This is a genomic window from Psychromonas sp. SA13A (genome assembly GCF_011378715.1).
Classification (GTDB): Bacteria; Pseudomonadota; Gammaproteobacteria; order Enterobacterales; family Psychromonadaceae; genus Psychromonas.
Map to the genome: position 1 here is coordinate 576,715 of NZ_WTKU01000001.1, position 57,671 is coordinate 634,385.

49 protein-coding genes (2 of these 49 only partly in view) are annotated in these 57,671 nt (G+C 37.7%); 19 read left to right on the forward strand and 30 right to left on the reverse strand.

Annotation, left to right across the window (positions count from 1 at the left end):
* The 4 genes in view from GQR44_RS02480 to pilM are tightly spaced (each overlapping or abutting the next) and all read right to left on the reverse strand, a layout consistent with a single transcriptional unit that may run on beyond the window.
* On the reverse strand, window positions 1–135 hold the beginning of the coding sequence (locus GQR44_RS02480; protein WP_166368870.1) for a pilus assembly protein PilP. Its footprint begins 384 nt before the window's first position; 135 of the gene's 519 nt are visible here — the first part of the coding sequence; its start codon is at window positions 133–135; its stop codon lies beyond the left edge, outside the window.
* Entirely contained in the window at window positions 135–707 is a 573-nt protein-coding gene (locus tag GQR44_RS02485) for a type 4a pilus biogenesis protein PilO (RefSeq protein WP_240923531.1), read from the reverse strand. Before GQR44_RS02485 ends, GQR44_RS02480 begins: the two co-directional genes overlap by 1 nt.
* On the reverse strand, window positions 704–1,258 hold the full coding sequence (locus GQR44_RS02490; RefSeq protein ID WP_166368872.1) for a PilN domain-containing protein: 555 nt from the start codon (window positions 1,256–1,258) through the stop codon (window positions 704–706). Before GQR44_RS02490 ends, GQR44_RS02485 begins: the two co-directional genes overlap by 4 nt.
* Window positions 1,258–2,316, reverse strand: coding sequence for a type IV pilus assembly protein PilM (gene pilM, locus GQR44_RS02495; RefSeq protein ID WP_166368874.1), 1,059 nt, complete (start codon window positions 2,314–2,316; stop codon window positions 1,258–1,260). The genes GQR44_RS02490 and pilM overlap by 1 nt, the downstream gene beginning before the upstream one ends.
* A gap of 203 nt (window positions 2,317–2,519) precedes the next feature.
* Here pilM and GQR44_RS02500 point away from each other — a divergent pair, with 203 nt between their 5' ends.
* The gene (locus GQR44_RS02500; RefSeq protein ID WP_205962936.1) at window positions 2,520–5,099 is read left to right on the forward strand and encodes a PBP1A family penicillin-binding protein; all 2,580 of its coding nucleotides are present in this window, start codon (window positions 2,520–2,522) and stop codon (window positions 5,097–5,099) included.
* On the opposite strand, the gene yrfG is transcribed toward GQR44_RS02500, so the two are convergent.
* Window positions 5,091–5,762, reverse strand: a complete 672-nt coding sequence (yrfG, locus tag GQR44_RS02505) for a GMP/IMP nucleotidase (protein ID WP_166368876.1) — start codon at window positions 5,760–5,762, stop codon at window positions 5,091–5,093. The genes GQR44_RS02500 and yrfG overlap by 9 nt on opposite strands.
* Window positions 5,763–5,878: 116 nt before the next feature.
* Here yrfG and nudE point away from each other — a divergent pair, with 116 nt between their 5' ends.
* Window positions 5,879–6,430: an ADP compounds hydrolase NudE gene (nudE, locus tag GQR44_RS02510; RefSeq protein ID WP_166368878.1), complete on the forward strand. Its 552-nt coding sequence runs from the start codon at window positions 5,879–5,881 to the stop codon at window positions 6,428–6,430.
* Between the two features lie 79 nt (window positions 6,431–6,509).
* On the opposite strand, the gene sthA is transcribed toward nudE, so the two are convergent.
* Entirely contained in the window at window positions 6,510–7,940 is a 1,431-nt protein-coding gene (sthA, locus tag GQR44_RS02515) for a Si-specific NAD(P)(+) transhydrogenase (RefSeq protein WP_166368880.1), read from the reverse strand.
* Between the two features lie 217 nt (window positions 7,941–8,157).
* Here sthA and GQR44_RS02520 point away from each other — a divergent pair, with 217 nt between their 5' ends.
* The 3 genes from GQR44_RS02520 (at window position 8,158) to GQR44_RS02530 (ending at window position 10,258) form a co-directional block, all read left to right on the forward strand.
* Window positions 8,158–8,517, forward strand: coding sequence for a DUF1422 family protein (locus GQR44_RS02520; protein WP_166368882.1), 360 nt, complete (start codon window positions 8,158–8,160; stop codon window positions 8,515–8,517).
* 166 nt (window positions 8,518–8,683) lie between these two features.
* Window positions 8,684–9,142 carry a methylglyoxal synthase gene (locus tag GQR44_RS02525; RefSeq protein ID WP_166368884.1) on the forward strand — a complete coding sequence of 153 codons (459 nt, stop codon included), beginning with the start codon at window positions 8,684–8,686 and terminating at the stop codon, window positions 9,140–9,142.
* A 15-nt stretch (window positions 9,143–9,157) separates the two neighbouring features.
* On the forward strand, window positions 9,158–10,258 hold the full coding sequence (locus GQR44_RS02530; RefSeq protein ID WP_166368886.1) for an MOSC N-terminal beta barrel domain-containing protein: 1,101 nt from the start codon (window positions 9,158–9,160) through the stop codon (window positions 10,256–10,258).
* Between the two features lie 90 nt (window positions 10,259–10,348).
* On the opposite strand, the gene miaE is transcribed toward GQR44_RS02530, so the two are convergent.
* On the reverse strand, window positions 10,349–11,119 hold the full coding sequence (gene miaE / locus GQR44_RS02535; RefSeq protein ID WP_166368888.1) for a tRNA isopentenyl-2-thiomethyl-A-37 hydroxylase MiaE: 771 nt from the start codon (window positions 11,117–11,119) through the stop codon (window positions 10,349–10,351).
* Window positions 11,120–14,362: a DEAD/DEAH box helicase gene (locus tag GQR44_RS02540; RefSeq protein WP_166368890.1), complete on the reverse strand. Its 3,243-nt coding sequence runs from the start codon at window positions 14,360–14,362 to the stop codon at window positions 11,120–11,122.
* A 210-nt stretch (window positions 14,363–14,572) separates the two neighbouring features.
* Between GQR44_RS02540 and GQR44_RS02545 the strand changes: the two genes are divergently transcribed.
* Window positions 14,573–15,466, forward strand: coding sequence for a GGDEF domain-containing protein (locus tag GQR44_RS02545; RefSeq protein ID WP_166368892.1), 894 nt, complete (start codon window positions 14,573–14,575; stop codon window positions 15,464–15,466).
* Window positions 15,467–15,616: 150 nt separating this feature from the next.
* On the opposite strand, the gene galE is transcribed toward GQR44_RS02545, so the two are convergent.
* Window positions 15,617–16,633, reverse strand: coding sequence for a UDP-glucose 4-epimerase GalE (gene galE, locus GQR44_RS02550; protein WP_166368894.1), 1,017 nt, complete (start codon window positions 16,631–16,633; stop codon window positions 15,617–15,619).
* A gap of 189 nt (window positions 16,634–16,822) precedes the next feature.
* Window positions 16,823–17,221, reverse strand: a complete 399-nt coding sequence (locus GQR44_RS19950; RefSeq protein ID WP_166368896.1) for a helix-hairpin-helix domain-containing protein — start codon at window positions 17,219–17,221, stop codon at window positions 16,823–16,825.
* A gap of 163 nt (window positions 17,222–17,384) precedes the next feature.
* On the opposite strand from GQR44_RS19950, the gene glpG reads away from it, so the two are divergent.
* Entirely contained in the window at window positions 17,385–18,221 is an 837-nt protein-coding gene (gene glpG / locus GQR44_RS02560) for a rhomboid family intramembrane serine protease GlpG (protein ID WP_166368898.1), read from the forward strand.
* Window positions 18,222–18,259: 38 nt separating this feature from the next.
* Here the strand turns inward: glpG and GQR44_RS02565 are convergent, their stop codons facing one another.
* Window positions 18,260–18,676 carry a flagellar basal body-associated FliL family protein gene (locus GQR44_RS02565; protein ID WP_166368900.1) on the reverse strand — a complete coding sequence of 139 codons (417 nt, stop codon included), beginning with the start codon at window positions 18,674–18,676 and terminating at the stop codon, window positions 18,260–18,262.
* Between the two features lie 116 nt (window positions 18,677–18,792).
* Between GQR44_RS02565 and GQR44_RS02570 the strand changes: the two genes are divergently transcribed.
* A complete protein-coding gene (locus GQR44_RS02570) occupies window positions 18,793–19,350 on the forward strand; it encodes a chorismate lyase (protein ID WP_166368901.1) in 558 nt (185 codons plus the stop codon).
* Window positions 19,347–20,219: a 4-hydroxybenzoate octaprenyltransferase gene (gene ubiA, locus GQR44_RS02575; RefSeq protein WP_166368903.1), complete on the forward strand. Its 873-nt coding sequence runs from the start codon at window positions 19,347–19,349 to the stop codon at window positions 20,217–20,219. The genes GQR44_RS02570 and ubiA overlap by 4 nt, the downstream gene beginning before the upstream one ends.
* A gap of 110 nt (window positions 20,220–20,329) precedes the next feature.
* On the opposite strand, the gene GQR44_RS02580 is transcribed toward ubiA, so the two are convergent.
* From GQR44_RS02580 to rep, 3 genes are all read right to left on the reverse strand, one after another.
* Window positions 20,330–21,781, reverse strand: coding sequence for a dihydrolipoyl dehydrogenase (locus tag GQR44_RS02580; RefSeq protein WP_166368905.1), 1,452 nt, complete (start codon window positions 21,779–21,781; stop codon window positions 20,330–20,332).
* Between the two features lie 109 nt (window positions 21,782–21,890).
* Complete coding sequence (locus GQR44_RS02585; protein WP_166368907.1) at window positions 21,891–22,622, reverse strand: glutathione peroxidase; 732 nt, start codon at window positions 22,620–22,622, stop codon at window positions 21,891–21,893.
* A 187-nt stretch (window positions 22,623–22,809) separates the two neighbouring features.
* Entirely contained in the window at window positions 22,810–24,819 is a 2,010-nt protein-coding gene (rep, locus tag GQR44_RS02590) for a DNA helicase Rep (RefSeq protein WP_166368909.1), read from the reverse strand.
* A 299-nt stretch (window positions 24,820–25,118) separates the two neighbouring features.
* Here rep and GQR44_RS02595 point away from each other — a divergent pair, with 299 nt between their 5' ends.
* The 4 genes from GQR44_RS02595 (at window position 25,119) to GQR44_RS02610 (ending at window position 32,298) form a co-directional block, all read left to right on the forward strand.
* Complete coding sequence (locus GQR44_RS02595) at window positions 25,119–25,700, forward strand: TetR/AcrR family transcriptional regulator (RefSeq protein ID WP_166368911.1); 582 nt, start codon at window positions 25,119–25,121, stop codon at window positions 25,698–25,700.
* 4 nt (window positions 25,701–25,704) lie between these two features.
* Entirely contained in the window at window positions 25,705–26,826 is a 1,122-nt protein-coding gene (locus GQR44_RS02600) for an efflux RND transporter periplasmic adaptor subunit (protein WP_166368913.1), read from the forward strand.
* Between the two features lie 8 nt (window positions 26,827–26,834).
* Window positions 26,835–29,921, forward strand: a complete 3,087-nt coding sequence (locus GQR44_RS02605; RefSeq protein ID WP_166368915.1) for a multidrug efflux RND transporter permease subunit — start codon at window positions 26,835–26,837, stop codon at window positions 29,919–29,921.
* Between the two features lie 388 nt (window positions 29,922–30,309).
* Window positions 30,310–32,298 (forward strand): methyl-accepting chemotaxis protein, encoded by a 1,989-nt coding sequence (locus tag GQR44_RS02610; RefSeq protein ID WP_166368917.1) that lies wholly within the window; start codon window positions 30,310–30,312, stop codon window positions 32,296–32,298.
* Window positions 32,299–32,441: 143 nt separating this feature from the next.
* Here the strand turns inward: GQR44_RS02610 and pyrE are convergent, their stop codons facing one another.
* The 7 genes from pyrE to typA form a co-directional block, all read right to left on the reverse strand.
* Entirely contained in the window at window positions 32,442–33,083 is a 642-nt protein-coding gene (gene pyrE, locus GQR44_RS02615) for an orotate phosphoribosyltransferase (protein ID WP_166368919.1), read from the reverse strand.
* A gap of 3 nt (window positions 33,084–33,086) precedes the next feature.
* Window positions 33,087–33,806: a ribonuclease PH gene (gene rph, locus GQR44_RS02620; protein WP_028869270.1), complete on the reverse strand. Its 720-nt coding sequence runs from the start codon at window positions 33,804–33,806 to the stop codon at window positions 33,087–33,089.
* 194 nt (window positions 33,807–34,000) lie between these two features.
* Window positions 34,001–34,741, reverse strand: a complete 741-nt coding sequence (locus tag GQR44_RS02625; protein ID WP_166368921.1) for a DUF481 domain-containing protein — start codon at window positions 34,739–34,741, stop codon at window positions 34,001–34,003.
* A 334-nt stretch (window positions 34,742–35,075) separates the two neighbouring features.
* Window positions 35,076–37,955, reverse strand: coding sequence for an insulinase family protein (locus GQR44_RS02630; RefSeq protein WP_166368923.1), 2,880 nt, complete (start codon window positions 37,953–37,955; stop codon window positions 35,076–35,078).
* A 134-nt stretch (window positions 37,956–38,089) separates the two neighbouring features.
* On the reverse strand, window positions 38,090–38,527 hold the full coding sequence (gene dtd, locus GQR44_RS02635; protein ID WP_166368925.1) for a D-aminoacyl-tRNA deacylase: 438 nt from the start codon (window positions 38,525–38,527) through the stop codon (window positions 38,090–38,092).
* Entirely contained in the window at window positions 38,524–39,411 is an 888-nt protein-coding gene (locus GQR44_RS02640; protein WP_166368927.1) for a virulence factor BrkB family protein, read from the reverse strand. Before GQR44_RS02640 ends, dtd begins: the two co-directional genes overlap by 4 nt.
* Before the next feature lie 257 nt (window positions 39,412–39,668).
* Window positions 39,669–41,492 (reverse strand): translational GTPase TypA, encoded by a 1,824-nt coding sequence (gene typA / locus GQR44_RS02645; protein WP_166368929.1) that lies wholly within the window; start codon window positions 41,490–41,492, stop codon window positions 39,669–39,671.
* 491 nt (window positions 41,493–41,983) lie between these two features.
* On the opposite strand from typA, the gene glnA reads away from it, so the two are divergent.
* The 4 genes from glnA to glnG all read left to right on the forward strand — a co-directional run bounded on the left by glnA (window position 41,984) and on the right by glnG (window position 46,578).
* Window positions 41,984–43,402 carry a glutamate--ammonia ligase gene (gene glnA, locus GQR44_RS02650; RefSeq protein WP_166368931.1) on the forward strand — a complete coding sequence of 473 codons (1,419 nt, stop codon included), beginning with the start codon at window positions 41,984–41,986 and terminating at the stop codon, window positions 43,400–43,402.
* 124 nt (window positions 43,403–43,526) lie between these two features.
* Window positions 43,527–44,066 (forward strand): DUF4124 domain-containing protein, encoded by a 540-nt coding sequence (locus tag GQR44_RS02655; protein ID WP_240923532.1) that lies wholly within the window; start codon window positions 43,527–43,529, stop codon window positions 44,064–44,066.
* Window positions 44,067–44,077: 11 nt separating this feature from the next.
* Complete coding sequence (gene glnL / locus GQR44_RS02660) at window positions 44,078–45,139, forward strand: nitrogen regulation protein NR(II) (protein ID WP_166368935.1); 1,062 nt, start codon at window positions 44,078–44,080, stop codon at window positions 45,137–45,139.
* A 38-nt stretch (window positions 45,140–45,177) separates the two neighbouring features.
* Window positions 45,178–46,578 carry a nitrogen regulation protein NR(I) gene (gene glnG, locus GQR44_RS02665; RefSeq protein ID WP_166368937.1) on the forward strand — a complete coding sequence of 467 codons (1,401 nt, stop codon included), beginning with the start codon at window positions 45,178–45,180 and terminating at the stop codon, window positions 46,576–46,578.
* A gap of 117 nt (window positions 46,579–46,695) precedes the next feature.
* Here the strand turns inward: glnG and recG are convergent, their stop codons facing one another.
* Complete coding sequence (gene recG, locus GQR44_RS02670) at window positions 46,696–48,768, reverse strand: ATP-dependent DNA helicase RecG (RefSeq protein ID WP_166368939.1); 2,073 nt, start codon at window positions 48,766–48,768, stop codon at window positions 46,696–46,698.
* Window positions 48,769–48,897: 129 nt separating this feature from the next.
* Between recG and GQR44_RS02675 the strand changes: the two genes are divergently transcribed.
* Window positions 48,898–49,746: a phospholipase A gene (locus tag GQR44_RS02675; protein ID WP_166368941.1), complete on the forward strand. Its 849-nt coding sequence runs from the start codon at window positions 48,898–48,900 to the stop codon at window positions 49,744–49,746.
* A 2-nt stretch (window positions 49,747–49,748) separates the two neighbouring features.
* Here the strand turns inward: GQR44_RS02675 and GQR44_RS02680 are convergent, their stop codons facing one another.
* From GQR44_RS02680 to GQR44_RS02695, 4 genes are all read right to left on the reverse strand, one after another.
* Window positions 49,749–51,161, reverse strand: coding sequence for a GTPase/DUF3482 domain-containing protein (locus GQR44_RS02680; RefSeq protein ID WP_166368943.1), 1,413 nt, complete (start codon window positions 51,159–51,161; stop codon window positions 49,749–49,751).
* The gene (locus GQR44_RS02685) at window positions 51,154–52,614 is read right to left on the reverse strand and encodes a DUF2868 domain-containing protein (RefSeq protein WP_166368945.1); all 1,461 of its coding nucleotides are present in this window, start codon (window positions 52,612–52,614) and stop codon (window positions 51,154–51,156) included. Before GQR44_RS02685 ends, GQR44_RS02680 begins: the two co-directional genes overlap by 8 nt.
* 16 nt (window positions 52,615–52,630) lie before the next feature.
* Window positions 52,631–53,317 carry a tRNA (guanosine(18)-2'-O)-methyltransferase TrmH gene (gene trmH / locus GQR44_RS02690; protein WP_166368947.1) on the reverse strand — a complete coding sequence of 229 codons (687 nt, stop codon included), beginning with the start codon at window positions 53,315–53,317 and terminating at the stop codon, window positions 52,631–52,633.
* A 113-nt stretch (window positions 53,318–53,430) separates the two neighbouring features.
* A complete protein-coding gene (locus GQR44_RS02695; RefSeq protein WP_166368949.1) occupies window positions 53,431–54,018 on the reverse strand; it encodes a superinfection exclusion B family protein in 588 nt (195 codons plus the stop codon).
* Between the two features lie 285 nt (window positions 54,019–54,303).
* On the opposite strand from GQR44_RS02695, the gene oxyR reads away from it, so the two are divergent.
* Window positions 54,304–55,206, forward strand: coding sequence for a DNA-binding transcriptional regulator OxyR (gene oxyR / locus GQR44_RS02700; RefSeq protein ID WP_166368951.1), 903 nt, complete (start codon window positions 54,304–54,306; stop codon window positions 55,204–55,206).
* Window positions 55,207–55,403: 197 nt separating this feature from the next.
* Here oxyR and rplQ read toward each other — a convergent pair whose 3' ends face one another.
* The 4 genes in view from rplQ to rpsK are tightly spaced (at most 35 nt apart) and all read right to left on the reverse strand, a layout consistent with a single transcriptional unit that may run on beyond the window.
* Window positions 55,404–55,784 (reverse strand): 50S ribosomal protein L17, encoded by a 381-nt coding sequence (gene rplQ, locus GQR44_RS02705; protein ID WP_028869287.1) that lies wholly within the window; start codon window positions 55,782–55,784, stop codon window positions 55,404–55,406.
* A 35-nt stretch (window positions 55,785–55,819) separates the two neighbouring features.
* Complete coding sequence (gene rpoA, locus GQR44_RS02710) at window positions 55,820–56,806, reverse strand: DNA-directed RNA polymerase subunit alpha (protein WP_025565960.1); 987 nt, start codon at window positions 56,804–56,806, stop codon at window positions 55,820–55,822.
* A gap of 25 nt (window positions 56,807–56,831) precedes the next feature.
* Complete coding sequence (gene rpsD / locus GQR44_RS02715; protein WP_028869289.1) at window positions 56,832–57,452, reverse strand: 30S ribosomal protein S4; 621 nt, start codon at window positions 57,450–57,452, stop codon at window positions 56,832–56,834.
* 33 nt (window positions 57,453–57,485) lie between these two features.
* A protein-coding gene (gene rpsK, locus GQR44_RS02720) for a 30S ribosomal protein S11 (RefSeq protein WP_019613697.1) crosses the window boundary here: on the reverse strand, window positions 57,486–57,671 show its 3' portion. 204 nt of this gene lie beyond the right edge of the window; only the last 186 of its 390 coding nucleotides appear in the window; its start codon lies off the right edge, out of view — the gene reads right to left on this strand; it ends in the stop codon at window positions 57,486–57,488.

Sequence of the window (57,671 nt, forward strand, 5' to 3'; positions counted from 1 at the left end):
CAACACTGGAATGTCATCATTTAGCGGATAGACTTTAGATTTGCTATCAGCAACAAACACCTCTAGATCATCGACCTGTACATCAACACAAGCAAACAAAGAAAAGCTCATTAATAAAGGTAATAATTTTTTCACTAAGGCTCCTCTTTATAACGATAGCTTTTAGCAACTATCTCTAACAGTAGAGTATTTTTATCATTATGTTTTAAACGCAAGTTATCCAATATCACAATACGAGGAAGTGCTGCAATATCCGCTGAAAATTTACCTAGTTGCTCATAAGTACCCACCACTTTAATACTAATCGGCACTTCTTCAGCAAGCTCTAATTGTTTTTTAACCCCCCAATTTAAACTATTAAATTGAAGACCATTATTGGAACCAATAAAGCTAATATCGTCTAACAGGCTTGCTAGTTCTTTTTTACTTGGTAGTTTATTAACTAAGCCATCTAATATCACTTCGATCTCTTTCATTTGTTCACGATAGGCTTCAAGATTTGAAGAAATAGCCGCTTTAACAGTAAATTCTTTTTTAAGGGCAATTTCTTTTGCTTCGACTCGCTCCAATTGTTTCAATTGGTCATCAATAACATAGTAATAAAAACCACCTACAAACAAAATACAAACGATTAAAATGGTAATTGCTTTATGTAGGTTAGGCCAACTGCCGATAGTTTCTAAATCCAACTCATTAATATTCATCATTTTAATCCTTTTTCAGGAAGAACAATAAAATTCATGGCAAACTTATAAAGCTTAATCGGTTTATCAGGACCACTAACAATAGAAGGCAATGATGCATCGCCTAACCAACCAGAATTATCAACATTTCGGACCATATTGCTAACTCGACCATTAGACTCAGTAAGACCTTTCACATCGATACGTCCATCTTTAAAGGTCACTGAATCAACATAAACACCCGCGGGAGTCACTACGGGCAAGGTATTAAAAAAACGTGTGATCAAATTACGACGCTCCTCCAATTCTTGAATCAAATTAATACGTCTCACTAATTCTGCTTTTTCTTTTTTAATGTTACGTATTTCTGCAATACGGCGATCTAAAATAATTGTCTGAGTTTGTAAAAATTGGTTACGTGAATTCTGTGCACCAATTAACTCATCAACATATATTTTACCTAAATAACATATACTTAATGTAACTAGACAACACATGCCTAGCAATACAAAGAAGGCTATTTTTTTCTTCCTTTTGTACTCTTCACGCCAGGGTAATAAGTTTATATTTGACACTATATAACTCCTCTTAATGCCAAACCTAGCGCCATCATATACTTACTACCTGATTGCGTTAATACTCCTTTATCAGCCTTGTTTTTGAATTCAAAACCTAGATAAGGATCTGCAACTTCAACTTCAATATCTAATTCAGCTCTTAACTGCTCCACTAACTCAGGCATTAACACACCTCCTCCAGTTAATATTAACTTAGTAATAGCAACGTTATTAGGAGAGTTAGTAAACATACGCAAATCAAAGCGAAGGTGATTGACCGTCATACTCACAAACGGAGCGATGACATCAGATTGGCAATCGACGGGTAAATCATTTTCTAATTTTGCTTTTTCTGCATCCTGAAATGAAAGTGTATAACGATCCGCAATCATTTGGGTACACACTGCACCACCATGATTTTTGTTACGAGTAAAAATAACATTACCTTGGTATAAAACACTCAACATCATTTGTGAGGTACCAATATCTACGACAGCAATACCATGATTATAATCTTCAGGAGTAAATACTAATTCAGAGGCTCGAGCAAGAGCATGGCTTGCCACATCAACAATAGTAGTAGTTAAGCCGCTTTCATCAACACACTGTGCCTGTGATAAAACACGCTCTTTTCGAGCTGCACTGACCAGAATATCATTTAAAGCACTATCCGCTTCATTAGGTCCCATTATTTCAAAATCTATAAATATTTCATCTAATGGGAAAGGAATAATGGTTTCTGCTTCTAATTCAATACGCGCTTCTAAATCTAATTCATTTAAATCGGAACTCATGGTTATAACTTTTGTCATAACATCTGCGCCCATTACTGCAATGGCTGCATTTTTATAATTACTAGGAAAGGATTTTCTTAAACGTTTAATGATTAAGGTTACTTTATCAATATCTTCTAAGCGGTTATCAACAATCAATCCTTTTGGGACAGAAGCTTCTGCGGCACCATCAATTTGATAGGTTCCTTGCCCCTTAGAGAGTGCGATAGCTTTGATTGAATGTGAGCCAAAATCAATGCCAATGACACCGCTAGGACCTAGTCTTTTAAATCCAGAGAACATAACTTCCTTGCTGCAGTAAGTGCTAATAAAATAGTTAATTGAAATAAAATATGAGCTTGAGTCTCAATTAGATAACGTTCAAATTGAATAAGTCACAGTTCCCTCTTTAACTCATGATTTATAACTATATACTACATATCCAATATATCTAATATTAAATAAAAAAAGTGACATGCTCACAACATAGATGGAATGATTCGAATATGATGAAATGGATAAAGCGACTTTTCATAGTAGCTATTTTCTTGGGTGTTATAGGTGTTGCTGCGATAACATTTATCTACTTCCAACTAAAAGCAGATTTACCAGATGTAACAAGTATTCAAGAAATCCCTTTGCAAGTACCAATGAAAGTACTCAGCAAAGACGGTGAACTGATCTCTCAATTTGGTGAGAAAAGACGTATCCCGTTAATACGTAAAGAGATACCAGATCAACTTGTTAATGCCTTTATTGCCACCGAAGATAGTCGTTTTTATCAACATATTGGTATGGATCCGATTGGTATCATGCGTGCAGCTAGTGTTTATATATTATCTGGCAGCGCAAAGCAGGGGGCGAGTACAATCACCCAGCAAGTGGCACGAAACTTTTTCTTAACCAATGAAAAAACTATTTTGCGTAAAGTCCGTGAAATATTCCTTGCCATACAGATAGAACAAATATTAACCAAAGATGAAATTTTAATGCTATATCTCAATAAGATAGCATTAGGACATCGTTCATTTGGTGTGGGCGCAGCTGCCCAAGTTTATTTTGGTAAAACAGTTTCAGAATTAACGCTTTCTGAGATGGCTGTATTAGCAGGCCTTCCCAAGGCGCCTTCACGTTTAAACCCTATCTATTCAGTTGAAAACGCAACGGAACGTCGCAACATTGTTTTACTGCGTATGTTAGATGAAAACTATATTACTCAAGAAGAGTATCAAAGTGCACGTGATGAAGTTGTTTTAAGCCGCTACCATGGTGCAGAAATTACGCTATCAGCACACTACGTTGCTGAAATTGCACGTAATAAATTAATTGAGTTATACGGAGAAGAGCGAAGCTATAACGAAGGCTTCAATGTATACACCACGATCACTAAAAAAACACAGCAAGCCGCAAATAAAGCAGTCATAGAAAATCTGCATAATTACGACATGCGCCATGGTTACCGTGGTGCAACTAAGGTGTTATGGACTGAAGATGAAACTCCGTGGACAACAGAAAAGATAGAGGAAGCACTAGCACAAGAAGCCAGCGATGTTGATTTAAAACCAGCGGTAGTCGTTGCTGTTAATGACAAAAGTATTGATGTCATCATCAAAGGTGATAAGGAAAAAGTATCAACCATTGATTGGGACGGTTTAAGTTGGGCACGCTCATTTAGATCCGATTCAAGACAGGGTAATCCTCCCAAAAAAGCAAAAGACATTGTCAGCGTAGGTGAGCAAATTTTGACTCGAGAAGTCGATATTGAACTCAAAGACAAAAAACAAACGACTTCCGTGAAACAATTACAACTATCACAATACCCTGCAGTGAGTGCAGCCTTTGTTTCGCTAAACCCTCAAGATGGAGCAATTACATCACTAGTCGGCGGTTTTAGTTTTGCACAAAGTAAATTTAATCGTGCGCTTCAGGCTAAACGTCAGGTTGGTTCTAATATCAAACCATTTATTTACTCTGCCGCCCTTGATAATGGATACACCTTAGCGACGTTAGTAAATGATACACCAATTAATGAATGGAGTGGAAATGAAGCTTGGCGCCCAAAAAACTCACCAAATATTTATTTAGGCCCCATTAGATTGCGTCGAGCATTAGGACAATCAAAAAACGTTGTATCAGTTCGATTAGTACAAGACTTAGGTATTGATAAAGTTATTGATCAACTCACTAAATTTGGCTTTAAACCAGAAGACATGCCAAGAAGTAACTCTATTGCACTGGGGTCAGCATCGATAACTCCGCTAGACCTAGCTACAGGTTATGCAATCATTGCCAATGGCGGATACAAAATTGAACCTTATGTGATTGAACGTATTGAAGATGCATACGGCACTGTTTTATACCAAGCAGAACCTAAAATTGTTTGTCCAGAATGCATTAAAACATACCAAGGTAAAGCAGAAAAAACAGATCCCTTAGCGATTGAAACAATGATAGACGGTGATGCTAAGGTGTGTGTTATTGCGGCAGTCGATGAAACACAAATAGCACCTTCAGCGATCTCTCCTGCTACTGCATTTTTAACCCGTGAACTATTGCGTACCGCAGTTTGGGGTGGTGGCGACTGGGCGCATAAGACTCGTTGGAATGGCACCGGGGCACGAGCAGGAAAAGCAGTTAAGCGCCAAGATATGGGCGGCAAAACAGGTACCACCAATGACTCCAAAGATGCTTGGTTCTCTGGTTTTGTTGGTAATAGTGTTGCCACTTCATGGGTTGGTTTCGATGACTTTAATCGTGAATTAGGTCGTGCAGCTTACAATAGCAACTTAGGTAAAAGTCAATCTTCAGGCGGTGAGTATGGATCAAGCACTGCCTTGCCAGCCTGGAATGCATTTATGGTTGAAACCATGGCAGGAGAGCCAACTTTTTCACCTCCACGACCAGATAATATTGTTAACGCGCGAATAGATAGAGCAACAGGGTTCCTATCGACGGTCACTGATCACACAACACTGATTGAATACTTTAAATCAGGCACAGTGCCTATTTACTATGCACCTGAGCAAAGTAATTACAATCAAAGTAGTGACTCTTCAACAGAAGGATATGATGAAGAGCTATTTTAATAGCTGATAGTGAGGTTGAAAAAACTCCTGAAATTCAGTAATAGTTGAAAAGCTTTGCATCGCTTGTGCGGGCTTTTCACTATCCGGTTTGTTAATACCGACTAGATATTCAACACCAGCAGACTGAGCAGCAACTAAAATTTTCTCGCTATCATCAATAAAAATGGAGCGAGAAAAGTCTGTATTGAGTTGCTTCTTTACTGCTTCCCAAAAAAATGCACTTTCTTTTTCATGGCCGATTTCATGGCTAGAAATAGCGAGGTCAACATGAGATAACAGTTGCGTTTGTTGATCTTTCAGCGCAATACCACTTGGATGAGCATTGGTTAAGATAACAATTTTCTTACCTAATTTTTTTAACTTTTTCAAAAACCAAAGCGTATCTTCTCGCCATTGAATCTTATGCTTATTAGCATGTTGTAAATGATGGATATCCAAGCCTAAGGTTTCAGTCCAATAATCATAGCTGTACCAAGATAACGTTCCCCACACGGCTTTGTATTGGTCAAAAACATAAGTAGTGGCTTGTTCAATAGATAAACGATGCAATAATGCATATTGGCTGGGTACAAACTCTAGCCAAAAGTGAGAGTCATAATGTAAATCTAATAATGTACCATCCATGTCTAGTAAGACTAAATCTACATCTTTCTCTAAAAACATATTATTCCTAATGCAGTGTACTCAAAGTAAAATAGATTAAATGAATACAGTATCGTAAATAAGATAAGCATTGTAAGATAACATTTATATTAACTAATGATAGTCATGGGGTCTCTATGAGCAATTCTTTACCAACCTTACCTGAAATATTACATAAAAGTGTTGTCGCTTGTAGTCGATTTTTCAAGATAGAAACATTACAGCTCAAATTTAGTAATGGTGAACAGCGTGAGTTCGAACGTATGAAGGGAGGTAATCAAGGAGCCGTATTAGTGGTGCCTTTTTATGATAAAGATACCTTGCTGTTAATACGAGAATATGCGGCTGGAACACATAGCTACGAGCTAGGTTTCCCAAAAGGCTTGATTGACCCAGGCGAAAGCGATCTAGAAGCTGCGAATAGAGAATTAAAAGAAGAGGTCGGCTTTGGGGCTAAAAATTTCACTGCATTGAAAAAAGTAGTGATGGCTCCTAGCTACTTTAGTAGTACGATGACTTTATTTATGGCTGAAAATTTATATCCTGAAAGTTTACCTGGTGATGAGCCTGAGCCTTTAGAAGTGATAAAATGGCCAATCGCCAAAGCAGATGAATTATTAGCACGGGATGATTTTCAAGAAGCGCGTAGCATTAGTGCATTATTGCTAGTGATGAAAAACCATCGTTGACTTAATCACCATATATAGTTTCAAAAAAGTACTAATTCGTGAGTAGTAAAATATAACTACTCACGCTTTTCATTCCCTTTTAAAACAATCGATTCAAACCGTTTAATGCTGCAACTCGATACGCTTCAGCCATGGTTGGATAATTGAACGTCGTATTAGCAAAATATTCAATCGTATTACCAGGGCCTTCTTGCTCCATAATAGCTTGACCGATATGAATAATCTCTGCAGCTCGCTCACCAAAACAATGAATACCTAATATTTCTTTAGTATCGCGATGAAATAGGATCTTCAAACTACCCACATCTGAACCAAGAATCTGAGAGCGGGCTAAATCTTTGAATTGTGCGCGCCCTACTTCATAAGGCACTTTTTGTTGCGTCAAAATTTGTTCTGTTTTACCCACTGAACTGATTTCAGGAATAGTATAAATACCAGTAGGAATATCTTTGATCAGTTTTCTTTTTCCTTCACGGGTAATAATTAAATTAGCCGCTATTCGACCTTGATCATAAGCTGCACTGGCTAAACTAGGGTAACCAATAACATCACCTACAGCATAAATATTATCCACAGATGTTTGATAGTTTTCATTAATAGCTAGTTGCCCACGACCATCTGGTTTTAAACCAATTGCTTCTAAGTTTAATAGGTCAGTATTACCTGTACGCCCATTTGCATAGAGTAAGCAGTCTGCCTTCATTTTTTTACCTGATTTAAAATGAATAACTACCCCTTCTGAAGAATGTTCAACTTTTTGGTATTCCTCATCATGACGTAAAATCATGCCAGAGTTTCTGAAGTGATAAGACAATGCATCTGACATTTCAGCATCTAAAAATGATAACAACCTATCCCGAGTGTTAACCAAGTCAGTTTTAACACCCAACCCTCTAAAAATAGAAGCATATTCACAGCCAATAACACCTGCGCCATAAATGACAATATGTTGTGGTTGATAATCTAGAGAAAGAATTGTGTCACTGTCATAAACATTCGGAGAATTAAAGTCGATATCAACAGGATGATATGGTCGAGATCCAGTCGCGATAATAATATCTTGTGCTGTGATCGTTTCTACGGAGCCATCTGCACTTTTAATTCGAATCGAATGATTATCAATAAAAGATGCTTCACCAAAATGTAAAGTGCAATTATTACGATTATAGAAACTACTGCGCATTTTAACTTGTTTACTGATCACTTGTTCCGTATGGCGTAATACATCAGCAAAAGTAAATGACTGTTTTTGAGGATAATTATTTGTAAATAAGGCGTTATTTTTAAGCTCAATCAGCTGTGTAACACTATGGCGAAGTGCTTTTGATGGTATGGTTCCCCAGTGTGTACACCCCCCACCTATATCACGATATTTTTCAATCACAGCGACACGTTTACCAGCTTTAGCAAGCTTCATCGCTGAGCCTTCTCCGCCTGGTCCGGTGCCAATAACAATTGCATCATAATCATAACTTACAGGTGCTTTTTTTGGATTTTTTGGTGTAGACATGACTCAACCTTCAGTGATAAATAATAGTAATATTAACAATCTAACAGTATTTGTCACACATTCCTGTAACAAAGCGTGCTCTCTAAGGGTATTAAACATACATTATAAATATGAAAATATCTTTAACTTCTCACATCGTTACAAAAAAGGAGAAATAGAGGTTAGTTCATGTTATTTTTAGGTTTTAAATTTAAATTAATAGATAGGAGTTAGTGTAATGCAAGATAGTAATATCTCAGTAAAATGGTTAATTCATGCTTTTTTAATAGGGTTGTCCATTAACGCATGTTTTTCTATTTTAACAATCTCACAAATAACATTTTCACTGTTTCCATTTTTTACGCTGTACTTTGCAACGAGCCGCTTTTACCAGCTGTATATTAGTGAAGCAGATAATGAAGCCAGTGTTCGTCCGGCATGGGCAGCCTTTTTTATTGGTTTATTCTCCTACGCAGCTTTTATTGGAGCATTACACCCAGAACTAGGATCAAATTTCATCTCCATCACTATTACTTTAATTCTAGCTATCTGGTTAATGTATAAAATGATGTTTGGTGATAAGCATTACCCTGCATAAGGACAATACTGATAGTAAATTTTAAATTAACCTAACTGGTTATAAATCAATAATATGGTGGATTTGATCAACACCTTGTATTTGGTGTTGCGCAATTCCCTCATTTTCTAGATGATATTAAATCACCCTTTAGGGTGATTAGTGTTACTCTTTAAAAGGGCAAATAATGGATTATACTACCCGCAATATTCCCGCTTCAAAGCAAATAGCTTTAGTTGCACATGATGATATGAAATATCAGCTAATTAAATGGGTTGCTAAACGCGCAGAACAATTAAAACAACATCATATATTCTCTACTGGCACGACGGGCACTTTGTTGGCAAAACAAACAGGCTTACCTATTGAATGTCTTTTATCAGGACCAATGGGTGGGGATCAGCAGTTAGGTGCTAAGCTTGCGGAAGGTAAAATTGACTTACTTATTTTCTTTTGGGATCCAATGAGTTCAGTCCCCCACGAACCAGATGTAAAAGCATTATTACGTTTGGCGGCGGTATGGAACATTCCAATGGCAACTAATATATCAACCGCAGATTTTATCATTGACTCATATTATATGGATAAAATTTATACAACACGTATCCCTGACTATCAAAAATATTTAATTCGACGCACACAATAAAGTTTGGAGTTCATCTTGCAAAGCTTAACTGACATTTATATCTACCCGATCAAGTCCACTAAGGGCATTCAATTACCGCAAGCATTAGTGGAAGAAAAAGGTTTAGAAAATGATCGGCGCTACATGTTAGTTGACATGCAAGGACAGTTTATTACAGGTCGAACACATCCTCAATTAACGCAAATCAGTATTGAATTTTCTAAAAAAGGCTTATTTGTTAGCGCACCCGATCAACCTAGTTTCTATATTCAACAGGAGCAGTTTTCGGAGCAATCATTAGCGGTTGAGATTTGGGCAGATACAGTACAAGCGCAACACTGTCATAGCGATTATGATCAATGGTTTTCAAATTTTTTGAAACAACCGTGTCAGCTTGTTTACTTTGCTGATAGCAGTGTACGCTGTGTTAAAAACAAGCAAACACAGGTTGGTTTTGCTGACGGTTACCCGCTATTACTCATTAATCAAGCCTCCGTCGAGCAACTTAATACACTGCTTGATAACCCAGTCAGTGCATTGCATTTTCGCCCTAATATATTAATCAAGGGAGATAGTGCCTTCGTTGAAGATAGCTGGTCTCGTATTAAAATTGGAGAAGTAGAGTTTGAGGTAAGTAAACCCTGCTCCCGCTGTATTTTTACTAATGTAGATCCTAAAACTGGCAAAGCAGACCTTGAACAACCTCTTAAAACATTATCACAATACAGGTTCCACCAAGGTAACATCGACTTTGGCCAAAACTTAATTCCTTTAAACCAAGGAATTATTCGCAGTGGAGATCAAGTTCAAGTTATAGCTTCACAGCAAGCGCCAATTTATGAGTCGATGTTAGCAACTGAAGAAAGTAATAAAAAAGCACTACAGATAAACTTTGCAAATACCGGCTTAGAAGTCACAGGTGATAATCAGCAGTTGCTATTAAATCAAGCAGAACAGGCTGGAATTAATATTCCCTATTCGTGCAGAGGTGGCAAATGTGGACGTTGCAAAACAAAATTATTATCCGGGGAAGTTGATGTATTAAATGACCAAGGTTTATTTAAAGAAGAAATAGAAGCAGGTTATATATTAGCCTGTAGCTGTATACCCTTATCAAATATTAGTATTGATCACTAAGGATAAATACTTAAATACTCACTGAAATGCTTATCAATGAACATTAAATGATTCATGGAAACTAACAACATGAATCATTTTTTAATAGAACTAAATAGTTGCATCAACCGGGCAGCCACTATGAAATCTAAAGTCTTCATCTGGCGAGGTAATTAACTGCCCTTCTAGCTGGCCAAAATATTCAATTCGATCACTAATATCTTTCCCCGCTATTTGCTCTGCTAATACTAAATAATCTTGATAATGACGTGCTTCCGAACGAAGTAAAGAAACATAGAATTTATTTAAGATAGGGTCTAAGTGAGGTGCTATTTTAGCAAACCGCTCGCAGGATCTGGCTTCAATATATGCACTGCAGATAAGTTTATCAATCAGCATATTAGGTTCATGTGTTGTGACATGGCTTAATAACTCTTTGGCATAACGACTTGAGCCAATAAAACCAAAAGTAATATCGCGTGCGTGCATTATCTCCACTACTTGATAGAAATGATGTAACTCTTCTTTGATCAACAAGATCATTTTATCAATTAAATCCTGTCCATAAGGCGTATTACCTTTTGCGACAATTTTTTTAGATAAACTATTGTTGGCTAATGCTTTCCAATCACCTTGTTTACGATATACAAAATCATTATAAGGGGTCAGCCAAGCCATCAGAGCATCACCGCTTTGTTTGTCTACCGCATAACGGCGAATCAATAACATCGCCGTCTGCGCAGCTTTTAACTCGCAAATCATATGATCAATTAATAGCGCAGATTGATTCTCCACCAGTTTTGCTTTATCTATCCAAGCTTGTGGTGTCTGCGTATGAAGGAATTCTTTTATCGGCGCTAATAATTGTTCATCTACGTGCATCTAATAACGCTCAAATAGTTTTAATAACGCATCGCTATTATCCGGCGCAAAGTTTTCTTCTTGCTCCTTACCGTACACACTATCAGCAAGCTTCTGCTTACGAGATTGCAACGCTAACACACGCTCCTCAACTGTTTGCTCACAAATCAGTTTATACACAAACACAGGCTTATCTTGGCCAATACGATATGCTCGGTCAGTGGCTTGGTTTTCTACCGCAGGGTTCCACCATGGGTCATAATGAATAACCGTATCAGCAGCGGTTAAGTTAAGGCCAACACCACCAGCTTTCAAGGAGATCAGGAAGACTGGCACATCACCACCTTGGAACTTCTCGATAATTTCACTACGGTTACGGGTTTGCCCTGTTAATTTAACAAAATCAATACCGGTTTCCTGCAAGGCTTCTTCAATCAAGCCTAACATTTGTGCAAATTGTGAGAAGATAAGAATACGTCTGCCCTCTTCTACCATTTCTGGCACAATTTCCATTAAGAAATCTAACTTAGCTGAACTTTTTATTTGCTGAGCATGCTCTAATTTTACTAAACGAGGATCACAACAAGCCTGACGTAATTTCAATAGTGCATCTAAAAATTCAATACGGCTTCTTGCCATACCTTTTTCACGCAGTAAATCACGTACTTTTGCTTCCATCGTGATACGAATGCTTTCATACAGAGTACGTTGATCGTTTTGTAGTGCAATTGTATGAATGATTTCTGTTTTAGCAGGTAACTCTTTAGCCACCTCATCCTTGGTGCGTCGCAATAAGAAAGGTCTAGTTTTTTGAATTAACCATTGCTGAATTTGATGATTACCCTCACCTTCAATACCTTTACGGTATACTCGATTAAAGGTGCTGTATGAACCTAAGAAACCAGGCATCAAGAAATCAAACAAAGACCATAATTCGCCAAGATGATTTTCCATTGGCGTACCCGTTAAACACAGGCGCTGTTTAGCATCAATTTGTTTAATACTCTTAGTCATTTTAGCAAGTGGATTTTTAATGGTTTGCGCTTCATCCAAGATAAGATCAGAGAATGAAAATTCAGCAAACTCTTTAAAATCACGAGCAATCAGAGGATAAGTAGTGATCACTAAATCATAGTTATTTATATCTTTAAAGAATTGATGACGACTAACACCATGCAAGACTAATACTTTCAAATCTGGAGTGAATTTAGTCGCTTCATTTAACCAGTTACCGACTAAGGAAGTAGGACAAATCACCATCGCAGGTAACGACAACAACTGTTGTTGTTTTTTGTATAATAAGTAAGCTAACGTTTGTACCGTTTTACCTAAGCCCATATCATCGGCTAACACACCAGAAAACCCATATTCATTCAAGAACATAAGCCAGTTTAAACCTTCCTTCTGGTAGTCTCGTAAGTCGGCAACTAGTCCCTGCGGAGCAGGTACGTCTTGAATGCCGCTAAAGTTAGCTAATTTTTTAGCCAACGCTTGCACATGTTCACCACCAACCCAACGATTAATTTCAGGAAGTTGCGCTAATAACGCAGCCTGATTCTGAGGTAAATTTATTTTACTATCGTTAACTTCACCTAGCTCTTGCAAAATAGATAAAATAGGTTGAATAGATTCGCGTTTAACACGCAGTGGACGACCATTACCTTGCGCTAATAATATATCGTAATCATTCTGCTGCCAGTCTTCGTTACTGCGCAACCACTCTAATAACAACGGTAATAGTTCAATACGCTTGCCTTCCACTTCAATGGAAACACCTAAGTCAAACCAGTTACCTTTTTCATCAATATCAATATCGATGCTATCAACTTGCTGACTTTGTAATGCTAAGTCCTTAGCAATATCAAACTGCCAGCCTAAGACTTCTAAGCGAGCTTTATGTGCTGTTAATAGTGATAACCACTGAAACTCTTGAGAGCCTCCTAATTCAGGTGGCAAAATACCTTGGGTATCCTTACTAACCGCATATTTAGGGTCATACATATACACATCAAGCAAACATAATTCATTAAATTCATTTAAAGCAGCTAACTCTGCGTCAATATCTCTTGTAACACTGACAATTTGCCCTTTGTGCATATATTGATTACGTTGTTTATCTTCTAAGATGCTTGGTGTTAATAACAATACGCCATATTTAAAATACAAACGCCCTAAAAATAGACTTTGTCCTTTAATCTGTTGTACATCTAATTTAAAGATAACCTGTAAGGTCTCATCAATATGCTGAATGTCGTAATGCTGCGGGTTAGGCAATACATCTTGTGCAAAACCCAGTGATACTTCTTGAGTAAAGTGCGCACACTGTTCTTCACCTAATGGTGGAGTTTGTAACAGGGAAAGTAACCAATCACGATTAAAGTGGGTATCAAGCAGGCCAAATTGGTGACTATCAAGGTCATAAAAATAAGGTTTAGGTGTTGGGATCAACAGCCAGTTTTCACTACCTTCAAGGTTGACCATTAACTGTTTCAAGCCATCTTCTACCGATAACCATTCCAGCGTTACCTGACGAGAAGCTGATAATGTTATTTTTTGGTCAAGGTGCTCCCAGAAGCATCGACCAGTTTCTAATATTTTTTGTAAAGCCAATAAGTCGAGCTCAGTTTTGATATAGGTTTTACCTAACTTAGTCGCTCGTCCTTCTTTAGTGAGTAATAAACGTAAGATTTCAACATCTTCATCCTCTACCCATTTAAAGCTTTCCATCCAGCTTTCGTTGTCAGCAACAGACACTAAGTCTTTTTCACTAAAAACATGAGAATTTTCACTTTTCAAAAAACGCACGCTGCCATATTCAACTTTGATATAACGGTGTTCATGATTGAGGACTTTTTTATCAAACGAAAAGCGGAAGTATCCTTGATAAGCAGAGGCACGTACTTTTTCTGGTTGCCCTACTTTACCGTTTAACATTTCATACCAAGTTTGATAGCTGTTTTCGATATTATAATTCGGCGTATCTGCTTGGTAAGCTAACAGTAAAGCAACAGCATGCTTACAATTCCACCCAACTGGGCAAGAACAAGTGCTGTGAATAATATAACCGCCTTTATTAGACGGTTTAATGGATGCTTTAGTCTTATAAGGCGTGTCATTGGTCCCTTTGACCAATCCAACAAGTGAATTACTCGATTCATCGTAATTGCACGCTAATACACGACTTTCTTTAAAATAGAGGGTACCTCGGTCAATAATATTACGACCAAAACTTGTTGATATATCTTGCTGAGTCACTTTAGGCATCGGAAAAAACCATCTAAAAAACGGATCGTTAATGATAAAGAGATAGTGGGCAGAAATAAAGGACTAATAATGAAATTACATAATTCCTGCGATTAACACCTTCATTTATTTACTAAAAAACACAATTATAGTAGGTTATACAAAAATATTTATTTATCATCAATATTAACTAAACTAGATCATTATATAATCATAAGAGATAAAAATTAATTGATAAAAAATAAAGCCCTCAATCCACTGTATTTTTTTGTTATCGCATATATAGCCTTACAAGCGTGGATGTTTCCTACTGTTTATAAAATAGACTTTTATGACATATTCTTTAAATCTGTTATTGCTATTACGCTATTCTTATTATTGATTCAATTAAATAAAGTTAAGCATAATCGTGACGTACACAAATACTTAATGAGCGGATTTTTCTTTCTTTTTGTGACTCTACTAACAACAACCCTCGATGAAATATTTACTCAACCTTGGTTGTTAAAAGTCTTATTCAAAGATATAGCACAAATGATCGGCTTTATATTAGTGTCTATAGGTATTAACACTTGGATAATACAAAATAGCGATCAAAGCTCTAAATTAAAACAGTTATCAGAGACTGACGAATTAACCAACTTATACACGCGACGCCATTTTAATGAGCTACTCTCTAATGTACTTGTTACCCAACGTGTAGAAAAAGAATCCTTCTCTATTTTATTAATTAATATCGACAATTTTAAACTTATTAATGAACAACATACCCAGACAGGGGGTGATGTAGTCCTCAAAAAGCTTGCTAATAAGCTGACCGACTGTATCCGTAAAACCGATACCGTTGCGCGCTGGGGCGGAGAGGAGTTTATTATATTATTAAACAACAGTAATGACGTCATTGCTAAGCAAGTCGCTGAGATGATCCGTGCTAAAAGTGAGTTATTATGTGTTGAATATAACAAAGACATTATTAATATCACTGTCAGTATTGGTGTAGCAACTTACCAAAATGAAGTGAAAAGCAGTGCATTAATTAACCGAGTAGAGCAATGTTTATCAGAAGCGAAAAAAAGCGGGAAAAACAAAGTATTAGTGAGCTGTAATAAGATACAAAGTGCATAGTTTTTAATAGCCATGACTCAATTAAATATGCATCTTCAAATTAGCATTAAGTAGCTTATTTTGTTAATGCGTTTACATTTTAAAACATCACAGCTATAAAATATAAACGCTAAACATAGCTATAAATAAGTTATAAATAATTATAGATAATTATGTTTTGTATCCATTAGGGTTATTTGACTGCCAACGCCAAGTATCTTGCATCATCTCATCTAAGCCACGTTCAGCTTGCCAGTTTAACTCTGCTAATGCTTTTTCAGGCGCAGCATAACAGGCTGCAATATCGCCTTCACGACGTGGTGAAACATTGTATGGAATAGTCTTACCGCTAGCTGCTTCAAACGCGTTGATCATATCAAATACAGAATAGCCATTGCCAGTACCTAGATTATAAATGAATGCACCTGTGTCACTTTGTATCCGATGCAATGCTTTTAAGTGCCCCAACGCTAAGTCTACAACATGAATATAATCACGAACACCTGTCCCATCCAGCGTGTCATAATCATCACCAAATACAGCCAAGGCTTTCAGTTTCCCTACCCCAACCTGTGAAATATAAGGTAATAGATTGTTTGGGATTCCATTCGGATCTTCACCTATTAAACCAGATAGGTGAGCACCAACAGGATTAAAGTAACGTAAAATAACAAACGCCCAGCGAGGATCTGATTTGGCAACGTCTGCTAATACCATTTCAACCATTAACTTTGACGTACCGTATGGATTAGTTGTTCCACCCACTCGAAAGTCTTCTCTGATCGGTAAAGAAGCAGGATCACCATAAACGGTTGCTGAAGAGCTAAACACTAATTTAAATACACCTGCATCCTTCATTGCGTCTAATAAAGTCAAAGTACCCTGTACATTAGTTTGATAATAAGAAATAGGTTTTGCGACTGACTCCCCTACTGCTTTCAAGCCTGCGAAATGAATAACAGAATCAATTGTATGTTGACGGAATACATCATCCAAAAAATCTTTATCTAAGATATCCCCTTGATAAAATACAGGTACCTTACCTGTAATTTTTTCAACTCGATTCAATGATTCTTGCGAAGAATTACATAAGTTATCTACAATAATAACTTGTTGATCTTTCTCTAACAGCTCAACCACGGTATGTGAGCCAATATAACCTGCACCGCCGGTCACTAAAATTGTCATAAACTACCTACTACTAAAGTCATTAAAAATAAAACGAAAGGGGTTAATCTGATTTCAAGGTGCTTTATCAGCATAAAGCTACCTGTTAACTTTACCATCTTGAATGATAAAAGGTATAAATCGTAACACCCTTGTTACAATTTATACCTTATCGATGAGTGATAAATAGAGGAGTTATTAATTGAGGATCTATAGACTTAGATAAGGAATAACTTTTTTTAATGTTGCTACACCAATACCTTTAACATTGACTAAATCTTTTAAATTAGTGAAATCTCCATTTTTTTTACGGTAATCAACAATGGCTTGTGCTGTTTTATCACCTACTCCATTAAGCGTTGTTAATTGTTCAACACTGGCACTATTAAGATCTATTTTTGATATCTTACCAACAGCAGCAGTGGTTGAAGTTACTTTTTTCTTTTCACTAGCAACCGTTGTTTTTGCTTTTTGAGTTACTGCACTACTCTTATCAAGACTAGATGACACCTTACTATTAAGATCGGCAGCTAACACAGATTGAAAACTGGCCGGTAATAAAAACAATGATGCAGCAAGAAGTAAACCACGCGTATATTTTTTCTTCATCATATTATCCTTTTTTTATTAGGGGTATCATTCAATTTAGCTTGTTCTGTCATTAAATCAATAAAAAATCACAAAATAAACTAACAAAAAATCCTTACTTAATTCATTCGATCCAGTCTGTTATATCCGTTATGCTAAAAGCTTGGATTTTAGAGGACTTATTATGATTGAGTTACACCGTTTTGAGCATTTACGCATTGCGCAGGCATTTTCTGATTTTTTAAGCAGCCAAAATATTACGAATATTATTGAACAAAGTGAATTCCAATATCCAATAATGATTAAAAATGAAAATCAATTAGCACAAGCAAAACTTGAACTTGCATTATTTTTGGATAACCCAAATCAAAGCAAATACTTATCAGCAAGTTGGAAAACCGGTAAAACCGAACCCGCATCATCACAGTTAGCTTATGCCAATGCTAGCTTGTTATCCAACTTCAAAAGTCATGGTGGACTATTCACTCATGGTATTTTTATAACCTGTATAATTATCTATGCGCTTACTGCGTTTAATGTTTTTAATCCAATGAACTCTCTTTTTGCCTTCTTCAGACAACAGCCTTTTGACTATATTGAAAGCTGGCGATTTATTACCCCAGCTTTTTTACACTTCAGTCTATTGCACATAGTGTTCAATTTATTATGGTGGTGGCAACTCGCTGGCTTAATAGAAAAACAACAGGGTAAACAACGTTTAATTTTATTATTTTTGTTTTCAGCCATTGCATCAAATTTGGCTCAATTCTTTTTAGTTGGACCTTACTTTGGAGGCTTAAGTGGTGTGGTTTATGGGCTAGTAGGTTACTGTTGGTTAACTGGACAATTAAACAAACAAAGTCAGGTACATTTACCAAACAGTATGTTTGTTTTTTTAATAGGCTGGTTAATCTTAGGCTTTGTGGACTTATTACCCGCTAATGTTGCAAATTATGCACACTTAATAGGTCTATTCGCAGGACTTATATTGGCCGCTGTTTGTCATAAACTAAAACTATAAACACACGGCTAAAGGAAATGTTAGATTAGACAGTGAATTTATTGATCTAAATATTTAGTAAAGAGTAGGTTTTCAACGGGTCTTGTACCAATAAATTCAAACAACACATCGTTTACCTCTGTTAAACAACGTTGTCTGATCGCGTCACGTTCGGTATTAGATTTTATTTGGCTTTCATTTTGTTCGCCAAAAATAGTAATAATGCGATCCCGAATTAATGGTGCATTCATTTCTACCTGCTCATAAGCGCTGCTCGATTTAACCATCAAATCAACACGTAAGCGTACGTAACCTAAACGTTTTCCGGGTTTAATATAATTAGTAATAATATCTGGGCTTAATGCAAAATATTGGTAATCAGGAGCTTGCTGCCCTTCTTCCTCTTCAGCAACTACAGAGGTAAGCGGTGAAAGTAGTGCAAAATAAAGCACACAAAAAAACACTTTTTTAAGCATAGTTAATTCCTTCAAGGAAAGATGTTAATATTTTTGAGTGGTATAATAGCTCAATACTAAAGTGTTTGCTTGATGTGGGCAGATAAAATAACTGGTTTTTTAAATTAAAGGTTTGTATGTTTAATCAAATGCTTAACATTGCGTCATCAACTCAATGGCAAGAAAATAGTAAATCGAAAAATTGCACTAACTACATTCTGTCATGGTTATTAGATGAAGCATCTTTGACTAAAAAACTTGAACAAAAATGCCAAAATTTTTCGGTAGAAGTTAAGCAACAGCTTAATACGAATGCAGAGCAAGCAACACTTTCCCCACATTTCCCCGCGCCAGAACAAGTCTTAGTACGTGAGGTACTTTTATATTGTGATGGTATTCCTAATGTGTTCGCTCAAACTGAAATCCCTTACAGTACACTCTCTAACAAACAACAAAACTTAGCGAATATTGGCTCTGAATCCTTAGGAAGAATTCTATTTCAAGACAAAACTCTGCAGCGTAGTAATATTGAAATTGCTGAGTTTACAGTCGGTTCTCCATTACATCTGTATAGTGCTTCACTACAACAGCCATGCGAACATTCATTATGGGCAAGACGATCTATTTTTTATATAGAAAATAAACCTTTATTAGTCAGCGAAGTGTTTTTACCTGCTTCAGGAATTTACCAATGATCATTTATTTAGACGCCACTAAACGGCAAGCTTTTTTGGAGTTAATGCGTGTTGATAAACCGATCGGCACCTTACTTCTGTTGTGGCCTACTTTATGGGCATTATGGATAGCGGCACAAGGTTTCCCTGATATCGATGTCTTGATTGTCTTTTGTCTGGGTGTGTTTTTTATGCGTAGTGCAGGTTGTGTGATTAATGACTTCGCCGATAGAAAAGTGGATGGATTTGTTAATCGAACTAAAAATCGGCCATTACCCTCAGGAAGAGCCACCAGCAAAGAAGCCGTGTATTTATTTTTATTTTTATCTTTATGCTCTTTTTTATTGGTATTAACGCAAAATAACCTGACCATTCAATTGTCTGTTATAGGGCTGTTCCTAGCGTTTGTTTATCCCTTTATGAAACGATTTACCCATTTACCACAGTTTGTTTTAGGTATTGCTTTTAGTTGGTCAATTCCAATGGCCTACGCAGCACAAGCTAATATACTATCGAGTAGTGTCTGGTTATTATTTATTGCTAATATTACATGGACTATCGCTTATGACACTATGTACGGCATGGTTGATAAAGAAGATGATCTTAAAATTGGGATAAAATCTACCGCTATCTTATTTGGGAAATATGACAAGTTAATTATTGCTCTATTACAATTTATAACCTTAGTTTTGTTAGTGATTGTCGGTCTCATTGAGAATTTAAATTGGCTTTATTATGGTGCTTTAGCAGTGGCAGGTTTACTCTTTTTACAGCAACAAAAAAGTATTAAAAGTCGCGACGAAAAAGCCTGTTTTAAAGCTTTTCTAGATAATAACTATGTGGGTTTAGTGATATTTATCGGTTTTATCCTAACTTACTTATACCCGTAAATCAGCAAAGCTAAATGGTTAAAGATTATCTCAGCTACTCCCCACAAAAAAACGGTTAGTTTTCACTAACCGTCTTATCGCTAAAAATTAAGATTACTGGTTATTGTTAATTAACAACCTGGACCACATTCCATACACTCGTTGATCATTGCAGAGCCTAATTTTAATTTAGCATTCAAATCACGTAATGCGGTTCTAATACCTTCTTCAATAACCGGATGGTAGAAAGGCATATCTAACATTTGCGAAATAGTCATACGGTTCTGGTGTGCCCAAGCTAAAAGATGTGCAAGATGTTCAGCTTGTGGTCCAATAATTTCAGCCCCTAAAAAACGCCCTGTGCCTTGCTCACCGTAAAGGTTTAATAACCCTTTATTTTTTAACATCACACGGCTGCGGCCTTGGTTTTCAAAGGAAACGCTACCAGTTTCAAAACATCCACAGCCAGAAAACTTCTCTGTTATCTGTTTATGACTAAGACCAACCATCGCTAATTGTGGATCGGTAAATACAGCAGCAATCGATGAACGGCGTAATCCAACGCGAATATTTGGGTAAACTCCCGCATTACTGCCTGCTATTTTACCTTGGTCAGCTGCTTCGTGTAATAATGGAATTTGATTACTCGCATCACCAGCAATAAAAATAGTCGATACTGAAGTTTGCATTGTATATGGGTCGGCAATTGGTACACCGCGATCATCACTTTCTAATTTAACACTCTCTATATTTAAATTATCAATATTTGGACGACGCCCCGTTGCCGCTAATACATATTCAACTTCTTTAATTTGTTCAACGCCCTGTTTATCAATATAAGTAATTTCAACTAAATCACCTTTGCGTTGCATATTTTTTACGTTGGCATCTGCATCCAAATAAAACTCATCACTAAATGCTTTTTCTGCGTAAGCCATCACTTCAGGGTCAGTAAATGGGCCGACTTGTCCACCCATACCAAACATTAAAACTTCAACACCTAAACGGTGCAACGATTGCCCTAGCTCTAATCCAATCACTCCAGGACCAAATACGGCTACAGACTTGGGTAAATCCATCCAATCAAACACATCATCATTAACAACAAGTCGATCACCGAGATCATTCCATACTCCTGGATAACTTGGACGAGACCCTGTCGCAATAACAATGCGCTGCGCATTAACAAGCGTATGCTCATCTATCTTTAATTGTGTTTCAGATACAAATGTCGCTTTACCAATTAATTTATCATTCGCGTCAATTTCATCTACCGCTTCAACAACAAAACCCACAAAACGGTCACGTTCATCACGTACTCGTTGCATCACTTTTTTGCCATCAACTCGCACATCACCATCAACAAAAACACCAAAGGGTTCAGTATGTGCAGCACTATGCGCCGCTTCAGCTGCAGCAATTAATAGTTTGCTTGGCATACAACCAACACGAGCGCAGGTAGTACCAAATTTTCCACCTTCAATTAATACCACTGAGTCTGTTTTTTCTTTAGCTGCTCGGTAAGCGGCTAAACCAGCTGTTCCACCACCGATCACGGCAACTTGTACATTAATTTGCTTCATATTGTTTCCCAATTTTGTTGATTTCTTGAATTTTGGATTTAAAAAAAGCGTATGTCTTATCAAAGAACATACGCTTTTGATGATAATCGAGCAGTTAAAACTGTTCTAATTAGCTATTTGCGTAAGCGATAGCTGCTTCACTGTCACCAATATGTTTACCATCGGCAAAAATTTGTGGCACTGTAGTTTGCCCTGATACCGCTCTTAAGCTTACAGTCGTTGCATCTGTACCCAATACGATTTCTTCAAAGCCGATATTATTATCTTTCAGTGCAGCCTTCGCTTTTGCACAGAAAGGACAACCTGGCTTAGTAAAGATAGTTACCGCAGCTGGTGCTTTAGCATTTGGATTAATGTAGTTAAGCATTGTATCAGCGTCAGATACTTCAAACGGGTCACCCGGTTGGTTTGGTTCGATGAACATTTTTTCAATCACGCCATCTTTAACCAACATACTGTAACGCCAGCTACGCTTACCAAAACCAATATCACTTTTGTCAACTAGCATGCCCATGCCTTCAGCGAATGCACCAGTACCATCTGGTACAACTGTAATATTTTCAGCTTCTTGGTCTGCAAGCCATGCGTTCATTACAAAAGTATCATTCACACTTAGACAAACAATATCGTCTACGCCATTCTTTTTAAATACACCCGCTAACTCGTTGTAACGTGGTAAATGTGTAGAAGAACATGTTGGAGTGAAGGCACCTGGCAATGCAAATACAACAACTGTTTTACCTTTGAATAATTGATCAGTTGAAACATTTACCCATTCATCACCTTGACGAGTTGGGAAAGTAACATTTGGTACGCTTTGACCTTCGATATTATCTAACATTTGTAGCTCCTAATAATTATCAATTGTAGTTTTAAGTTTGCTAACAAGCTGCTGCTTGCTGCGATGGAGTTATTATGCAAAATAAACGACAATAGTTAAAATCGTTTATTATTTGCAAAGTGATAGTTAAAACCTATTTAAAATAGTTTTTAACTATCAAGTTTCGTTTTTTTTATTATATAGACTATTAATCAAATAATGCTTTCAAACTCGCAATGCCTTTATCGGACAATTGCTTTTTTTGCTCATCTGTACGTTTTTTAGGGCCACTTTCCCATTCCACATCTTCCTGTGGTAATTCATTTAAAAAACGACTCGGTGTTGGTTTAATGACCTCACCATACTGACTTCGTTCCTTAGCTAGCGTAAAAGTTAATTCTTTTTGTGCTCGCGTGATACCGACATACGCTAAACGCCGCTCCTCTTCTACATTGTCTTCATCGATACTGACCTGATGAGGTAATAACCCTTCTTCCATACCAATCATATATACGTAAGGAAACTCTAACCCTTTAGATGCATGCAAGGTCATCAACTGCACTTGATCTAATTCTTCTTCACTTTCATTACGAGATAACATATCACGTAGAGTGAGACGTGCAACCACTTGCTCTAATGTCATCTCTTCATCAAGATCATCACCCTTGAGCATTTCAGTGACCCATTTGAATAATGTCGATACGTTTTTCATTTGCATCTCAGCAGCCTTCGGGCTTGGGCTACTTTCGTACAACCAGTCTTCATAACCTATATCGCGAATTAAGTCGCGAACGACATCAATATCATCCTCTGTCTTCAAGCGATGATTTAATTCAACTAACCATCTTGTAAAAGCTTGTACAGACTGAAGCCCCTTGCCATTTAAGGTTTGCTCTAAACCAATTTCAAAGCTGGCAGCAAACATACTGATATGACGTAAATTAGCATAATTACCTAACTTTTCACGACTCACGGCACCAATGCCTCTGGGTGGTTTATTGACCACACGAATAAAGGCATTTTCATCATCATGATTAACTAGCAGCTTTAAATACGCCATGATGTCTTTCACTTCACTGCGCGCAAAAAAGGAGGTTCCACCGCTTATTTTGTAAGGAATACGGTTTTCCATCATCACTTTTTCTAATAAACGACTTTGGTGATTACCACGGTACAATACGGCATAGTCTTTAAAGTTAGCTCCGTTCATAAATTTATGGCCCGACAGTTCCATCACCACACGTTCAGCCTCATGTTGTTCATTTTTAGCAAATAAAACTTTGATTGACTCGCCGTAGGCTAATTCGCTAAATAAGCGTTTATCAAATTCATGCGGATTATTAGCAATTAATACATTAGCCGCTTTTAACACCCGTTGGCTAGAGCGATAGTTTTGTTCTAGTTTAATCACTTTTAACTGTGGAAAATCTCGTTGCAGCAATACCAAGTTCTCTGGTCGAGCACCACGCCAAGAATAGATAGATTGATCATCATCCCCTACCACGGTGAAGCGAGCTCGCTCACCCACCAAGGATTTAATTAATTCATACTGGCTCGTGTTGGTATCTTGGTATTCATCCACTAATAAATAGCGAATTTTTTTCTGCCAACGTAAGCGCACCTCATCTTTATGTTTCAACAATAAAGTCGGTAAAACAATAAGATCATCAAAGTCTAAGGCATTGTAAGCTTTTAGCTGACGTTGATATAAATCGTAGCAATGAGCAAAAATAACATCACGCTCACCTTTTGCTTGTTTAATCGCTTGAGGTGGCAATATTAATGCATTCTTCCAATTTGAGATTTGTGTCACTAACGCTTTTAAAAGGTCAGTATCTTCTTTGAGTTGTTTTTCAGTCAGTTCTTTTAATAAAGCTAACGTATCTTGATCATCAAACAAGGTGAAACCGGCTTTCATACCCAGTGTTTTCACTTCACGTTTAATAATTTCTAGGCCCAATGAATGGAAAGTAGACACCATCAATCCACGCGACTCTTTTCGTCCTAAGGTTTGACTAACGCGCTCTTTCATTTCTCGAGCCGCTTTATTAGTGAAAGTAACAGCCACAATATTTTTTGCATGGTAATCACAGTGCTGTACTAAATAAGCTATTTTATTGGTTATAACACGGGTTTTACCACTACCTGCACCGGCGAGTACCAAGCAAGGTCCCGAGATCATTTTCACTGCGGCATCTTGTCCAGGATTTAATTTCATGACATGTCCTAAAAAATAAAAAAACAGTTTGATTCTACTTATCTTTTAACTGAAAGCTAGTGCAAGCCAATAACTGAGCATCATTTCTTTTATAGATTATTTCGAAGAAAAAGGTCAAAGCAGAAATAATTAACCAAGAAGCTAAGCAAAATTAAACGCCTAATAATGGCCGTATTTAAAATAAAAAAGCGATAAAAATTATAGCATTAGAGGTTTATTTTAGAAATATTTAGATTTTTCATTGCAATAATGTCTCAGTAAACGATAATGAACGTTCATTCATTTTCAGTTGTAGACCTATGGATAAACGCACTCAAATTCTAAATGCAGCAGAGAGCATTCTTGCACAACATGGTTTTTATGCCTTTTCGATGCACCATTTAGCAGAAACTGCAGGTGTTGCAGCAGGCACTATTTATCGTTACTTTGAAAATAAAGAGGCATTAATGGATGCCCTTCAAGCGTTTATTCGTAAAGAAGCCGCTAATGATGTTTTTACTGGTTGGGAAGATAGCTTCACTGTAAAACAAAAGTACGATTTAATGTGGAATAATGTATTTAATGCGGTACTAGCAAACCCGAAGCGTCTGATTGTCATCGAAATGCTACATTGCGTGCCTAATATCAACCAAGCAAAAATAACATTATTAGACGATATTGCGTTTAAGCGTCTTATTGATTTTTACCAACAAGGCGTAACAACAGCACGATTTTTAGATTGGCAGCTCTTAGCCTTAATGGCAGTCAGCTTTGATACTTCAATTAACCTAGCAAAAAGAATCATACGCAATGAGCTTACTTTTGATCAACATGAGTTAGATCAAGTGAGAGAAGCTTCATGGGCAATTATTCAAAACCCAAATTTTAACCAACAGGACTAACATAATGAAAAAATGGATAGCTTCAGCCATCGTTTTGGCGATACTCGTATTTGGCAGTGTTATCGGCTTTAACATGTTTAAGGCACAAAAAATTAAAGAGTTTCTTGCCTCTCGCCCTATTCCTGAGTTTCCAGTCACATCCACAACGGTTAAATTGGAAGATTGGACTCCTCATTTACGTGCGATTGGATTTATTGAGCCTATCCAAGGTGTAACGGTTGCCAATGAAGTGGCCGGTAAAGTGACTAAAATTAGCTTTACATCAGGTCAAAACCTACAAAAAGATGATCCTATCATCTACCTAAATAGCGAAGTAGAACAAGCTAACTTAAAAGCTGCAAAAGGTCGTATGCCCGCAGTTGAACGTAACTACAAACGAATGAAATCATTATCAACAAGAGGTTCTGTTTCACAGGGGCAAGTGGATGACGCTGAAGCTGAATTCCTTGCTTTACAGGGTGAAATAGAAAGTTATCAAGCAACTATCAGCCTTCGTACCGTTCGAGCACCTTTTTCCGGCATTGCAGGGTTACGTAATGTATTTTTAGGCCAATATCTTGCGAGTGGTACAGATATTGTGCGTTTAGAAAATATTAGTCGCATGCAAATGCGTTTTACTATTGCTCAAAATGACCTCAATAAAGTGCATATTGGTCAAGCAATGAATGTATTTGTTGATGCACGTCCTGATACTTCTTTTACCGGTGTGATTTCTGCTATTGAACCTGCCGTAAACTACCAAAGTGGTGTCATTCAAATACAAGCATCAATTCCAAATGATGAACAAATACTGCGTTCGGGTATGTTTGCTAAAGCGAATATCATTTTACCCACCGTTGAAAAGCAAATAATCATCCCTTCAACTGCCATTAATTACACACTTTACGGTGAAACTGTTTATGTCATAACAGAACAAACAACAGACGATGGAAAAACGTTCTTACAAGCGAAACAACAAATCGTGACACTAGGTAAAAGTAAAGAAGACAAAGTACATGTTTTAACGGGTTTAAAAGAAAACGATGTGATTGCAACTAGCGGTCAAGTTCGTTTAAGTAATGGCTCACGAGTTAAAATCGTTGAATCACAAGCCCTTAATACTCCCTCTGTTCTTCCAGCATTGTAGGTGATGGCATGAAATTTACAGATATTTTTATAAAGCGTCCCGTTTTAGCCATCTCGCTGAGTTTGCTTCTTGTGTTATTAGGTATTCAAGCACTGACTAAAATGCAGGTACGCGAATACCCAAATATGACCAATACTGTGGTTAAAGTAACCACCAGCTACTATGGCGCAAATGCAGACTTAATACAGGGCTTTATTACTCAACCTATTGAACAAGCTATTGCACAGGCCGATAATATCGATTTTATCAGCTCACAAAGTTTTATGGGTAGCTCCACTATTACAGTGAATATGAAACTTAATACTGAACCTAGTGGCGCTGTGGCGGATATTCTAGCAAAGGTAAACAGTGTAAGTTCACAACTACCTAGTGAAGCTGAAGATCCGACTATTGATGTCAGTACTGGCTCTACGACTTCAGTTATCTACATTGCTTTCTCAAGCGACGATTTAAACTCTAGTCAAATCACAGATTACCTAGAACGCGTTGTTAAGCCGCAATTATTTAGTATTAATGGTGTTGCTAAGGTTAACTTATATGGTGGTACTAAGTTTGCTTTACGAATTTGGTTAGATCCTGAACGCATGGCTGGTTTTGGATTAAGTACAGCTGAAGTTGTGACTATCTTACAGGCTAATAATATTCAGTCGGCCTCTGGGCAGGCGATGGGTTATTTCACTCTATTTAACGGTAGCTCTGAAACTCAAGTTAAAAACGCAGCCGAGCTAGAAAACCTAATCATTGCAACACGTGAAAATGGAAAAACCATTCATTTACAAGATATAGCGCGCGTATCACTTGAAAAAAGTCACGATACTTACCGTGCAATGGCCAATGGCGATGATGCGGTAGTCGTTGCGATTGATGCTGCACCCACAGCAAACCCACTTGATATCACAGCAGATGTAAGGCTCATGTTACCGGCTTTAGATGCCAGCAACCCAAGCTCAATTAAAATGAAAGTTTTATATGACTCTACAATTGCCATCGAAGAATCAATTAATGAAGTAATAAAAACTATCGCTGAAGCAGGCTTAATTGTATTGATCGTAATGATCTTATTCTTAGGTTCTTGGCGTGCCGTTATCATTCCAATCATTACCATTCCGCTATCGCTAATTGGTGTTGCTGTTGTAATGCAAATATTTGGCTTTACCATAAATCTCATGACGCTATTAGCTATGGTATTAGCCATTGGTTTGGTGGTCGACGATGCGATTGTGGTAGTAGAAAATATTGACCGTCATATCAAAGCAGGTGAAGAACCTTTCCGTGCAGCAATTATTGGTACGCGTGAAATTGCGGTTCCGGTTATTTCTATGACTATTACATTAGCCGCAGTATATGCACCTATCGCTTTAATGGGTGGGATAACAGGTTCGTTATTTACTGAATTTGCTTTGACTTTGGCTGGCGCTGTATTTGTTTCGGGCATCGTGGCACTCACATTATCACCCATGATGTGTAGTAAAATGTTGAAAATTAATCATCAACCAAATCGTTTTGAGCGTACTGTTGATTCTGTATTAACGGGGTTAACTAATAAATATAGCCGCGCATTAAACATCCTGATGTTGCGTCGCCCTGCTGTAATTATTTTTGCATTACTGGTTTTTGCTTCGCTACCAATGCTATTTAAATATATTCCTTCTGAACTAGCACCAACTGAAGATAAAGGTGCATTGATGATGATGTCTAAAGCACCCGCGAATGCGAATTTAGACTTTATTGAAAATAGTATGCGTTTAGTCACTGATATAATTTCAGATCAACCAGAGGTAGAGAGTAGCTTAGCCATGTCTGGTATTCCTAATGCTAACCAAGCATTTGGTATCGCTATCATGAAAACATGGAGTCAACGCGACAAGGATCCAAAACAACTTTCAGCGACCATGACACCTGCATTCAACGCTATTCCATCAATGGCGACAACGGCGTTTCAAATGCCTGAATTACCAGGTTCATCAGGTGGTTTACCAGTACAATTTGTAATAACAACGTCTAATCCATTCCAAAGTTTAGTGAGTATTGCCAGCGATGTATTAGCAGCAACACAAGCTAACTCTACTTTTGTTTACTCAGAGCTCGACCTTGCCTTTGACTCAGCGACGATGAATATTAGTATGGACCGTGATAAAGCTGGAGCCTACGGGATTACGATGCAGGATATTGGTATCACCTTGGGCACCTTATTAAGTGATGGTTATTTAAATCGTATCGATTTAGATGGACGAAGCTATGAAGTGATTGCACAAGTTGAGCGTAAATATCGTTTATCACCAGATAAACTAGGTGACTTTTTTGTTCGAGCACAAAATAATGACATGGTACCGTTAAGTGAGTTGATTAGTATTGATATCACGGCAGAACCGCGTTCTTTACCGCACTTTAATCAACTTAATAGTGCAACAATCGGTGCTGTATTAGCCCCTGGTAGCACTATGGGTGAAGCGATAGACTTCTTTGAAGAGTTATCGACCACTAAACTGCCGCAGGGTTATCGCCACGATTACCTCGGTGAAGCACGTCAGTTTGTAACTGAAGGCGGCGCTTTATATGTCACTTTCTTACTTGCTTTGTTCATCATTTTCTTAGTACTTGCAAGTCAATTTGAAAGTATTCGAGACCCATTAGTGATTCTAATGACGGTTCCGTTAGCAATTAGTGGTGCGCTTGTTGTGCTTGCTTGGGGCGCCGCCACAATGAACATCTATACTCAGGTAGGTTTGATAACCTTAGTTGGCTTGATAACTAAACATGGTATTTTAATTGCTGAAGTCGCAAAAGAAGAGCAATTACACCATGGTTTAAATAAGATAGAGGCTGTAAAAACGGCCGCGGCTGTTCGTTTACGTCCTATTTTAATGACCACCGCCGCAATGGTAGCTGGATTGGTTCCACTTTTATTTGCAACCGGTGCAGGTGCAGTTAGCCGCTTTGGTATTGGTGTTGTAATTGTGGCCGGTTTGTCGATCGGCACCTTATTTACGCTGTTTATTTTACCGGTAATTTATTCCTTCATTGCCAGCGAACATGAAAAGGTTCCTGAATTTGACGAAGAAAAAGCATTAAAGGTAAATGCGACCAAAGCTTAATCGCTAATTAATAAATCAAACGATTACGTTTATTTATTCTTCAACGCCACTGATAATTTTTTCTCAGTGGCGTTTTTTATTACTTGGATTCAGATCATAAGTGCATAACTTGAATTAGTAGAAAAAGAATTGAGTTTAAGGCAATTATTGAGTCAAATGGTTGTTCGTTTTATAAAGTTCCTTAAACGTTTCATACACATAAGTGATGTATTTTAACTAACAACATCAATCAACTATTTTATGAAATTATTACTACTAGTTAGCAAACCCCACCTACCTCTTTCTTGTTGTTATATTGTTATTATATTGTTATATTTTTTGACTGATATGTGGAAAAATTTACTTTTTACCCTACTGTTACTACATACTTTTTAAGCCAGGATAAAACATGCTCACTTTTATCAATAATATTTCAATTCGCGGTAAGCTTTTAGCCCTCACATTATTACCCCTAATGGGCTTTATCAGCTTTGCAGGTAGTAACTATATACAAGCCTACCAAGAAAAAGTAATGCTAGAGAAAATGTTAATACTTACAAATTCTGCAGCAGTAAGCTCGCTCTTGGTTCATGAACTACAAAAAGAACGTGGTGCCTCGGCTGGTTACCTATCTTCAAAAGGTGAAAAATTTCAAAAAGCAATCGAACAGCATCGTCAAACCACGGATCAAAAAAATAAAGACTTACAAGCTTTTATAACTTCAGCATCACTTACACCACAATTAACGACTCTCTTTACCAAAGTGAACCAACAATTAGATAAACTACCTAGTTTACGCCAACAGGTTGATAACTTATCTATCAGCGTTAGCGATGAAGTCGCTTTCTATTCAAACCTGAATGCGCTACTGCTATCCATTATCAATAACACAGCCAATGAAAATCAAAGTTCGAAACTGGCTATATCAGCGGTTACGGTTGGTAGTTTTTTACAACATAAAGAACGTGCGGGTATCGAACGGGCAGTACTCAGTAACGTTTTCTCTATCGATCGCTTTACCCCTACATTATTACAAAAATTTATTAGTTTATTAGCTGAGCAGGCAGTTTATCTCGATAAATTCAAAGCACATGCAACAAAAGAACAGTTCGCTATTTACCAAAAAAATCTCACAGAGCAAGCTTTAAACAATGTAAAAGACTATGAAAACCTTGCACTAGATAACCTTGATAAAGGCACCTTTAAGACTGACCCAAAGGTTTGGTTTGATACGATCACTCAAAAAATAAACTTATTAAAAGCTGTCGAAGTAGCACTACTTGATAATTTACGTGAAAATAATCAACAACTTATATCAGAGAAAGAAACTTACTTAATTTCACTTACGATCATTATTTTAATTTCATTTGCACTGATACTGTTATTGTCTTTTTATATTGCTAACCAATTACATAAAGGCATCCATGAAATCACTAGTAAACTAATCAGTATTACAACAGATAATGACCTCACCCTGCGTATCGACGTTAATAGTAAAGATGAATTAGGAGATATCAGCTCAACAATCAACAAGTTGGTTGAACATCTGCAAGGGCTGGTCAATAAGATTCAACATACCTCTAATGCACTCAAGAATAATTTAGCTGAAAACATTAAAAACAATCATATTATTGAAGGAAAAATAAATAGTGGTACCGAGCAAGTAACACAAGTTGTTACTGCCACCACTGAAATGAACAGTACCGTTAATGATATTGCGCGTAATGCAATACATGCTTCAACTGAAACAGAAAAAGCCAATACACAGAGCCAACATGGTAATCATGAAGTTGAAGAAACGATTGAAAATATCAGTAACTTATCCATCGAGTTACGTAATGCATCAGCGGTGATCGACAAGTTAAATGGCTCTGTTATCAACATTGGAAAATTCTTAAGTGTAATTAATGAGGTTTCAGAGAAAACAAACCTATTAGCTCTCAACGCTGCAATTGAAGCTGCACGAGCAGGTGATTATGGAAGAGGCTTCTCAGTGGTTGCCGATGAAGTACGTAGTTTGGCCTTACAAACAAAAGAATCCACCAACGAAATAGAGATAATGATCACTGAGCTGCAATCAAGCTCTAAGGATGCACAAAAGGCAATGAGTAACGGTATCGACATGGTTAATAAAAGTGTTGATGATGCTAAGCAAGCAGGACAGGATATCTTACTGATCACTCATAGCATTCAAGAAATTAGCCAAATGAATGAGCAAATAGCAACTGCAGCTGAGGAACAAAGTAGTGTTACAGAAGAGATAAACCGCAATATGTTACATATACAAGATGGTTATACTGAAATGCAGTTAAGCTATGGCAACATTGATAAATGCAGTGAGATGGTCGACTCATTAGCCACTGAGCTAGAGAAAATAGTGAATCAATTTAAGATTTAGCATTTAACATTTAACATTTACGACAGATAAGATAGAAAAGGGGCTAAACAAAAATAAAGGCAGGGTAATTGATTACCTTGCCTTTATTTTTAGTGTTTTTTCTAGATATGAATCAATAACTAAGCTAATAACTAAGCTAAGAATTAAATACCATATTTAACACGGTAAGCTTGTACAGATTGTAAGTGTTGTTGCATTTCAGGCAAGGTTTCAAGGTAGTTCACCACATCCGCAAGTTGTACAATTGAAATCACTTTTGCATCATAATCACGCTCAACCTCTTGAATTGCTGATAACTCAGCTTTGCCTTTTTCTTGGCGATCCAATGCAATTAACACCCCTGCTAGTTGCGCGTGATTGGCATTAATAATGTCCATTGACTCGCGAATAGCAGTCCCGGCAGTGATCACATCATCCACCAACATAATCTTACCGGATAACTCAGAACCAACTAAACTACCGCCTTCTCCATGTGTTTTTGCTTCTTTACGATTAAAACAATAAGGAATATCTAAATCATAATCATTAGATAAGGCAACCGCAGTTGTTGTCGCGATTGGGATCCCTTTGTAAGCAGGTCCAAATAATAGATCATAAGCAATGCCAGAGTCTTGTAATGCAGCGGCATAAAAACGCCCTAAACGCGCAAGATCTCGGCCTGTATTGAATAAACCTGCATTAAAGAAATACGGACTAATACGCCCAGATTTTAGGGTAAATTCACCAAATTTTAGTACTTGTTTCTCAATTGCAAATTCAATAAATTCTTTTTGATAATCTTTCATTTTCTACTCCATGTTTAATGCTTGTTTTTGTTCCATCACTAATTGTTCAATACCGCCTTTAGCTAAGCTTAACATAGCTAATAACTGTTCATGACTAAATGCACCATCTTCAGCAGTACCTTGAATTTCTATCATGCCACCGGTTTCTGTCATCACAACATTCATATCAGTTTCTGCATTAGTATCTTCCGCATAATCTAAATCACATACAGGTAAGCCCTTATAAATACCAACAGAGATTGCTGCTATCATCTGTTTTAACGGGCTTTTTTTCAGCTTACCTTGAGCAACCATCCAATTAAGTGCGTCAGCTAAAGCAATACAAGCCCCTGTAATTGAAGCGGTACGAGTTCCACCATCGGCCTGAATAACATCACAATCAACGGTGATCATGTTTTCTCCCAAAGCTTTTAAGTTTACTGCTGCTCGTAGAGAACGTGCAATTAAACGTTGTATCTCTAATGTACGACCAGCTTGCTTTCCCTGCGCAGCTTCACGATTATTACGGTTATGTGTCGCACGTGGCAACATAGCATATTCAGCGGTCACCCAGCCCTTACCTTTACCTTTTAAAAAGCGCGGTACAGAACTTGAAACAGTCGCATTACATAACACCTTAGTATTACCTACTTCAATTAGCACTGAGCCTTCCGCATAATTGGTATAGTGACGCGTAATTTTGATGTCACGATGTTGCTCGGGTGCTCGATTACTTGGGCGCATAGATAAAAACCTTATGGATGAAATGAACGCAGAGTATACCCGTTCTATAACAAGGAAAAAACGTCAGCTATAAGAAAAATAAAAGGAAAAATAATAATAGAGGTGCTAATAATTGCAGAAAAAAAGCCTATAAAAAGAGAAAGCTAGCAATGCTAACCTCTCAATTAAAATTCATTAAAATGGTGATGTGGCTGTTAGAATGCGTACAATAATGTCATATTCGTTTCAGTATCAGTACTCTTTTTATCATCCAACGGTTTGCTGTTATAACGAACAATAATGGCAAACTTCATTGCTAATGCACCAATAATATTAGCGGTTAATGAAGTATCTGAACGCCCTTTTATTTTACTTCCCCAGTCAGCAACAAATTTTTGTTGGAATTTAGAAGAATTACTAATTTTCATTTGAAAATCAACTACACCATGTGCAACAGCATTTGCTTCACTATCATGCCCTTCCTCCAATGCTGACTCGCGATCAAGTTTTTGGTAAATATAACCAGGACCTAATTCTGCTTTCAAAGTCATGGTATTGTTATCAATAAAGCGATATCCGTAACCAACTGCAGTAGTTGAAGTAAAATCATAGCCAGTAAAAGGGTCAACTTCATAATTGCTACTAGCAAATAAATAACTCACGTCATCAAGTTGATAACCACCTTGCGCACCCAATAAATAACGTTTTGCCGTTACTTCGTCTTCGTCTTCTTTGTATAACCCTTCAAATAGATAATCATTTTCCCAGTTTCCTAATTCTTGCTTCAACGCTAGACGACCTTTAAACGAAGCAGTATCCGTATTACCCGTAGTCAAAGTTGCACCTAATTCAGCTTCCCCAGCAAGCGTTGCATCACCTTCAACAAACTCACTTCGAGCTTGTGCGGCAAATGGTATCGTTATAGTGATGGCTGCAGTAAGTAGCAATTTTTTCATTTTTCTATCCTTCTTTGTCATTTATTTATTTTTCGTTTAATTTAATTACTCTCGACTCGGTATCACAATATCAATTCGCACTGTAAAGTATCAAGTTCAACTTGTTGATATAAATAACTTTAATCATCCCTAGTCGAGGTTAAGTCATATTGAGAGGCGGACTTTAACAATTGATCTGCACTATTTATAAATCCAACATGTGAATAGGTTTAGCAGAGAATTAAAGGCAACAGAGCCCGTATCAAATACGTTGTATGTGGGGAAGAAGATCTGTAAAAAAATAAAAAGCATCAATAACTAACGATCGATGCTTTTTATGAATTTTTATAAGTTTTTATTGCTTAGGGAGTTGATCTACATTAGTGATCAGTACTTGCGGTGTTAAGTCTAAAGCTTTATCTTGACTGAATTTTTTACCTTTTATCTGTACCACAACTTGTTGTGTTTGTGCCTCATCAAAGAATAAATCAGCATAATATTGTTGTACTTGTTGTAATGTCACTGACTCCAACATAGCAACATGTAAGCGTTTTGTATCAATAGCTTCTTTATTGCTCATCCATTCATTAATAAGATAAGAAAACTCTCCACTTAAATTACTTGGTTTAGCTAAGTAGTTAGCTATATGCGCTTTTTTAATGTCCTCAAAGTCACTTTCGTCCGTTGCAGCTAACGTTGTTTTAAAGCTTTCTAAAAAGGCCTTAAAACGTTCATATAAAGCGGCACTTCCAATAGCTGGACTTTGTGTGAACAACCCAAAAGCAACACTATCATTCACTTCAAAACTGGCAGTAAAGGGTGAGTACGTCAACTGCTCTTGAGTTCGAATTTGGTCATAAAAAGCAGGTTTAAGTAGTTTATTCAATAACTCTGCTTTTGCTAATGAAGTAGGATCTTGGTTTTTTGCTAAATACACACTAACCAAGGCATCATCCTCTAATGCAGAATTTCGTATAAAGTTTAATGCTCCTTTTTCAGGATCTGCATTAACACGTTTGATTTGATAAAAAGCATTAGGCTGAATTTTTATTTTCAGCTTCAATTTTGCTGTCAATTGCAATACATCTAATGTTGAAAAATTACCTAGGGCTAATAAACGCACACTAGATTGAGAAAACATTTGTTTAGCTAAAGTAACTAGTTGCTCGCTGGTTACTGTATCGATTTGAGATAATAGAGTCTGGTCAGACCAAGATGGTTGACGAATAATTTTTCTAAATCCATCTAAGCCTAAGTCCATTGCCTTTGTTTTAGATTTATTATTGAAACGACGTGTCAGCTCTTGTTTTGCAAGACGCAGAGATTGCTGATCAACTGACATCTCTTTAATATGATCTAATAACATCTGTAATAATTTAATTTGTTTGTCGCTATAACCACTGGTAGTAATCAATAAACCTTCATTACTACTAATGGAAAAGCTTAGGCCAGCTTCTTGCGTAACAAAACTCAATTCAGAGAGCTGTTTCTGCAAAATATTTAACAATAAACTCATTTGTACTCTGGCTTGAGGACTTTGATCATTCAGGTTGTTATTGAGTTGTAGGTTTAAAATGCCTTTTGGCTCTTTTAATTGGCTTTGCTTAAACCACACCGATAAACCCGACTCCTTCACTAGTGCTATCGCTTGATTATTACTTTGTTCTTTAACTAAACTTAAATTTTCAGGTAACCAATCATTGCTAATTGGTAATATCATTTTTGATTGAATTTTTTTCGCTGAGGTTAACCATTGCTGCAAACGCGATTTTTTTATCTTCGCCTGTGCATACTGACCTTGGTAGAAAGGGATCGGTGTGTTAACAATTGCATTCGGTGACATGACAAAAATACGACTATTTTCTGGCGTTAAGTAATCTACTAATTGCTTAATGAATTTAGGGTTGAATCCATCTAAACGAAACGAATAAGAAAGTAAATCTTGCAATGGATAGTGCTGCATATTGGCAGACAGAGACATTACGTAATTAAAACCAGCCCTTTTTGGTAAAAATTTAAAGTAATTATCTAGGCTCTTTTTCTGCTCTGAATATTGTAATTCATTGATCCCCTGTTCTTTGATCAGGTTGATATAAGCAAATAAACTCGCCAGCACAATATCTTGATCCTTAAGACCTTTTTCGGTAAGTTTAAAGCTCATAGTAAACTGAGAATACTGCTCACTATGGCCAGCATAGAAACCTGCGCTCACCGACTCTACTAAACCAATATTTTTTAAATAGTCCGATAAACCACCCTTATGATCAGAACCCAATAATCGGCTAATGTAACCACCAGGTTGATACATATATTCATCTTTCACACTCGGTACTAAAAAGTTAACTTGTAACAATTTCAGATCCGCAGTTGGTTTCATTTGCACTTCTAACGCTAATTGCTTATCTGTTAATAAAGGCGTGATCAGTACAGGTTTAGTTACATTGTTATTAGGAATTTGAGTTAAATATTTAACCGCAATTTTCTGCATATTAGCTAATGAACGCGGGCTAGTCATTGCCACTTTCATGGTATTAGCAGAATAATTTTGCTTAAAAAACAACTCTAGTTCTTGTTGTAAATTACTACCTGGTTTATCGCTAAGGGTACTCAAATCACCAGTACTAAAACGCGCCATGGGATGTTCAGGGTTTAATGAATAACGCTGTAACGCATACAACTTTCTCATGTCGTTATCAAAATAGGTTTTATGCTCTGCATTAACCGTATGACGCTCTTTTTCAGCATATTTTTCATCAAGCAGTGGAGCACGCATAACATCACCTAGCCTGTCTAATGCCTCTGGCAATGCACTATCATTAACCTCAAAACCATACACAGTTGCATCCTGTGCGGTATAAGCGTTGGTATAGCCTCCATTTTGGCTCATAAACTTGCTGTACTCATTAATCACCGGATATTTTTCAGAGCCGAGGAACAGCATATGCTCTAAATAATGTGCTAAACCAAGCTGATTCTCTGGGTTATGCATACTGCCAATTGGCACTGATAAAGATGCAGCACTGTTTTCCAAATCAGGATCAGAAATCAGTAATACTTGTAATTGATTGGCCAGACGAATCACTTGATATTGGCGCGTATCATTTGGACTTTTAGTAATGGACTGTTCGAGCACCTCAAATGAATTCATATTATTCTCAGCGGCTTGCGCTTGTAAGGAAGTTAAAAAAGTACAGATCAATAAAGATGTAAATCGGATAAATATTTTGCTTAACATTAACAACTCTCTTTATAGCGACAACTCTAGCTGGAACCCTATAGACATAACAAAGCGTATATAGTTTCAAGTAGATACAATTCGCACCATTACTCCAGCACAAAAGTCATGCCTAAATTATGTTTAAATATCGACTAAATTTGTAGCCAAAACGTGGTGGGACCATCATTAGTGGAGGTCACTTGCATATCAGCGGCAAAAATACCATTTTCAACATGGCAGCCCAATTCGGTGCATTGTTGACTAAACAGCTGATATAAACGATCCGCTTCTTCAGGTTCTGCACCGTTGGTGAATCCAGGTCGATTACCTTTTTTTGTTTCTGCCGCTAACGTAAACTGTGAAATAACTAATAAATCCCCCTTCGCTTGTTGCACGTTAAGATTCATTTTTCCATTAGCATCAGCAAAAATACGATACGCTAAAACCTTTTGAGCTAAGCGCAGACATTGTTTATCGGTGTCACCCTTTTCTACTCCTAAAAGTACTAATAAACCGCTTTTAATTGCACCTACCGTTTGTCCTTCAACGGTCACCGACGCGTTAGTAACACGTTGAATCATTGCAATCATTGTTCATTCTCCGCTAATGTTTTGTCTGTTTCTTGCATCTCTTTTTCAGATACAGATAAAAATTCTTCTAGGGTAGAGGTCACTTCTGCACCAATCAATACAATCAACCAACTAAAATAGATCCAAACAAACATGATCGGGATAACCGCTAATGCACCATAAATAATTTGCTGTGAAGGAAAATTAGTGATGTATAAAGTAAATAGATCCGTTGCAAAATTAAATAATAAGGCAGCGATCAGGCCACCCGTTAGTGCATAACGAAAGCTGACACGTTGATGCGGCACTAATGTATATACACCGGCAAATGCTAACCAAGAAAAAACAAAAGGGATAATGCTTAAAATTTGTTGTCCAAGCGATAAAAAACCACCGGTTTGAACAATAGAAAAGAGGTAAGAACTGAGGGCAATGCTGCCACCAATAATAATTGGACCTAAACTTAAAATAGTCCAATAAATAGTAAAGGCCTGCACTACTGATCGTTTGTTAGTACAACGCCAAATACGATTGATAGTTTGATCTATCGTTGAGATCAATAACAAGGCAATCACAATTAATGACGCGATCCCCATCATGCTCATTTTTTTAGTATTTTCAATAAATCCGGTCATATGCTCTTTGACTGCATTACCTGCTGTTGGCACAAAATTATTATAGATAAGATCTTCAATAATTTTATTCAACTCCGAAAACATCGGGAAGGCCGACAGCATATAAAATATAACCGCCAGAAAAGGCACAATAGATAAAAGAGTAACGTAAGCAAGATGGCCGGCAGGGACTTTAATATTATCTTCTTGGCTGCGCTTCCATAAAAAAATACTGTAGCTGTAAACCAATTTGACTTTCTGTACTAATACTTGCTTTTGTAATGGCAACATAGTTTTCCTAGATGAGTTTTAAGCAATGGGAAAAACAGCTTTAGATTCTATGGACTGCATAATGTATTTAACCTCAGTTCTGGACAGCCAAAAATATAAGCTTATGATTTTAAATTTGATTTTTCTTTCATTAACCAGAATTGAGGTTATTTAATATTAAAGAGTCGATATCGCTTAACTACAAATTGTAAACAAAAAAAAGGCCTTACGATAGTAAGACCTTAATATTAGGTTTTTTAGTCGTTTAAGTAAACGAATTAACCTTTAGTTGGACGTGCAGCACGTTTACGCTCATTCTCACCCAGTAATTTCTTACGGATACGAATGCTTAATGGCGTTACTTCTACTAACTCATCAACATCGATAAACTCAAGCGCTTGCTCAAGTGTCAAGATGATTGCAGGTGAAAGTGTTTGTGCTTCATCAGTACCTGAAGAACGAACGTTAGTAAGCTGTTTACCACGAATACAGTTAACTGTTAAATCATTTGAACGGTTATGAATACCGATGATTTGACCTTCATAAACTTCAGTAGCGTGACCTAGGAATAAACGACCACGATCTTGTAAGAAGAATAATGAGTAAGTAACCGCTTTACCAGTTTGATTACAAACCATTACACCATTTTGGCGTTGACCAATTGTACCGCCTTTGTGCGGACCGTAATGGTCGAAGCTATGGTATAAAAGACCAGAACCAGATGTAATTGTCATGAATTCAGTTTGGAAACCGATTAAACCACGACTTGGGATCATAAAGTCTAAACGTACACGGCCTTTACCATCAGGGATCATATTAGTTAGTTCCGCTTTACGGATACCTAATTGTTCCATGATTGAACCTTGATGTTGCTCTTCACAGTCAACTGTCAATGTTTCCATTGGCTCATGTAACTGACCATCGATCATTTTTTCAATAACTTCTGGACGAGATACTGCTAGCTCAAAACCTTCACGACGCATGTTTTCAATTAAGATACCTAAATGTAGCTCACCACGACCAGATACTTTGAATTTATCAGGATCGGCAGTTTCTTCTACTTTTAACGCAACGTTATGTACAAGCTCTTTATTCAAACGGTCAAGGATGTTACGTGATGTAACGAATTTACCTTCTTTACCACAGAATGGAGAGTTGTTTACTTGGAAAGTCATTGTTACCGTTGGTTCATCAACAGTTAATGGCGTCATCGCTTCAACATTATTTTGTGCACAGATAGTGTCAGAGATTTTAAGCTCGCCTAGACCACTGATTGCAATAATGTCGCCAGCTTCACCATATTCAATATCATGACGTTCTAGACCTAGGTAACCTAATACTTGACCTACTTTGCCTTTACGTTCTTTGCCGTCAGCACCAATGATAGTTACCGCTTGGTTTACTTTAACGTGACCACGTGTAATACGACCAACACCGATAACACCTACGTAAGAGTTGTAATCAAGTTGAGATATTTGCATTTGGAAGTCACCATCGCGATCCGCATCTGGTGGAGCAACAGTATCAACGATAGTTTGGAATAAATCTTCCATGTTATCTTTTTTAGTGTCCATATCAGTACTTGCCCAACCGTTTAATGCAGAAGCATAAACCACTTGGAAGTCTAATTGCTCATCAGTAGCACCTAGGTTATCAAACAAATCAAATACTTGATCCATTACCCATTCAGGACGTGCACCAGGCTTATCGATTTTGTTAATAACAACAATTGGTTTTAAACCATGAGCAAATGCTTTTTGTGTTACGAAGCGAGTTTGTGGCATAGGACCATCAACCGCATCAACGATCAAACAAACACTGTCTACCATAGATAGAATACGTTCTACTTCACCACCGAAATCGGCATGCCCAGGAGTATCTACGATATTGATATGGTAATCGTTCCATACAATCGCTGTATTTTTTGCAAGAATGGTAATACCACGTTCTTTTTCAAGATCGTTAGAATCCATTACACGTTCTTCATTATCACCACGTGAATCCAAAGTACCAGATTGCTCTAACAGTTTATCAACCAATGTTGTTTTACCATGGTCAACGTGAGCAATGATGGCTATATTTCTTAATTTATCTAACGACATGATGTGCCTCAAAAATAACTACTATAAAAATACCAATTAAATAAAAATAGATTATCCACTTTTATTTAATTGGTATGAAAAAATTTAGGCTATGAAAACACTTAAAGTGAGATAGCCAAATGTGCGCACATTGTAAACATAATTTCAAAAATAGAAAGTTTTAAGTCGGTCACAGTTAGCTTAAATGCTGAAAAGTTTAAAAAATGCAAGCAACTGAGCACTGAAACACAAAACGCACCAAAAAAGAGCTACGCAGCACTACATTGGTGCACAAGATCACATTGTATGGGCTGTAGCAGAAGAAAAAGCGAGGTATAATGGGCTTTGCCAAGTTGGCATAGTTTTAGCTACTTGTATCAGCATAAGTTTAGAAGTATAAATACTAGTTCAGAATTACGATAAATCGATTTTCATACATTTATGGCTTTTCATACATTTATGAATAACGATTTGTTTTTTAAACATTTCGATGTCAAATGAGGTTCTACAACATGTCTGCACAAACAATTCAAGACGTTCTAGCTCTTATTAAAGAGCAAGACGTAAAATTCGTTGATTTACGCTTTACTGATACACATGGTAAAGAGCAACACGTCTCTATTCCGCATCACCAAGTAAACGAAGACTTTTTCGAAGAAGGTAAAATGTTCGATGGTTCTTCAATCGCTGGCTGGAAAGGGATTCAAGATTCAGACATGGTATTAATGCCTGTACCTTCAACGGCTGTACTTGACCCATTTACTGACGATGCAACATTAAACTTACGTTGTGACGTACTAGAGCCAAAAACAATGTTAGGTTACGACCGTGACCCACGTTCTGTTGCTAAGCGTGCTGAAGCTTACATGCGTTCAACAGGTATTGCTGATACTGTTTTATTTGGTCCAGAACCAGAATTCTTCCTATTTGACGACGTTAAATACGGTAATACAATGCAAGGTGCTTTTTTCTCGATTGATGCTAAAGAAGCGGCTTGGAACTCAGGTACTTCATATGAAGAAGGCAACACCGGTCACCGTCCAGGTGTTAAAGGTGGTTACTTCCCAGTAGCACCAGTTGATTCATCTCAAAACATCCGTTCTGCTATGTGTTTAATCATGGAAGAAATGGGTTTAGTTGTTGAAGCTCATCACCACGAAGTAGCAACAGCGGGTCAAAACGAAATCGCATGTCGTTTCAACACAATGGTTGAAAAAGCAGATGAAATCCAAATTTACAAGTACGTTGTACATAACGTTGCTCACGCATACGGCCAAACAGCTACATTTATGCCTAAACCAATTATTGGCGATAACGGTTCTGGTAATCACTGTCACCAATCTTTAGGTAAAGATGGTGTTAACTTGTTCTCTGGTGATCAATACGGCGGCCTTTCTGAAATGGCGCTTTATTACATCGGCGGTATTATCAAGCATGCTAAAGCACTTAATGCATTCACTAATGCATCAACTAACTCTTACAAACGCTTAGTGCCACACTTTGAAGCGCCAGTAATGCTTGCATACTCTGCAGGTAACCGTTCTGCGTCTATTCGTATTCCAATTGTACCGACTGCACGTGCAGCGCGTATCGAAGTACGTTTCCCAGATCCAACAATGAATCCTTACTTAGGTTTCTCTGCAATGTTAATGGCTGGCCTTGACGGTATTAAAAATAAGATACACCCTGGTGATTCTCTAGATAAAGATCTATACGATCTACCTAAAGAAGAAGCTGATGCAATCCCACAGGTTGCAGTATCTTTTGAAGAAGCACTTGCTGCACTAGATGCTGACCGTGACTTCCTTGTTGAAGGTGGCGTATTCTCAAATGAAGCAATTGATGCATACATTGGTTTGAAAACAGCTCAATGTGAAGCCGTTTCTCGCGCTACGCATCCAAAAGAGTTTGAATTATACTACAGCGTATAAGAGAGCTTTTATAAAGCATGATTCAGTTCATGCTTTAAATCAGAAAACCCGTCTTTGCGCGGGTTTTTTTGTCTATATCCTTTATATAAGCAACAAATAAGTTGTCCACGATATGAGGTTTTTGATGATTAAAGTTCCCATGCTTTTGTTGATCCCGTTGTTTGTCATGTCAGTATCATCATTACAGGCAGAAACAACCATTTATCATTGGGTTGATAAACATGGAAAAAGTCATTTCTCAGACACTGCAGAGCCGGGCACAGAACAGATTATTGTCGAAAATAAAAATTTAATGCCGGTTAATACTAACCAACCAACAATAAAAAAATTATCGGAAGTTGATGACTTAAGTCTAGATAGGAAAAAAGCAATAAACTATCAAGCAGAAATTATTTCACCTCAAGATGATATGGCGATACGCAGTAACGATGGCGCATTAGATATTCACGTTAAAACAACACCTGAAAAAGAAAGCTCCCAACGTTTACAGTTATTTTTAGATGCAGAGCCCTTAGGCACACCTCAATTGTCGCCAACGATGCGAGCATTTAATGTGGACCGTGGTACGCATCAAGTACAAGTTCATTTGTTGGATGAAACAGGTAAAACCTTAGCTAAAACGCAAATTGTGACTATTCACTTAAAACGTGCAGCACTTAAATAGAACTTAAAAATATGCAGAATGAACCCAGTAACAAACTTATTTTTACCTTTCTTGAAGAAGCTAAAACCGCGTTTGTAGGATTAGATGCTTCATTAAAATTGATTTACGCTAACCCTGCGAGTGAGCAATTATTGTCGCAAAGCAAACAACGCTTATACGCACAAAGCCTGTATTCACTGGCTGAGCAGTTCCATTTTAGCCCAGTTTCTATTGCCAACCTATTACATGAACAAGCCTCTTTTACTGAAAATGAAGTCACCTTATTCATTGATGGGCAGTCTTTATTAATTGATTTAAGTGCTAGTTACGTGAGCGTTAAATCAGATTGTTATATTATTTTGGAGATGCGTTGTATTGAGCAGCAAAAACGCATCAGTCAGGTGCATTATCAAGAGCACCAACAAAAAGCAGCACAGGAATTAGTCAGAGGTTTAGCCCACGAGATAAAAAACCCTTTAGGCGGTTTACGCGGTGCGGCACAACTGTTGGAAGCTGAATTACCAGATCCAGAATTAAAAGAGTTTACCCAAATAATTATTGAACAAGCTGATCGCTTAAGCGGCCTAGTAAACCGTTTATTAGGCCCACAAAAATTAGGTACAAAGGGTATCCATAATATTCATTCTGTTTTAGAAACAGTTAGAAAGTTGGTGTGTTTAGATTTACCTAAAAATATCACTATTCATATTGATTATGATCCCAGTATTCCCGATTTTGAGATGCAACCAGACCAATTACAGCAAGCCTTTTTAAATATCATTCAAAATGCCGTACAAGCCTTACAAAATCAGCCCGAAGAACACCGCATTACAGTGCGCACTCGTGCAGCGAATCAAATTACAATTAATGGTTTACCGCAGCGTTTAGCTACTGAAATAAAAATTATTGATACCGGTCCAGGCATACCTGAACACCTCAAGAGCACATTATTTTATCCGATGGTGACGGGCCGCAAAGATGGCACAGGTCTAGGTTTATCTATCGCACAGGAATTGATCAAACAACATCATGGACGTATTGAATTTAGTAGTTGCAAGGGTAAAACAGAGTTTTCTGTTTATTTACCAATTTAACTTCCATCTATGCATAAAAATATAAATAAGGAACTAAAATGGCCGCTTGGATTGTAGATGATGACCATGCCATTCGCTGGGTATTAGAACGCACATTAAAAGCTGAAAACATCGAGCATGCGAGTTTTCCTGACGCTGAGTGCCTATGGCAACAACTGCTCATTGAGCAACCTGAAATAATTATTTCTGACGTGCGTATGCCAGGGATTGATGGATTAGAGCTGATGCAAAAGATTCATCAACGCTACCCATTAATTCCGATCATTATTATGACTGCACATTCAGATTTAGATAGCGCAGTAAATGCTTACCAAAGTGGTGCCTTTGAATACCTACCTAAACCCTTTGATATCCATGAAGCAACCGCATTAATTAAACGCGCAATCAACCACAGTAAAGAGTTAAAACAACAGAAAAAGCCTAATACTCAACCTATTTCGACTCCTGAAATTATTGGTGAAGCACCTGCTATGCAAGAGGTTTTCCGTGTTATAGGGCGTTTATCTCGCTCCAGCATGAGTGTATTAATCAATGGTCAATCGGGTACAGGTAAAGAATTAGTAGCTCAAGCCCTACATAAGCATAGCCCGCGTAAAAACGAGACATTTATTGCGCTCAATATGGCGGCGATCCCTAAAGAGTTGATTGAAGCAGAGTTATTTGGCCATGAAAAAGGCGCTTTTACAGGTGCAGCAGCTAATCGCCAAGGGCGATTTGAACAGGCCGATGGCGGGACCCTCTTTTTAGATGAAATTGGCGATATGCCTTTAGATGTTCAAACTCGTTTGCTACGTGTACTCGCTGATGGTCAGTTCTACCGCGTCGGTGGCCACCAAGCAATCAAGGTAGATGTTCGAATTATTGCAGCTACGCATCAAAATTTAGAGAAAAAAGTGCAAAGCGGAGATTTCCGAGAAGATTTATTTCACCGTTTGAATGTAATACGCTTGCAACTTCCCGCACTAAGGGAGCGTCGCGAAGATATTCCATTACTTGCAAATCATTTTCTACATAATATAGCTAATGAGTTGACTGTTGAAAGTAAGCAGCTTACTAAGGCAACACTGACTTACCTAAGTGAACTACCTTGGCCCGGCAATGTCCGTCAATTAGAGAATATTTGTCGCTGGTTAACGGTAATGGCTAGTGGACAAGAGGTCCATATTAGTGATTTGCCTCCTGAATTAGGCAATCAAGATATTCCTGATCAAGATGGTGAGCCGGTGATATGGCAAGAAAGCCTGAAAAAATGGGCAGATACACAATTAAGGAATGGTGAAACCAATATATTAGGGCAATTATTACCTGAATTTGAAAAGATAATGCTACAAAGTGCACTAAAGCATACGCAGGGTAAAAAACATGAGGCAGCTAAACTACTCGGATGGGGGCGTAATACCTTAACGCGTAAATTAAAAGAGTTAAATTTAGCAGATTAACGACATAACTAAGGTCAAATGATTACCACAGTGTTAAAAATTAACAAATTTGTGATCTAACCAACCTGTTGCACCAATATAGTGCAATAGGTTGGTAAACTATTTAGCTATGCCACTTTAAACTTGTGCATAATCCGCTCTATCACCTAACCAACGTTCAATTAATGGCCTAATATATTCTGGATGGGAGCGTATTAATAATAAAGCCAATTGCTGGACCTGTGGTATAAGCCCTTGATCCCTTAATAAATCAGCAATTTTCATATCGGCGATCCCAGTTTGTTTTGTGCCTAACACCTCGCCTGGTCCCCGAATAGCCAAATCTTGCTCTGCAATATAAAATCCATCATTACTTTCTCGCAGTACATTTAAACGTTTTAAAGCAGTTTTTGATAAAGGATATTTATACAATAAAACACAGTGGCTTGCGACTTCGCCACGGCCAACACGACCACGTAACTGGTGCAGCTGTGCCAATCCTAAACGCTCAGGATTTTCGATAATCATTAAGCTAGCATTAGGCACATCAACGCCCACTTCGATCACAGTCGTTGCAACGAGCAGATCTAACTCTCCGGCTTTAAAAGCATCCATCACATATTGTTTTTCAAGCGCTTTCATTCGCCCGTGCACCAAGCCAATACGTAAATCAGTTAATGCTAACTGTAAATCATTAGCCGTATCTTCAGCGGCCTGACACTCTAAAACTTCTGACTCTTCAATTAATGTACAGACCCAATAGGCTTGACGCCCCTCCGTTTTACAAGCTTGGTAAACACGTTGAATAACTTGATCACGGCGAGAATCCGCTAATGCTACCGTTTTAATCGCAGTTCTTCCCGGTGGTAACTCATCAATAACTGAAACACTTAAATCTGCATAAGCCGTCATCGCAAGCGTCCGCGGGATCGGCGTTGCAGTCATCGTCAGCTGATGCGGTACTAAACCATTATTCACGCCTTTTTCTCGTAATGATAGACGTTGATGTACACCAAAACGATGTTGCTCATCAACAATCACTAATGCTAAGTTATGAAAAACAACATTTTCAGAGAATAGCGCATGCGTCCCTACCACCATTTTAGATAATCCTAAGGTAATATTTTCCGTCTGGTCTCGCTTTTCCTTCACTTTCATTTTTCCGGACAACATACCAACTCGAATACCGAGAGGTTCAAACCACCCCTTAAAATTTAATAAATGTTGTTCAGCGAGTAGTTCAGTAGGCGCCATTAGTGCAACTTGATACCCAGCTTCAATCGCTGTCAATGCTGCTAATGCGGCGACTAATGTTTTACCTGAACCTACGTCCCCCTGCACTAAACGCATCATTGGCAGGTTTTGAATCAAATCCTGTTGTATTTCATGGTTAACTCTTTGCTGTGCACCAGTAGGGGAAAAAGGTAGATTATTTAATAATTTTTTACTCAGCTCACCATTACCTTTAAGCTCTGGAGACAGGTGTTTCTGCGACTGTTCACGCAACACTAACATACTGATTTGTTGTGCTAACAACTCTTCTATAATTAATCTCTGTTGGGCTGGGTGAGTACGATTTTCTAACTGTTCAATGCTGGCAGTTGGCGGAGGTCGATGAACTGTCATCAATGCATCAAATAAGCTAATAGGATGCGATAATAATGCTGTGGGAATTAATTCTTGTACTTGATTTTGTTGCAGGTGTTGTAAGGCTTGATCAGTTAATTGACGTAAGCTATTTTGTTTCAAACCTTCCGTTGTCGGATAAATAGGTGTTAACGCCTCTTCTACTAATATTGATTGGTTTTCAGCAACTAAAGAATAATCAGGATGAGTCACCTCTAAACCTTGAAAGCCGCGTTTAAACTCTCCAAAACACTTAATCCACTGGCCTTCTCTAAAACTATTTTTTTGTGCAGCATTGAAGTGAAAAAAGTTTAATGTAGCAACCCCATCACCATCGCTAATTTTACACTTTAAGATACGTCGTTTACCGAATTGCACTTGGCAGCTAACGACCTCACCTTGCACACTTACCTGCATACCATCTTTGATCTCTTTAATGGGATAGATTCGGGTGCGATCTTGATAGTGCAATGGTAAATGGAAAAGCATATCTTCAACTGAATTTAAGCCTAATTTGCTTAACCTCTCAGCAACTTTCGCTCCCACGCCCTTTAACGCAGATAGGGGTATTTTGTTTAAATTCATTTTTTATCCCAGCCACTGATTGATGTTATGTTTTATGTACAAGCTTCCAAAAATTCATACATATTGCTATACCAAAAGTAGTTTATGCGTAAACTAGCGCTTAATATTATATTGTTAAGGTTAATTGTTATGCGTTACATCTATTTGGTATTGGTTTTTTTTAGTTCGATGGTTTTTTCGGAAACCAGGGCTATCGATGAACGTATCAAGGATGAAGCTAAAAGCGAACAATTTAATTTTTCAATTATACCGCATAAACCAAACTATATAATGCCGATTTATTTTAATGAAAAAATTGCAGACTATGCAATCTATCAAGGCAGCGATGGAAAAAGTAGCTCACAACGTACTGAAATAAAATTTCAAATTAGCCTTAAAGTACCACTATTTCAAAAAATCGGTAACTTGCCTATCTCTGGTTATGTTGCTTATACGCAGCTTTCTTATTGGCAAGCCTACAACACAGAGTACTCATCACCATTTCGTGAGACAAATTATGAGCCAGAAGCTTTTATATTGTGGGAGACGGATCAAGAATTAGGTTTGGGTTGGCGCTTTAAAGCGGCACAATTTGGATTTACACACCAGTCTAATGGCCGCACAGAGCCTACCTCTCGTAGTTGGAATCGTCTCGATGGTAGCTTACTCTTTGATAAAGGAAACTTAGTTGTCTCCATTAATCCTTGGTACCGGTTTGAAGATAGCGACGATGATAACCCTGATTTATTAGACTTTTATGGGCATGGGCAAATTATTACCGCTTATAAATACAATGAGCATGTTTATTCATTAACCAGTCGTAATAATATTGAAAGTGGTTTCAGTAAGGGATCAGTGACAGCCTCTTGGAGTTTCCCTATATACGGTAAAATAAAAGGCTATGTACAAGTTTTTTCTGGGTATGGCAACAGCCTTGTCGAGTATAACGAATACACTAATACAATAGGCCTAGGCATTTCTATTTCTGACTTTCTTTAACCTTAATTTTTATTGGTATTACTGTTGTTACTGTTACTAATAGCAGCTAGGCTCTCAGAAATTTGCTTTATTAATAGTTGTTTTTTAGCTTTTAATGGTGGCTGCTCACTATTATTGGAGGCTAACCATTGTGGATGTTGTCGAGCATTCTTAAGCCATTGGTTCCATGCTTTAGGCAACGCTGTTTTTTCTGAGTTTATCTGTGCCAGAGACAGTTTAGTCACACTCGCATGCCCGCGTTGCTGCAAGGCAATAAGTAAGCTCAATTGACGAGCCCATAAAATATTCAACGTCAAATCATCAGCACACAGATAACGATGCCCTTTAACTTTGGCATGTATTTCATCATAATAACGCTGCTTAACCCCCCATAATACTCCCATCACTCCGCCGGCAACCGCAGCGGCACCTAAAGTTAGCCCTGCTGCAACTAAGTCAACAGCAACACCAATACCTGCCCCTTTTACAAAGTTACTGGTTGCCTTGATACCAAACTCTTGTAAGTTATCAGTAGAAAAAAGATCTAACTCCCATTGGCCTTGTTGAATAGGTAAGTCATATTGGTCGATATCCTGTTGCTTGAATTGATATAACGCGAGCAATTGATTTAAAGTACTTGTTTCTAAATCACGGATTGACGCCTGCAGTTGATTGCTGGTTTTAGCGATACTTTGTTCATTGTTATCAGCTCTAAAACGACATGCTGCAGCTTCTACCAGTAATGTAGCAATTAATTGTTGCGCAGCTTTTTCACGCTGCTGCCACTGTACTTTTCTTTGCTCAATCAATGCTTCAAGTTGCTGGTCTCTATGTGCTAAAAGCGTTTGCATCTTCTGATAAATTTTCAGTTCATCTGAAAACCTAAACACAACGCTATCAAAGCTAACATGAGCATGCAGATTCAAACGCGCTAGTTGCGTTTGCCAATTACGCATATTATCACTACCAGCTTCAATAAAATTAAGCACTGGAATAATGGGTTTAGCCGCATAACTAAGAATTTTTAATTCATCTCGATACTTACCTAAAATAGGCTCTCTGATATCAATAACATAGAAGATAATATCATTGCTTAATAACGCTTTAAGGACCTTCAATTCTTGGCTTAATTCAGGATAGTTATTTTCATTTTTAATAAAAGATAACAGCCGATCAATACCATCATCGTGCTCTGAAATCGATTGCTCATCAATGACACTTAATAGATGAATAGAGTCTTCTAAACCAGGGGTATCGTAAATAACTAAATTATGGTTATCATCAACGCGAATTTCAGCCCCTTCAACATGACGAGTAGTACCAGCTTTATCGGCAATCTCACCAAAACTAGCATCTCGTAGTAGAGTACGAATTAAGGAGGTTTTACCTGTATTGGCATGACCAACAACGGCTACGGACAATAGATCTTTATCCATTTTTCACCTCCTGATGTATGTTGCTAGGAGTGACGCTTTGATTCAAGTAGCTGATGTATTGCGAGGAGATATTGACTTTAGCAGCGATCTCAACCCAATCCTCTAAGCGACTGGCTATTTTTGCTTTGTTAGCAGATTGCTCGCCGAATAAAAGTAAATACAACTGCACATTGCTTTTGTACTGACATTTTTTAGCAAAGCTCAACCAACCCCGATCTGGCACACGATTAACATCTACATACAAAATAACATGCTCAGCTGCCGATGATTTTAACGCAGAAAGTGCCGCTTGTTGGCTTGCATTATCTAATACATTAATTAAGTCGACTGAGTAATGTTTTAAAACATGTTTATCGGCTTGTTGAAGAATGCGTTGGTTAAGCTCAATAGCAATCGGATAAGCGTTTTCTGGCATCACTAATGATTGATTATATTGACTAGTTTCCTTGCCTTGGTGGTTATTAGGATTGGCTTTGTGCTGGTCGGCATCGCTAATAAAACTGGCTTTTCCAATGGGATGCAAAATATTTTTTAATTGGATGTAGTAGGCATCTGAAAGATCTAATTGAAAGTTCTTTTTCTTCTGTTTAATGCCTTGATAAAACACTAGCATTAAAATGATTCTAGGCAACAAAGCGTAAACTATTAGACTAAATATTAATAGGTTAGACCAGCTAATACGAATTTCTTGTGCTACTTGTAAAGGGTTAACAATACCAATACTAGCATGGCTCACATCACTAGGCGTAGGCACATTAATGGCTAAAAGGTTAGGTAGGTAAGTTAACCATTGGGTTAGCTTTAAGAAAGTATCTTCACTTAAAATAGTCGTTTGCCAAATAAAGTCTACTTGATGCGTTGCTAACACTAAAAATAATGACAAGGTTGCACCAAGTAAATAACAGCTCCACCATAAATGGCTAATCATTGATAACTGTACTCGCCCCATGTAAGCACCAAATTTATGTTCAAAATAGTATTGGAATAGGTCGATATAATGGATGTGTTTAGTTGTCACTTTATGCTGTAATTTATCCACCAAAGTCAGCATCGATAACAGCAAATTTGCTAACCACGGCAGACTCAATACATGGCGCTTAAAATACACAATACTCCAAATAATTAAAGACAAAATATTCGGCGCGATAAACAGCACAATAGCCCAAAAAAAGTTAATTTGAGTACCCGACTCATTGACTAAAAACTGCGAAACACTACTTGCACCTACGATCAAAAAAATCACACAGATTAGACCAATAGAAAACTTAAGTAGTTGTTGTAGATGTAGCAATACGGGACTAACTTGGTAGCGTAAATCTGCAAGTTGGGTACGCTTAGATAAAGCATCAGTAAGGTTTAAAGTACTATAATCTGCATTAAAACGATTAGATGGAGATGGTTTTTCAATGATACGAATGCCCTCCGTTAACAAACGGTTTTGGTATAAGTCCATTAAGTACTCCCTTTAATTATTTACGACCACGGATAGCATTCCACCAATCTTCTGATGCGTCAATCTGTCCTTGCTCATCAAGTGGTGGATAAGGCAGACTTTTCTCACGGCATAACTGTCGGTAAATAGGATGACCACCTTCAAATAAGATGCGATGTTGTTCTTCCTTAGGTAAACGAGAGGTTTGTTCATATAAACCCGCTATTTCTCTTTGTCGTTGTGCTTCATACATGATTAATGCAGAAGCCACTGATACATTCAAAGACTGACACATACCAACCATTGGAATAATCACATCTTGATCCGCTAAGGCTAAAGCTTCTTCACTAATACCATACTTCTCCTGCCCCATTATAATGGCAGTTGGTTTGGTATAGTCAACTTCACGAAAATCTATCGCGGTAGCAGATAAGTTAGTAGCAATAATTTGCATCCCCTGCTCACGCATCACAGCAATCGCATCCTGTGTTGTTTCGTGCGAATGAACATTAACCCACTTTTGGCTTCCTGAAGCAACGTTACGGGAAATTCGAGTACTATCAATGTCCCAAGTTGCATGCACATTATTAATCCCCATCGCATCAGCTGTACGCACTATAGCTGCTAAGTTATGTTGCATATGAACCTGCTCCATAAAAACGGTTAAATCAGGCTGGCGACGGTTTAACATGGTCGTTATTCGGGTAAAACGTTCGGGGGTCATAAGCTCTCACACAGGGACATGACAAAAGAGAGTATTATACAGAATTATTAACGGAGGCTAAAGGTGTGTCAAAAAACCAGACTGTTTTCTGACACAAGGTTCAATAAGAAAAATTATAAAGAGATATAATTATTACGGGCATATTGTGGGCGTGCAGCTTTTAATACTTCAGCTTCTGCTTCCGTTAATTTTCCGGTAGGTAATCCAATCACTTTATGGGTCAGCTGTTCTCGTGCGTCAATCGCAATGGAAAGCTTAATAATTCGGCTACTGCCTTTGATTTCTTGAGTTTCAAATGCAGGAGCAAGCACACCAGAGGCCAATAAATTACTTACAGCCGGCTCAGTCAGTGGTAATGCCAACACAGTTTTACGTTGAATAATAAATTCACGCAATAATGCTTTCTCTTCAAAGTCTAATTGGCGGATCATCTTATTACGTCGTGCTAACAAATGCTGGCTTTCATAATATTCAGTTAAACGACTGAATGAAGACGTCAGCACACGCGTCAATAAATAAGAACCTGTTAACAATGCCAGTATCCATAAATATGGGGCATAAGTATTGGGTAAAAGATCTGAATTATTCAGAGAAAATAAAGAACTAGGCATAACCAGTAATACGGCACAACTAAAACACATCCACATCATAGTCGTGGTAATACCTTGCTGTTCTGTCAAACGTTGAAATAATCTTTTCATGGTTAGCTCCTGCCAATAATTTGTCGTACGAAGCTATAAAAGCAGGAACTATGCCAGTATTATATTTAACAGGAAATTAGATTCTAACAATATCCCTTGAAGAGACGCCTTTATGTATCACAATCGTTTCCCTACAAGACTTATAATTTTTTATCTAAATGAAAACGAGTATAGGGAATGATAATCTCAATGTAGATCTGACATAATAACAGTTGAATCTGTTAGGGAGTGACACCATTATTGATATTACTCACCAGACAATAACAAAACCCTATAGGCTATATAATGAATTTTAGAGATCTTGAGTACTTAATTGCTTTAGAGGAATTAAAACATTTTCGTAAAGCAGCTGATAAATGTTTTGTTAGCCAGCCAACGCTGAGTGGTCAAATAAAGAAGTTAGAAGAAGAATTGAATGTGCAGCTAATGGAACGATCTTCACGTAAGGTTATTTTTACTCCCGCAGGCAACGACATTGTCGCAAAAGCAAAAACCATACTATTAGAAGCTAAATCACTGAAAGAAATAGCAAAAAGCCACAATGAACCAATGCGTGGTACATTACATATTGGACTTATTCCAACTGTGGCACCGTATTTATTACCGCTGATCGTCCCTGTTATGAAAGAAACTTTTCCTGACTTAGAGTTGTATTTACATGAGAATCAAACGGAAGTTCTACTCAAACAACTAGAAGAAGGTGAACTAGATTGCTTAATGCTAGCATTGTTACCAGGTATGGAGCATTTCAATCAATTAAATTTATATGATGAACCACTGGAATTGGCATTATCAGATAAGCATGCTTGGTCAAATAATCGTTTAATCAATTTACAAGAGTTAAGTGGCGAGCATGTATTAATGCTTGCTGATGGGCACTGTTTGAGAGATCAAGCAATGGGGTTCTGCTTTGCAGCGGGCGCTATTGAAGATAATAGCTTTAAAGCAACCAGCTTAGAAACACTACGCCATATGATCAGCGCTGAAAATGGCTTAACTCTGTTGCCACAATTAGCCATACCGTTAAACCGTTACCAATCAGGTGTAAAATACATTCCTTTTGAAGCGCCAATACCAACACGAACCATTACGCTGTTAAGTCGTAAAAATAGTGCACGTCAGACATGTTTTGATCAGTTAGCGGTATTAATCAACAAAGCGGTACAAACTAAGTTAGATGAGTATTAATAGCCTTTGATTATGTTAAAAGTAGATGTTAGCAGCAATCTGCATTAAATTTTATGAGATTATAAGAACAGATGGGGTTAGTGAGAATTAACCTCAACTAGATGGCTCTTAGCATTATCTGTGATGGATTTAGCTAAAATTAAGATACAAAAAAGCCGAACTTGCGTTCGGCTTTTTTCATGCAACTATAAAGAAACTTACGCTTCTTCGTCCGCTACAACTGGACGGTCTACAAACTGGATGTAAGCCATTGGAGCTTTATCGCCAGTACGGAAACCACATTTAATGATACTAGTGTAACCACCAGGACGAGTCGCGTAGCGAGGACCTAGTTCATTAAATAATTTTGCCACTACTGCATCATCACGAAGACGAGCAAAAGCTAGACGACGGTTAGCAACACTATCCGTTTTAGCTAGTGTAATTAATGGCTCAATTACACGACGCAATTCTTTTGCTTTAGGCACGGTAGTTTTAATAACTTCGTGCGTAGCAATAGAAATTGCCATATTACGAAACATAGCCTGACGGTGGCTGCTGTTTCGGTTAAGTTGACGTCCACTTTGACGATGGCGCATAACCTAATCCTTATTATTCGTAAATCGGTTTTAGACTAATCTTCAATTAAACTTGCTGGTGGCCAGTTTTCTAGGCGCATACCTAGTGACAGTCCACGTGAAGCAAGTACATCTTTGATTTCAGTTAGAGACTTCTTACCTAAGTTAGGTGTTTTAAGTAGCTCAACTTCAGTACGTTGTACTAGATCACCGATATAGTGAATCGACTCTGCTTTCAAACAATTAGCAGAACGAACAGTTAGTTCTAAATCATCTACTGGGCGTAAAAGAATTGGATCAAACTCAGGTTTTGCATCAACTACTGGTACTTCGTAAGTAGTGCGTAAATCAACAAATGCGTCTAATTGCTCAGCTAAAATTGTAGCTGCACGACGAATTGCTTCTTCAGGCTCTAAAGTACCATCAGTTTCCATATCGATAACAAGTTTGTCTAGATCGGTACGTTGTTCAACACGAGCTGATTCAACACTGTAAGCAATACGCTCAACAGGACTGAAAGTCGCATCTACTAATAGACGACCAATTGGACGCTCATCTTCTTCGCTATGAATACGTGATGAAGCTGGAACATAACCGCGACCTGATTCAATTTTAATACGCATGCTGATTTCAGCATTGCCCGTTAAATTACAGATCACATGTTCTGGGTTGACTATCTCTACATCACCATCATGAATGATGTCGCCTGCAGTAACAGGACCAGCGCCAGATTTAGTTAAACTAACTAAAACTTCATTTTTACCTTCAAGTTTAACAGCTAGACCTTTAAGGTTAAGAAGGATCTCTAGGATATCTTCTTGTACGCCTTCTTTGGTGCTGTACTCATGTTGTACACCATCAATCTCGACTTCTGTTACCGCTGTGCCAGGCATAGACGATAACAAAATACGACGAAGCGCATTACCTAAAGTGTGGCCAAAACCACGTTCAAGCGGCTCAAGAACCACTTTTGCTCTAGTTGTTGAAATTTGTTCGATATCAACTAATCTTGGTTTTAGAAAATCAATTACAGAACCCTGCATTTGTGCCCTCTCTTAACAGTTAACTTTACTTAGAGTAAAGTTCGATGATTAACTGTTCGTTAATCTCAGCAGATAAATCTGAACGTTCAGGTTGACGTTTAAACTCGCCTTCCATCTTCGTTGTATCAACTTCAACCCAAGCAAGGGCTTCACGTTGACCAGCGATTTCTAATGCAGCGCCAATACGTGATTGCTTTTTAGCTTTTTCACGAATTGCGATAACATCGCTAGGTTTAACGTTAAATGAAGGGATATTTACAACTTTACCGTTCACTAGAATAGCTTTATGGCTAACTAGTTGACGTGATTCAGCACGTGTTGCGCCAAAGCCCATACGGTATACAACATTGTCTAAACGACCTTCAAGAAGTTGAAGTAAGTTTTCGCCAGTGTTGCCCTGTAAACGAGCAGCTTCTTTATAGTAGTTACGGAATTGCTTTTCTAATACACCGTACATACGACGTACTTTTTGCTTTTCACGTAATTGTAAACCGTAGTCTGATAGACGTGGTTTACGCGCACCGTGTACACCTGGTGCGTTTTCGATTTTACACTTAGAATCGATCGCGCGGACACCTGATTTTAAGAATAAATCAGTTCCTTCACGACGGCTAAGCTTAAGCTTAGGACCTAAATATCTTGCCATTGTTCTTTCTCCAATTACCTTAGAAAGTTGCGATTAAACGCGACGTTTCTTTGGTGGACGACAACCATTATGTGGGATCGGTGTAACGTCAGTAATATTAGTTACACGGAAACCCGCCGCGTTTAGTGCGCGAATCGAAGATTCACGACCAGGTCCTGGTCCATTTACAAAAACTTCTACGTTTTTAAGGCCATACTCTTTTGCTGCTTCAGCAGCACG

Excerpts from the sequence above, each read along its gene's own strand:
- GQR44_RS02485 (WP_240923531.1), bottom strand. The coding sequence starts at position 707 with ATGATGAATATTAATGAGTTGGATTTAGAAACTATCGGCAGTTGGCCT.
- pilM (WP_166368874.1), bottom strand. The coding sequence starts at position 2,316 with ATGTTCTCTGGATTTAAAAGACTAGGTCCTAGCGGTGTCATTGGCATT.
- GQR44_RS02500 (WP_205962936.1), top strand. The coding sequence starts at position 2,520 with ATGATGAAATGGATAAAGCGACTTTTCATAGTAGCTATTTTCTTGGGT.
- yrfG (WP_166368876.1), bottom strand. The coding sequence starts at position 5,762 with ATGTTTTTAGAGAAAGATGTAGATTTAGTCTTACTAGACATGGATGGT.
- nudE (WP_166368878.1), top strand. The coding sequence starts at position 5,879 with ATGAGCAATTCTTTACCAACCTTACCTGAAATATTACATAAAAGTGTT.
- sthA (WP_166368880.1), bottom strand. The coding sequence starts at position 7,940 with ATGTCTACACCAAAAAATCCAAAAAAAGCACCTGTAAGTTATGATTAT.
- GQR44_RS02520 (WP_166368882.1), top strand. The coding sequence starts at position 8,158 with ATGCAAGATAGTAATATCTCAGTAAAATGGTTAATTCATGCTTTTTTA.
- GQR44_RS02525 (WP_166368884.1), top strand. The coding sequence starts at position 8,684 with ATGGATTATACTACCCGCAATATTCCCGCTTCAAAGCAAATAGCTTTA.
- miaE (WP_166368888.1), bottom strand. The coding sequence starts at position 11,119 with ATGCACGTAGATGAACAATTATTAGCGCCGATAAAAGAATTCCTTCAT.
- GQR44_RS02540 (WP_166368890.1), bottom strand. The coding sequence starts at position 14,362 with ATGCCTAAAGTGACTCAGCAAGATATATCAACAAGTTTTGGTCGTAAT.
- galE (WP_166368894.1), bottom strand. The coding sequence starts at position 16,633 with ATGACAATTTTAGTGACCGGCGGTGCAGGTTATATTGGCTCACATACC.
- GQR44_RS19950 (WP_166368896.1), bottom strand. The coding sequence starts at position 17,221 with ATGAAGAAAAAATATACGCGTGGTTTACTTCTTGCTGCATCATTGTTT.
- glpG (WP_166368898.1), top strand. The coding sequence starts at position 17,385 with ATGATTGAGTTACACCGTTTTGAGCATTTACGCATTGCGCAGGCATTT.
- GQR44_RS02565 (WP_166368900.1), bottom strand. The coding sequence starts at position 18,676 with ATGCTTAAAAAAGTGTTTTTTTGTGTGCTTTATTTTGCACTACTTTCA.
- GQR44_RS02570 (WP_166368901.1), top strand. The coding sequence starts at position 18,793 with ATGTTTAATCAAATGCTTAACATTGCGTCATCAACTCAATGGCAAGAA.
- ubiA (WP_166368903.1), top strand. The coding sequence starts at position 19,347 with ATGATCATTTATTTAGACGCCACTAAACGGCAAGCTTTTTTGGAGTTA.
- GQR44_RS02580 (WP_166368905.1), bottom strand. The coding sequence starts at position 21,781 with ATGAAGCAAATTAATGTACAAGTTGCCGTGATCGGTGGTGGAACAGCT.
- GQR44_RS02585 (WP_166368907.1), bottom strand. The coding sequence starts at position 22,622 with ATGTTAGATAATATCGAAGGTCAAAGCGTACCAAATGTTACTTTCCCA.
- rep (WP_166368909.1), bottom strand. The coding sequence starts at position 24,819 with ATGAAATTAAATCCTGGACAAGATGCCGCAGTGAAAATGATCTCGGGA.
- GQR44_RS02595 (WP_166368911.1), top strand. The coding sequence starts at position 25,119 with ATGGATAAACGCACTCAAATTCTAAATGCAGCAGAGAGCATTCTTGCA.
- GQR44_RS02600 (WP_166368913.1), top strand. The coding sequence starts at position 25,705 with ATGAAAAAATGGATAGCTTCAGCCATCGTTTTGGCGATACTCGTATTT.
- GQR44_RS02605 (WP_166368915.1), top strand. The coding sequence starts at position 26,835 with ATGAAATTTACAGATATTTTTATAAAGCGTCCCGTTTTAGCCATCTCG.
- GQR44_RS02610 (WP_166368917.1), top strand. The coding sequence starts at position 30,310 with ATGCTCACTTTTATCAATAATATTTCAATTCGCGGTAAGCTTTTAGCC.
- pyrE (WP_166368919.1), bottom strand. The coding sequence starts at position 33,083 with ATGAAAGATTATCAAAAAGAATTTATTGAATTTGCAATTGAGAAACAA.
- rph (WP_028869270.1), bottom strand. The coding sequence starts at position 33,806 with ATGCGCCCAAGTAATCGAGCACCCGAGCAACATCGTGACATCAAAATT.
- GQR44_RS02625 (WP_166368921.1), bottom strand. The coding sequence starts at position 34,741 with ATGAAAAAATTGCTACTTACTGCAGCCATCACTATAACGATACCATTT.
- GQR44_RS02630 (WP_166368923.1), bottom strand. The coding sequence starts at position 37,955 with ATGTTAAGCAAAATATTTATCCGATTTACATCTTTATTGATCTGTACT.
- dtd (WP_166368925.1), bottom strand. The coding sequence starts at position 38,527 with ATGATTGCAATGATTCAACGTGTTACTAACGCGTCGGTGACCGTTGAA.
- GQR44_RS02640 (WP_166368927.1), bottom strand. The coding sequence starts at position 39,411 with ATGTTGCCATTACAAAAGCAAGTATTAGTACAGAAAGTCAAATTGGTT.
- typA (WP_166368929.1), bottom strand. The coding sequence starts at position 41,492 with ATGTCGTTAGATAAATTAAGAAATATAGCCATCATTGCTCACGTTGAC.
- glnA (WP_166368931.1), top strand. The coding sequence starts at position 41,984 with ATGTCTGCACAAACAATTCAAGACGTTCTAGCTCTTATTAAAGAGCAA.
- GQR44_RS02655 (WP_240923532.1), top strand. The coding sequence starts at position 43,527 with ATGATTAAAGTTCCCATGCTTTTGTTGATCCCGTTGTTTGTCATGTCA.
- glnL (WP_166368935.1), top strand. The coding sequence starts at position 44,078 with ATGCAGAATGAACCCAGTAACAAACTTATTTTTACCTTTCTTGAAGAA.
- glnG (WP_166368937.1), top strand. The coding sequence starts at position 45,178 with ATGGCCGCTTGGATTGTAGATGATGACCATGCCATTCGCTGGGTATTA.
- recG (WP_166368939.1), bottom strand. The coding sequence starts at position 48,768 with ATGAATTTAAACAAAATACCCCTATCTGCGTTAAAGGGCGTGGGAGCG.
- GQR44_RS02675 (WP_166368941.1), top strand. The coding sequence starts at position 48,898 with ATGCGTTACATCTATTTGGTATTGGTTTTTTTTAGTTCGATGGTTTTT.
- GQR44_RS02680 (WP_166368943.1), bottom strand. The coding sequence starts at position 51,161 with ATGGATAAAGATCTATTGTCCGTAGCCGTTGTTGGTCATGCCAATACA.
- GQR44_RS02685 (WP_166368945.1), bottom strand. The coding sequence starts at position 52,614 with ATGGACTTATACCAAAACCGTTTGTTAACGGAGGGCATTCGTATCATT.
- trmH (WP_166368947.1), bottom strand. The coding sequence starts at position 53,317 with ATGACCCCCGAACGTTTTACCCGAATAACGACCATGTTAAACCGTCGC.
- GQR44_RS02695 (WP_166368949.1), bottom strand. The coding sequence starts at position 54,018 with ATGAAAAGATTATTTCAACGTTTGACAGAACAGCAAGGTATTACCACG.
- oxyR (WP_166368951.1), top strand. The coding sequence starts at position 54,304 with ATGAATTTTAGAGATCTTGAGTACTTAATTGCTTTAGAGGAATTAAAA.
- rplQ (WP_028869287.1), bottom strand. The coding sequence starts at position 55,784 with ATGCGCCATCGTCAAAGTGGACGTCAACTTAACCGAAACAGCAGCCAC.
- rpoA (WP_025565960.1), bottom strand. The coding sequence starts at position 56,806 with ATGCAGGGTTCTGTAATTGATTTTCTAAAACCAAGATTAGTTGATATC.
- rpsD (WP_028869289.1), bottom strand. The coding sequence starts at position 57,452 with ATGGCAAGATATTTAGGTCCTAAGCTTAAGCTTAGCCGTCGTGAAGGA.